The 57,671-nt window shown below is 33.3% G+C and carries 56 protein-coding genes and 1 tRNA gene; 34 read left to right on the top strand and 23 right to left on the bottom strand.

The genetic code is table 11. The features are described from left to right. Positions 1-41: 41 nt before the first annotated feature. From G6042_RS12535 to G6042_RS12520, 4 genes are all read right to left on the bottom strand, one after another. Positions 42-117 (bottom strand) — tRNA-His (locus G6042_RS12535). A 63-nt stretch (positions 118-180) separates the two neighbouring features. After that, complete coding sequence (gene bshB1, locus G6042_RS12530) at positions 181-897, bottom strand: bacillithiol biosynthesis deacetylase BshB1 (protein WP_169524792.1); 717 nt, start codon at positions 895-897, stop codon at positions 181-183. Between the two features lie 51 nt (positions 898-948). Beyond that, positions 949-2,010, bottom strand: a complete 1,062-nt coding sequence (locus tag G6042_RS12525) for an isochorismate synthase (protein ID WP_169524791.1) — start codon at positions 2,008-2,010, stop codon at positions 949-951. A gap of 2 nt (positions 2,011-2,012) precedes the next feature. Then, the gene (locus tag G6042_RS12520; RefSeq protein WP_169524790.1) at positions 2,013-2,435 is read right to left on the bottom strand and encodes a PaaI family thioesterase; all 423 of its coding nucleotides are present in this window, start codon (positions 2,433-2,435) and stop codon (positions 2,013-2,015) included. A gap of 187 nt (positions 2,436-2,622) precedes the next feature. Between G6042_RS12520 and G6042_RS12515 the strand changes: the two genes are divergently transcribed. From G6042_RS12515 to G6042_RS12460, 12 genes are all read left to right on the top strand, one after another. Next, entirely contained in the window at positions 2,623-4,122 is a 1,500-nt protein-coding gene (locus tag G6042_RS12515) for a hypothetical protein (RefSeq protein WP_169524789.1), read from the top strand. A gap of 98 nt (positions 4,123-4,220) precedes the next feature. Next, complete coding sequence (purL, locus tag G6042_RS12510; RefSeq protein ID WP_169524788.1) at positions 4,221-7,874, top strand: phosphoribosylformylglycinamidine synthase; 3,654 nt, start codon at positions 4,221-4,223, stop codon at positions 7,872-7,874. 49 nt (positions 7,875-7,923) lie between these two features. Further along, the gene (locus tag G6042_RS12505) at positions 7,924-8,559 is read left to right on the top strand and encodes a class I SAM-dependent methyltransferase (protein WP_169524787.1); all 636 of its coding nucleotides are present in this window, start codon (positions 7,924-7,926) and stop codon (positions 8,557-8,559) included. 78 nt (positions 8,560-8,637) lie between these two features. Further along, positions 8,638-9,519 (top strand): SDR family oxidoreductase, encoded by an 882-nt coding sequence (locus G6042_RS12500; RefSeq protein WP_169524786.1) that lies wholly within the window; start codon positions 8,638-8,640, stop codon positions 9,517-9,519. 178 nt (positions 9,520-9,697) lie between these two features. Continuing rightward, positions 9,698-10,462 (top strand): ParA family protein, encoded by a 765-nt coding sequence (locus G6042_RS12495; protein ID WP_169524785.1) that lies wholly within the window; start codon positions 9,698-9,700, stop codon positions 10,460-10,462. Between the two features lie 54 nt (positions 10,463-10,516). Then, positions 10,517-11,416: a ParB/RepB/Spo0J family partition protein gene (locus tag G6042_RS12490; protein ID WP_169524784.1), complete on the top strand. Its 900-nt coding sequence runs from the start codon at positions 10,517-10,519 to the stop codon at positions 11,414-11,416. Beyond that, the gene (locus G6042_RS12485) at positions 11,416-11,979 is read left to right on the top strand and encodes a DUF5683 domain-containing protein (RefSeq protein ID WP_169524783.1); all 564 of its coding nucleotides are present in this window, start codon (positions 11,416-11,418) and stop codon (positions 11,977-11,979) included. Before G6042_RS12490 ends, G6042_RS12485 begins: the two co-directional genes overlap by 1 nt. A 1-nt stretch (position 11,980) precedes the next feature. Beyond that, positions 11,981-12,688 (top strand): 4-hydroxy-tetrahydrodipicolinate reductase, encoded by a 708-nt coding sequence (gene dapB / locus G6042_RS12480; protein WP_169524782.1) that lies wholly within the window; start codon positions 11,981-11,983, stop codon positions 12,686-12,688. Positions 12,689-12,775: 87 nt separating this feature from the next. Beyond that, positions 12,776-14,518, top strand: a complete 1,743-nt coding sequence (lepB, locus tag G6042_RS12475; protein ID WP_169524781.1) for a signal peptidase I — start codon at positions 12,776-12,778, stop codon at positions 14,516-14,518. Further along, positions 14,511-15,131 (top strand): WbqC family protein, encoded by a 621-nt coding sequence (locus tag G6042_RS12470; RefSeq protein WP_169524780.1) that lies wholly within the window; start codon positions 14,511-14,513, stop codon positions 15,129-15,131. Before lepB ends, G6042_RS12470 begins: the two co-directional genes overlap by 8 nt. A 24-nt stretch (positions 15,132-15,155) precedes the next feature. Then, positions 15,156-15,461: a DUF6922 domain-containing protein gene (locus G6042_RS12465; RefSeq protein WP_169524779.1), complete on the top strand. Its 306-nt coding sequence runs from the start codon at positions 15,156-15,158 to the stop codon at positions 15,459-15,461. A gap of 8 nt (positions 15,462-15,469) precedes the next feature. Continuing rightward, positions 15,470-16,027, top strand: coding sequence for a nucleotidyl transferase AbiEii/AbiGii toxin family protein (locus G6042_RS12460; RefSeq protein ID WP_211161685.1), 558 nt, complete (start codon positions 15,470-15,472; stop codon positions 16,025-16,027). Between the two features lies 1 nt (position 16,028). Here G6042_RS12460 and G6042_RS12455 read toward each other — a convergent pair whose 3' ends face one another. The 6 genes from G6042_RS12455 to G6042_RS12430 all read right to left on the bottom strand — a co-directional run bounded on the left by G6042_RS12455 (position 16,029) and on the right by G6042_RS12430 (position 22,352). After that, positions 16,029-17,078 carry an endonuclease/exonuclease/phosphatase family protein gene (locus G6042_RS12455; RefSeq protein ID WP_169524777.1) on the bottom strand — a complete coding sequence of 350 codons (1,050 nt, stop codon included), beginning with the start codon at positions 17,076-17,078 and terminating at the stop codon, positions 16,029-16,031. A 75-nt stretch (positions 17,079-17,153) separates the two neighbouring features. Then, entirely contained in the window at positions 17,154-18,020 is an 867-nt protein-coding gene (locus G6042_RS12450; RefSeq protein WP_169525097.1) for a rhomboid family intramembrane serine protease, read from the bottom strand. A gap of 107 nt (positions 18,021-18,127) precedes the next feature. Then, complete coding sequence (locus G6042_RS12445) at positions 18,128-18,940, bottom strand: rhomboid family intramembrane serine protease (RefSeq protein ID WP_211161684.1); 813 nt, start codon at positions 18,938-18,940, stop codon at positions 18,128-18,130. Further along, positions 18,937-20,793, bottom strand: coding sequence for a DNA mismatch repair endonuclease MutL (gene mutL, locus G6042_RS12440; protein ID WP_169524776.1), 1,857 nt, complete (start codon positions 20,791-20,793; stop codon positions 18,937-18,939). The genes G6042_RS12445 and mutL overlap by 4 nt, the downstream gene beginning before the upstream one ends. Positions 20,794-20,935: 142 nt before the next feature. Beyond that, the gene (gene ribH / locus G6042_RS12435; protein ID WP_169524775.1) at positions 20,936-21,451 is read right to left on the bottom strand and encodes a 6,7-dimethyl-8-ribityllumazine synthase; all 516 of its coding nucleotides are present in this window, start codon (positions 21,449-21,451) and stop codon (positions 20,936-20,938) included. Between the two features lie 115 nt (positions 21,452-21,566). Continuing rightward, positions 21,567-22,352: a tetratricopeptide repeat protein gene (locus G6042_RS12430; RefSeq protein ID WP_169524774.1), complete on the bottom strand. Its 786-nt coding sequence runs from the start codon at positions 22,350-22,352 to the stop codon at positions 21,567-21,569. Between the two features lie 154 nt (positions 22,353-22,506). Between G6042_RS12430 and recF the strand changes: the two genes are divergently transcribed. From recF to G6042_RS12380, 10 genes are all read left to right on the top strand, one after another. After that, positions 22,507-23,586: a DNA replication/repair protein RecF gene (recF, locus tag G6042_RS12425; RefSeq protein WP_169524773.1), complete on the top strand. Its 1,080-nt coding sequence runs from the start codon at positions 22,507-22,509 to the stop codon at positions 23,584-23,586. A gap of 60 nt (positions 23,587-23,646) precedes the next feature. Then, complete coding sequence (locus G6042_RS12420) at positions 23,647-24,348, top strand: thioredoxin domain-containing protein (RefSeq protein ID WP_169524772.1); 702 nt, start codon at positions 23,647-23,649, stop codon at positions 24,346-24,348. Positions 24,349-24,435: 87 nt separating this feature from the next. Continuing rightward, positions 24,436-25,110: a DUF2461 domain-containing protein gene (locus G6042_RS12415; protein ID WP_169524771.1), complete on the top strand. Its 675-nt coding sequence runs from the start codon at positions 24,436-24,438 to the stop codon at positions 25,108-25,110. A gap of 26 nt (positions 25,111-25,136) precedes the next feature. Beyond that, the gene (murB, locus tag G6042_RS12410) at positions 25,137-26,186 is read left to right on the top strand and encodes a UDP-N-acetylmuramate dehydrogenase (protein ID WP_317168105.1); all 1,050 of its coding nucleotides are present in this window, start codon (positions 25,137-25,139) and stop codon (positions 26,184-26,186) included. A 10-nt stretch (positions 26,187-26,196) separates the two neighbouring features. Next, positions 26,197-26,865, top strand: a complete 669-nt coding sequence (locus G6042_RS12405; protein ID WP_169524769.1) for a hypothetical protein — start codon at positions 26,197-26,199, stop codon at positions 26,863-26,865. A 13-nt stretch (positions 26,866-26,878) separates the two neighbouring features. Beyond that, the gene (locus tag G6042_RS12400) at positions 26,879-27,502 is read left to right on the top strand and encodes an FMN-binding negative transcriptional regulator (RefSeq protein ID WP_169524768.1); all 624 of its coding nucleotides are present in this window, start codon (positions 26,879-26,881) and stop codon (positions 27,500-27,502) included. Positions 27,503-27,579: 77 nt separating this feature from the next. Then, complete coding sequence (locus G6042_RS12395; protein ID WP_169524767.1) at positions 27,580-28,686, top strand: glycosyltransferase; 1,107 nt, start codon at positions 27,580-27,582, stop codon at positions 28,684-28,686. Beyond that, positions 28,677-29,225 carry an RNA polymerase sigma factor gene (locus G6042_RS12390; protein WP_169524766.1) on the top strand — a complete coding sequence of 183 codons (549 nt, stop codon included), beginning with the start codon at positions 28,677-28,679 and terminating at the stop codon, positions 29,223-29,225. Before G6042_RS12395 ends, G6042_RS12390 begins: the two co-directional genes overlap by 10 nt. Positions 29,226-29,335: 110 nt before the next feature. Further along, the gene (locus G6042_RS12385; protein WP_169524765.1) at positions 29,336-30,154 is read left to right on the top strand and encodes an energy transducer TonB; all 819 of its coding nucleotides are present in this window, start codon (positions 29,336-29,338) and stop codon (positions 30,152-30,154) included. A 169-nt stretch (positions 30,155-30,323) separates the two neighbouring features. Next, positions 30,324-31,478: a serine hydrolase domain-containing protein gene (locus G6042_RS12380; protein WP_169524764.1), complete on the top strand. Its 1,155-nt coding sequence runs from the start codon at positions 30,324-30,326 to the stop codon at positions 31,476-31,478. A 55-nt stretch (positions 31,479-31,533) separates the two neighbouring features. Here G6042_RS12380 and G6042_RS12375 read toward each other — a convergent pair whose 3' ends face one another. The 3 genes from G6042_RS12375 to G6042_RS12365 are packed head-to-tail and all read right to left on the bottom strand — an operon-like array spanning position 31,534 to position 33,039. Further along, complete coding sequence (locus G6042_RS12375) at positions 31,534-31,878, bottom strand: hypothetical protein (protein WP_169524763.1); 345 nt, start codon at positions 31,876-31,878, stop codon at positions 31,534-31,536. Further along, positions 31,875-32,150: a hypothetical protein gene (locus tag G6042_RS12370; RefSeq protein ID WP_169524762.1), complete on the bottom strand. Its 276-nt coding sequence runs from the start codon at positions 32,148-32,150 to the stop codon at positions 31,875-31,877. Before G6042_RS12370 ends, G6042_RS12375 begins: the two co-directional genes overlap by 4 nt. Before the next feature lie 58 nt (positions 32,151-32,208). Continuing rightward, on the bottom strand, positions 32,209-33,039 hold the full coding sequence (locus G6042_RS12365) for a CvfB family protein (RefSeq protein ID WP_169524761.1): 831 nt from the start codon (positions 33,037-33,039) through the stop codon (positions 32,209-32,211). 249 nt (positions 33,040-33,288) lie between these two features. On the opposite strand from G6042_RS12365, the gene G6042_RS12360 reads away from it, so the two are divergent. Together G6042_RS12360 and G6042_RS12355 are read left to right on the top strand one after the other, a co-directional pair. Beyond that, positions 33,289-33,783, top strand: a complete 495-nt coding sequence (locus G6042_RS12360; RefSeq protein ID WP_169524760.1) for an RNA polymerase sigma factor — start codon at positions 33,289-33,291, stop codon at positions 33,781-33,783. A 5-nt stretch (positions 33,784-33,788) separates the two neighbouring features. After that, positions 33,789-34,427, top strand: coding sequence for a hypothetical protein (locus tag G6042_RS12355; protein WP_169524759.1), 639 nt, complete (start codon positions 33,789-33,791; stop codon positions 34,425-34,427). Between the two features lie 15 nt (positions 34,428-34,442). On the opposite strand, the gene G6042_RS12350 is transcribed toward G6042_RS12355, so the two are convergent. Both G6042_RS12350 and G6042_RS12345 read right to left on the bottom strand, forming a co-directional pair. Beyond that, positions 34,443-35,270, bottom strand: coding sequence for a lysophospholipid acyltransferase family protein (locus G6042_RS12350; RefSeq protein ID WP_169524758.1), 828 nt, complete (start codon positions 35,268-35,270; stop codon positions 34,443-34,445). 46 nt (positions 35,271-35,316) lie between these two features. Next, on the bottom strand, positions 35,317-35,955 hold the full coding sequence (locus G6042_RS12345; RefSeq protein WP_169524757.1) for an NUDIX hydrolase: 639 nt from the start codon (positions 35,953-35,955) through the stop codon (positions 35,317-35,319). Positions 35,956-36,021: 66 nt separating this feature from the next. Between G6042_RS12345 and G6042_RS12340 the strand changes: the two genes are divergently transcribed. Next, on the top strand, positions 36,022-36,465 hold the full coding sequence (locus G6042_RS12340; protein WP_169524756.1) for a DUF4268 domain-containing protein: 444 nt from the start codon (positions 36,022-36,024) through the stop codon (positions 36,463-36,465). 74 nt (positions 36,466-36,539) lie between these two features. Here the strand turns inward: G6042_RS12340 and G6042_RS12335 are convergent, their stop codons facing one another. From G6042_RS12335 to G6042_RS12325, 3 genes are read right to left on the bottom strand one after another with little or no spacing between them, the layout of a single operon-like run. Further along, positions 36,540-36,836 carry a DUF721 domain-containing protein gene (locus tag G6042_RS12335; protein ID WP_169524755.1) on the bottom strand — a complete coding sequence of 99 codons (297 nt, stop codon included), beginning with the start codon at positions 36,834-36,836 and terminating at the stop codon, positions 36,540-36,542. Further along, positions 36,836-37,252, bottom strand: coding sequence for a hypothetical protein (locus tag G6042_RS12330; RefSeq protein WP_169524754.1), 417 nt, complete (start codon positions 37,250-37,252; stop codon positions 36,836-36,838). The genes G6042_RS12335 and G6042_RS12330 overlap by 1 nt, the downstream gene beginning before the upstream one ends. Next, a complete protein-coding gene (locus G6042_RS12325) occupies positions 37,252-38,334 on the bottom strand; it encodes a site-specific DNA-methyltransferase (protein ID WP_169524753.1) in 1,083 nt (360 codons plus the stop codon). The genes G6042_RS12330 and G6042_RS12325 overlap by 1 nt, the downstream gene beginning before the upstream one ends. Before the next feature lie 121 nt (positions 38,335-38,455). Between G6042_RS12325 and G6042_RS12320 the strand changes: the two genes are divergently transcribed. Next, positions 38,456-39,526 carry a serine hydrolase domain-containing protein gene (locus tag G6042_RS12320; protein ID WP_169524752.1) on the top strand — a complete coding sequence of 357 codons (1,071 nt, stop codon included), beginning with the start codon at positions 38,456-38,458 and terminating at the stop codon, positions 39,524-39,526. A 202-nt stretch (positions 39,527-39,728) separates the two neighbouring features. Here the strand turns inward: G6042_RS12320 and ftsY are convergent, their stop codons facing one another. From ftsY to G6042_RS12295, 5 genes are all read right to left on the bottom strand, one after another. After that, positions 39,729-40,682, bottom strand: coding sequence for a signal recognition particle-docking protein FtsY (ftsY, locus tag G6042_RS12315; protein ID WP_169524751.1), 954 nt, complete (start codon positions 40,680-40,682; stop codon positions 39,729-39,731). Between the two features lie 233 nt (positions 40,683-40,915). Continuing rightward, on the bottom strand, positions 40,916-41,068 hold the full coding sequence (locus tag G6042_RS12310) for a DUF4295 domain-containing protein (RefSeq protein ID WP_169524750.1): 153 nt from the start codon (positions 41,066-41,068) through the stop codon (positions 40,916-40,918). Positions 41,069-41,114: 46 nt separating this feature from the next. Beyond that, on the bottom strand, positions 41,115-41,297 hold the full coding sequence (gene rpmG / locus G6042_RS12305; protein WP_112112007.1) for a 50S ribosomal protein L33: 183 nt from the start codon (positions 41,295-41,297) through the stop codon (positions 41,115-41,117). A gap of 30 nt (positions 41,298-41,327) precedes the next feature. Further along, positions 41,328-41,564: a 50S ribosomal protein L28 gene (rpmB, locus tag G6042_RS12300; protein ID WP_169524749.1), complete on the bottom strand. Its 237-nt coding sequence runs from the start codon at positions 41,562-41,564 to the stop codon at positions 41,328-41,330. A 72-nt stretch (positions 41,565-41,636) separates the two neighbouring features. Further along, positions 41,637-42,890, bottom strand: coding sequence for a CinA family nicotinamide mononucleotide deamidase-related protein (locus tag G6042_RS12295; protein ID WP_169524748.1), 1,254 nt, complete (start codon positions 42,888-42,890; stop codon positions 41,637-41,639). A 143-nt stretch (positions 42,891-43,033) separates the two neighbouring features. Between G6042_RS12295 and G6042_RS12290 the strand changes: the two genes are divergently transcribed. The 8 genes from G6042_RS12290 to G6042_RS12255 all read left to right on the top strand — a co-directional run bounded on the left by G6042_RS12290 (position 43,034) and on the right by G6042_RS12255 (position 57,483). Beyond that, complete coding sequence (locus G6042_RS12290) at positions 43,034-43,639, top strand: flavin reductase family protein (RefSeq protein ID WP_169524747.1); 606 nt, start codon at positions 43,034-43,036, stop codon at positions 43,637-43,639. A gap of 127 nt (positions 43,640-43,766) precedes the next feature. After that, positions 43,767-46,058, top strand: a complete 2,292-nt coding sequence (locus G6042_RS12285; protein ID WP_169524746.1) for an oxidoreductase — start codon at positions 43,767-43,769, stop codon at positions 46,056-46,058. 2 nt (positions 46,059-46,060) lie between these two features. After that, positions 46,061-47,662, top strand: a complete 1,602-nt coding sequence (locus tag G6042_RS12280) for an AMP-binding protein (RefSeq protein ID WP_169524745.1) — start codon at positions 46,061-46,063, stop codon at positions 47,660-47,662. A 174-nt stretch (positions 47,663-47,836) separates the two neighbouring features. After that, positions 47,837-49,420: an FMN-binding glutamate synthase family protein gene (locus G6042_RS12275; protein WP_169524744.1), complete on the top strand. Its 1,584-nt coding sequence runs from the start codon at positions 47,837-47,839 to the stop codon at positions 49,418-49,420. A gap of 60 nt (positions 49,421-49,480) precedes the next feature. Beyond that, positions 49,481-50,101: a response regulator gene (locus G6042_RS12270; protein ID WP_169524743.1), complete on the top strand. Its 621-nt coding sequence runs from the start codon at positions 49,481-49,483 to the stop codon at positions 50,099-50,101. Then, complete coding sequence (locus G6042_RS12265) at positions 50,088-51,983, top strand: tetratricopeptide repeat-containing sensor histidine kinase (protein ID WP_169524742.1); 1,896 nt, start codon at positions 50,088-50,090, stop codon at positions 51,981-51,983. Before G6042_RS12270 ends, G6042_RS12265 begins: the two co-directional genes overlap by 14 nt. A gap of 98 nt (positions 51,984-52,081) precedes the next feature. Continuing rightward, positions 52,082-56,869, top strand: a complete 4,788-nt coding sequence (locus G6042_RS14460) for a MopE-related protein (protein ID WP_169524741.1) — start codon at positions 52,082-52,084, stop codon at positions 56,867-56,869. Between the two features lie 194 nt (positions 56,870-57,063). Next, on the top strand, positions 57,064-57,483 hold the full coding sequence (locus tag G6042_RS12255) for an acyl-CoA thioesterase (RefSeq protein ID WP_169524740.1): 420 nt from the start codon (positions 57,064-57,066) through the stop codon (positions 57,481-57,483). The last annotated feature ends 188 nt before the right edge of the window (positions 57,484-57,671 follow it).

The following is a 57,671-nucleotide window of genomic DNA, read 5'->3' as shown; positions in this document are numbered from 1 at the left end:
AAACAAAAAAAGTCCTGAGAAATCTCAGGACTTTTGCTTTTGGGTGAAAGACGGGTCTCGAACCCGCGACCTTCGGAACCACAATCCGACGCTCTAACCAACTGAGCTACAATCACCATTTGTTAAGCGAGTGCAAATATAATGCAAAAGTTAGTTCTTGCAAAAATTATTTCATCTTTTTTACTTCAAATCTGCTAAGCTATTGACCGCCAAATATCTTTCTACTGTAAAACCTTCGGCATATTCTACTCCAACTATTCGTCCTAAGTCTTGCGAACGATAATGAATGCTTTCCAAAAAGTTTTTTGTAGCAATTGGCGTTACTGGTTCGTTTGAGTTTTCAGCATAAAATTGTGACGAATACGCCATAATTGCCGCTGTTTTTTTATCAATAAATTCAGAAATATCAACTACAAAATCAGGTTCGATGTTTTTCCATTGAATGTAATGGTAAACTACTTTTGGTCGCCACGCTTCTTGAGAAACACCGTCGTGAACCGTTTCTATTTTTCGCAAACCTGATAAAAAACAAGCATCCGAAACCAATTTGCTTCCTTTTCCGTGATCAATATGTCGGTCATCAATAGCATTACAAATCACAATCTCGGGTTGATATTTTCGAATTCGCTTGATGATTTCCAACTGATGTTGCTCGTCATTTACAAAAAAACCATCACGCATACTCAAATTTTCGCGAACCGAAATTCCTAAGATTTCCGCTGCTTTTTTAGCTTCTGCATCACGAATAGGCACTGAACCGCGAGTTCCTAATTCGCCACGGGTTAAATCAATAATTCCAACTTTTTTCCCTAGCGAAACTTCTTTGGCAATCGTTCCGCTGCAACCTAATTCCACATCATCGGGATGTGCGCCAAAAGCAAGTATATCTAATTTCATATTTTCTAAACTTTATTTTCCACTTCTAACTTCTAACTCCAAACTTCCTACTCAAATTACTTTTTTCATCGTCATCGATTTGTTGACGGTTTCAATATATTCATTTTCAGGAATGCTATCTTCTGTAATTCCGCAACCAATGTACAAATTCGCAATTTTATCTTCGATTTTCATACATCGTAAATTAACAAACAAATCGGTTTTTTGTAATTTAAAAGTAAGCAAGTCAATATTCATTTCGCCCAAAAATCCGGCATAAAATTCTCTTTCATAGTTTTCATGTTCCAAAATAAATGCCTTTGCTACTTCTTTTGGCAATCCACAAACCGCAGAAGTTGGGTGCAACGATTTAATTATCTTCTGAAAAGCATTTTTATTTTTGGCTGTTGCCGAAATATCGGTTTTGATATGCCAAATATTTCCCGCTTTTACCGAATATGGACTTGAAATGGTGATTTCTTTAACTAAATCTTCCAAACTTCCCACAATAAAATCAGTGACTAATTGCTGTTCGTATTTTTCTTTTTCTTGCCAAATAACTTCTTGATTTTCAATATTTAGCTGAGTTCCAGCCAATGCAACGGTTTTCAGCAAATTACCATTGGTTTGCAGCAATTGTTCTGGTGTTGCGCCAAGCCAAGTTCCAATTTTTGGATGAAAAAAGCAATATTTAAAAGCCGTTGGATAATTGGTTACCAATCGTTTAAATGTAACTTCTGCATCAAAATCAGCAACCGAAATTTCTTCTTTTCGAGACAAAACTACTTTTTGAAACTGATTGTTTTTTATCGCCTGAATGCCTTTGGTTACCAAATTTTCAAAATCGTTTTTTGCTTCCAAATTTTCAGAAACTGAAGTAACATTGAACACAAAAAAATCTTTACTCTTTACATTTTCCACAAAAACATCGGAATATTCCAAAGGAATAAACGGAAAATCATTGGCATCAAACGGAGCAAAAACAAATCCTTTTTCTTCGAAATTTTCTAAGAAATATAAATGATCATTTCGCTGAAACAAACCCACAATTTTATCGGAATTGGGCTTGCAAAAAATCACAAAAGGTAAATTTTGTTCTTGCTGAGTTTTGACTTTTATAAATAAATCGGTCATCGTTATCGTCTTGGTAAAATCATATTGGTCAACTTACAAAGCGAAATCAATTTATCATTTTCATCGGTAATTTTTATTTCCCAAAGATGAATACTTCTACCTTGATGAATGATTTTTGCCGTACAAAAAACCGTTCCTTCACGTTTACTTTTTAAATGATTAGCCGAAATTTCAATACCGCGAACTTCTTGCTTTTCAGGATTGATAAACATAATCGATGCTGCACTTCCAACACTTTCTGCCAACGCCACTGTTGCACCACCGTGAAGTAATCCCATGGGTTGATGAACTCGACTATTAACTGGCATTTTTGCAGTTAAAAAACCTTCTCCAGCATCAATATATTCTATTTCCAAAGTTTCCATCAAAGTGTTTTTACACCAATCGTTGCAAAACTTCAATACTTTTTCTCTATCAAATGACATAGCTTATTTTTTTTGTAAAAATACTACTTATTTATAAGTCAGAAAAACAAAAACTCATTCCTATTTCGAAAAACAAAGCACAAGGTTTCAGTTAAGCAATACTAAAAAACTATTTTTTTCGTTATCTTTTTTTTAAGTTTTTCAATTTTCAAATTAATACTTACATTTACCAAAATTCATAAAACCAATGCGTACTTTTATTTTTTTACTTTTTATAGGATTTGCCATTTCAATGAGTTCATGTCGCGAAGATTTTGAATTTGAACGAAGCACAGGCGGTTTAACCTTTTCAAAAGACACGGTTTATTGTGATACGGTTTTTACCAATATCAGTTCAAGCACGTATTCGTTGAAAGTGTATAATAAAAGTAATAAAGACATCAAAATTCCAACCATTCGATTAGCAAGACCTGATTCCAAATACCGAATTACCGTTGACGGAATGACTGGAGAAAACCAAAACAATCGAACCTTTAAAGATGTAGAACTTTTGGCAAAAGACAGCATGTATATTTTCATTGAAGTGACTGCCGATGTTGCTTCAAGCAATCCAACCGATTTTTTATATACCGATCAAATTCTTTTTGACGAAGGTACCAATCAGCAAAAAGTAGAATTGGTAACTCTAATTCAAGATGCGTATTTTTTGTATCCAAAACGATTTAGCGATGGAACAACAGAAACACTTGAAATCGAAGGACTTTCAGACAGTATTTATGGCTTTTTCTTAGATGAAAATGATCCTGTAAACGGCAATGAATACCTTTGGAAAAACGACAAACCTTATGTTATTTATGGATATGCAGCTGTTCCCAATGCTAAAACTCTCGAAATTGAACCTGGCGCACGAATACATTTTCACGCCGATTCAGGTTTAATTGTAGGTAATGGTGCCACTTTAAAAGCCAAAGGAACTTTGGAAGATAAAATTATTTTTGAAGGCGACCGATTAGAACCTGGATTTTCAAATGTTGCTGGTCAATGGGAAACTATTTGGCTTACCGCTGGAAGTACCAATAATGAAATTGAACATGTAATCATTAAAAACTCAGTTGTCGGACTAAATATTGATAGCAACGACGGAAATTCTATGACAATAAAAAATACCGAAATTTACAATTCGTCGTTGATTGGTTTATATGCCAAAACGGCCTGGATTCATTCGGAAAATCTGGTTATAAACAACGCAGGAATTGCCGCATTGGCTTGTACACTTGGCGGAATATACGAGTTTAGACATTGTACGTTCAACAATAATTGGGCAAGTTCACGGCAGTTTGCGGTTATGATAAACAATTTCTACAAAGACGAAAACAATATTGAACACGCTTTTCCTTTGGGAGCAGCTACTTTTACAAACTGCATCATTTATGGAAGTAACACCTATGCGTTGTCTCTCGCAAAAAGTCAAAATCCCGATGCTATTTGGGAAAATTTATCTTTTTTAAAATGTGTGATGAAATTTGGCACAAGCACCGATGATTTGTACAGCTTTATTTTCAACAATCCCGAAATCAAACGAAATGAAAACCCTTATTTCCTTGATGTTTACAACAATAAATTAAGTATTGGAGAATTGTCATCTGCAAGAGGTTTTGGAGACGCCGCCATCTTACCATTTGATATTTTAGGAAATGCAAGGCCTTTATTAAATCCTGATGTTGGTGCTTATCAGTTTCAGGAATAATGCGATAATTTTTGAAGATTAATTTGTTACTAAACCTTTTTTTAGTTTCGCATTTTTAAACTAAATTTGCACCTACAACAACAACTAATTTATACACAATGATTCATTTCTTCGGAAACGAAAGTTCTACTGTATTTGCTGTACAATCAGCAAGAGAGCTTTCGGCAGAAACTATCTCAAAATTAAACTGGCTTTTTGGCAACGCACATAAAATAGAAAAATCCGTACTGACGGATTTTTTTGTTGGACCAAGAGCAACAATGATAACGCCTTGGAGTACCAATGCTGTTGAAATTACCCAAAATATGGGAATTGAAGGCATCATCAGAATTGAGGAGTTTGAAAAAGTTTCGAACGATTTTGGTAATTTTGATCCAATGCTTTCGCAAAAATATTCCGAATTAAATCAAGATATTTTTACCATCAATATTCAACCCGAAGCTATTCTTGAAATTGATGATATTGCTAGTTACAACAAACAAGAAGGTTTGGCGTTAAGCGATGAAGAAGTTGAATATTTAAACAATGTTTCTCAAAAAATTGGTAGAGAACTAACCGATTCAGAAGTTTTCGGTTTTTCACAAGTCAATTCAGAACATTGTCGCCACAAAATTTTCAACGGAACGTTTGTCATTGATGGTGTTGAAAAAGAAACTTCTCTTTTCAAATTAATCAAAAAAACCTCAGCCGAAAATCCAAACGATATTGTTTCGGCTTATAAAGATAATGTTGCCTTTATCAAAGGTCCAACAGTAGAACAATTTGCACCAAAAAGCGCTGACAAACCTGATTTTTATTCTAAAAAACAATTTGATTCTGTTATTTCATTAAAAGCAGAAACACATAATTTTCCAACTACGGTTGAACCATTTAACGGTGCAGCAACAGGTTCGGGTGGAGAAATTCGCGACAGATTAGCTGGTGGACAAGGTTCGTTACCATTGGCTGGAACTGCAGTTTACATGACAGCATATTCTCGATTGAACAACAATCGTTCGTATGAAAAAAATGGAATGCTAGAAAGAAAATGGCTATACCAAACTCCAATGGATATTTTAATCAAAGCGTCAAATGGTGCTTCTGATTTTGGAAATAAATTTGGACAACCATTGATTACAGGTTCTATTTTAACTTTTGAACATGAAGAAGAAAACAGAAAGTTAGGTTACGATAAGGTAATCATGCAAGCTGGTGGAATTGGTTACGGAAAATTAGCGCAAGCAAAAAAACATGAACCAAAAGTTGGCGATAAAATCGTAATTCTTGGTGGTGAAAATTACAGAATTGGAATGGGCGGAGCGGCAGTTTCTTCGGCTGATACTGGAGCTTTTGGTTCTGGAATTGAGCTAAATGCCATTCAACGTTCTAATCCCGAAATGCAAAAACGTGCAGCAAATGCCATTCGTGGTTTGGTAGAAAGTGATGAAAATCCAATAGTTTCTATTCACGATCACGGTGCTGGCGGACATTTGAATTGCTTATCCGAATTGGTTGAAGCAACCGGAGGTTTAATTGATTTAGACAAATTGCCTGTTGGCGATCCAACGCTTTCTGCTAAAGAAATCATAGGTAACGAATCGCAAGAAAGAATGGGATTGGTTATTGGTCAAAAAGACATCGATACGTTACAGCGAATTGCCGAAAGAGAACGTTCGCCAATGTATCAAGTTGGTGACGTAACCGGAAATAATCGCTTCACTTTTGAAAGCAAAACGACTGGTGAAAAACCTATGGATTTTGCCTTGGAAGATATGTTTGGTAGTTCGCCAAAAACCATCATGGCAGACAAAACTATCGTGAGAAATTATGCTGATTTAGAGTATTCTCAATCAACTATTCCAACTTATTTAGAAGAAGTTTTAAAACTAGAAGCTGTTGCTTGTAAAGATTGGTTAACCAACAAAGTAGATCGTTGCGTTGGCGGAAAAGTTGCCAAACAGCAATGTGTTGGACCATTGCAATTACCGTTAAATAACGTTGGTGTAATGGCTTTGGATTATAACGGAAAAGAAGGAATTGCAACATCAATTGGACATTCGCCTATTTCAGCATTGATTGATCCAAAAGCTGGAAGCCGAAATGCCATTGGCGAAGCTTTATCAAATATAGTTTTTGCTCCTTTAAAAGATAATTTAAAATCGGTTTCATTATCAGCCAACTGGATGTGGGCTTGTAAAAACGAAGGTGAAGATGCGCGTTTATACGAAGCGGTTGAAGCTTGTTCAGACTTTGCTATCGAATTGGGAATCAATATTCCAACCGGAAAAGATTCGCTTTCAATGAAACAAAAATATCCTAATGACGAAGTAATTGCTCCGGGAACGGTTATTATTTCGGCTGCTGGAAATTGTTCAAATATTACCAAAGTGGTTGAACCCGTTTTACAGCGTAACAAAGGTTCGATTTACTATATTAATTTATCGCAAGACGATTTCAAATTAGGTGGAAGCTCTTTTGCACAAACCTTAAACAAGATTGGTTCGGAAACGCCAACGATTAAAAATTCGGCTTTTTTCAAACTCGCTTTCAATACTATTCAAGATTTAATTAAAAATAGACAAATCGTTGCAGGACATGACATTGGAAGCGGTGGATTAATCACAACTTTATTGGAAATGTGTTTTGCCGATGTGAATTTAGGTGCTAAAATTTCCTTTGATGCTTTTGCCGAAAAAGATTTGGTGAAAATTTTATTCTCAGAAAACATTGGAGTTGTGCTTCAAGCCAAAGACGATGCAGCTTTTGAAAAAGCATTTGAAGGAATGGAAATTTTCAAAATTGGAACGGTTGAAAGTTCAGATGTTTTAGAAATTAATAGTTTAAAGTTTCAAGTTTCAAGTTATAGAAAAATGTGGTTTGAAACCTCTTTCCTACTCGACCAAAAACAAACCAAAAACAACAAAGCCAAAGAGCGTTTTGATAATTTAGGGCAACAAGCTTTACAGTATAAATTTCCAAGTCATTTCACAGGAATTAAACCTACTATTGATGCTTCAAAACCTCGTCCGAAAGCAGCAATTATCCGTGAAAAAGGAAGTAATTCTGAGCGAGAAATGGCAAATGCTATGTACTTAGCCGGATTTGATGTAAAAGACGTTCACATGACTGATTTGATTTCGGGAAGAGAAACTTTAGAAGATATTCAGTTTATTGGTGCTGTTGGTGGATTTTCTAATTCGGATGTTTTAGGAAGCGCAAAAGGTTGGGCTGGAGCTTTCAAATATAACGAAAAAGCCAATATTGCTTTGAAGAATTTCTTTAAGCGTGAAGACACTTTATCAGTTGGAATTTGTAATGGATGCCAATTGTTTATGGAATTGGAATTAATCAATCCGGAACACGAAATTCACGGAAAAATGCAACATAACGATTCTCAAAAACACGAAAGCGGTTTCACCTCTGTAACCATTCAAGAAAATCATTCGGTGATGTTGAATACCTTAGCTGGAACAACTCTTGGCGTTTGGATTTCACACGGTGAAGGAAAATTCAAATTACCATACGAAGAAAGCAAATATAATATCGTAGCAAAATATGCTTATGAAGGTTATCCTGCCAATCCAAACGGTTCAGATTACAACACAGCAATGTTATGTGACAAAACCGGAAGACATTTGGTTATGATGCCGCATATTGAACGTTCAACTTTCCCTTGGAATTGGGCATATTATCCATCTGATAAAAAAGACGAAGTTTCACCTTGGATTGAAGCGTTTGTCAATGCTAGAAAATGGATTGAAAATCAAAAATAAATTAAAAAACACCAACTGAAAGGTTGGTGTTTTTTTTTATCTTTACATAATGAACCGTAATGAAAGCACACTAAAAACTTGGGATAAATTAGCGTTAAATTATCAATCCAAATTCATGACGATGGATTTGTATGACTCAACCTATGATTTATTTTGCGAGAGTATAAAAAAAGATGATGCTTCAATTTTGGAATTAGGTTGCGGTCCAGGAAATATCACAAAATATTTGCAAGATAAAAATCCAAATTACTCCATTTTAGCAACTGATACAGCGCCAAGCATGATTGAATTGGGCAAAATCAATGTACCAAAAGCTAAATTTCAACTATTGGATGTACGTGATATTACTGATTTAAACCTACGATTTGATGCTATTTTATGCGGATTTGTGCTACCGTATTTAAACCAAGAAGAAACCAAGAAATTTATTTCTGATAGTTTTCAAATACTGAATGATAACGGAATTTTATATTTCAGCTGTATTGAAAGAGAGAAAAGTTATGCTGAAACACAAACCAGCAGCGACGGAAAATTTACAATGGAAGTAAACTATCATGATGCCAATTATCTTTTACAAACATTAGAAGAAAATAATTTTGAAGTACTAAATGTTTCTCGAATACATTATGAAAAACCAATGGACAAATTTGATATTCATCTGGTTATAATTGCTAAAAAAATATAAATATTGATAGTAAAAAGGATATTTTAATATGCATGCATAATATTTTTTACTATATTTGAATAAACAAACAAAAAAACTATGGATTTTTCAGCAAAAATGCTTCGCGACGATGCGTTAAAAGGTAAAACAATTGTGGTAACTGGCGGCGGAAGCGGTTTGGGTAAAGCCATGACAAAATATTTTCTAGAACTTGGAGCCAATGTTGCCATCACTTCAAGAGATTTAGAAAAGCTAAAAACCACTGCTTCTGAATTAGAAAAAGAAACTAGCGGAAAATGTCTTCCAATCCAGTGTGATGTTCGCCATTATGACCAAGTTGAAGCCATGCTTGCTGAAGTCTTAAAATCATTTGGAAAAGTAGATGTTTTACTGAACAACGCCGCAGGAAATTTCATTTCACCAACCGAAAGATTATCAGCAAATGCCTTTGATACTATTATTGATATTGTATTAAAAGGTTCAAAAAATTGCACATTGGCTTTTGGAAAACATTGGATTGAAACTAAACAAACCAATTGTAACGTCTTGAATATTGTTACTACTTATGCTTGGACAGGTTCTGGATATGTCGTTCCGAGTGCCACTGCAAAAGCCGGAGTTTTAGCTATGACACGAAGTTTGGCTGTAGAATGGGCAAAATATGGTATCCGAATGAATGCTATTGCGCCTGGACCATTTCCAACAAAAGGTGCTTGGGATAGATTATTACCAGGAGATTTGGCCGAAAAATTTGATATGGCAAAAAAAGTTCCATTACGAAGAGTTGGCGATCATCAGGAATTAGCCAATTTGGCAGCTTATTTAGTTTCCGATTTTTCTGCCTATGTAAATGGCGAAGTTATTACGATTGATGGTGGTGAATGGCTTCAAGGTGCAGGACAATTCAATATTTTGGAAAAAATTCCACAAGAAATGTGGGATATGTTAGAAATGATGATTAAAAATAAGGGAAATAAATAAAACAGTAAGCAGTCTCAGTTTTCAGTAAGCAGATTTGCATTTGAAAAATAAAACGACTGATTACTGAGACTGCGACTGTAAAATAAACCTTTAAAAACTTTACCAGATTGTTAACAAAATACAGTTGACAAACCCATAAATAATTGTATTTTTACCGCTCAAAATCTACTAAGAACAAATGGGTAAAATCATTGCAATTGCTAATCAAAAAGGTGGTGTTGGAAAGACAACAACTACAGTAAATCTCGCTGCATCACTAGGTGTTTTAGAAAAAAAAGTGTTACTAATCGATGCTGATCCGCAGGCAAATGCCAGTTCAGGATTGGGAATTGATGTAGAAAGTGTGGAAATTGGAACTTACCAACTTTTGGAACATAGCAATACACCACAAGAAGCAACTATCACAAGTTCAGCACCAAACGTTTCGGTTATTCCAGCACATATTGACTTAGTTGCTATCGAAATCGAATTGGTTGACAAAGACAATCGAGAATACATGTTAAAACAAGCTTTGGAAAAAGTAAAAGACGAGTATGATTACATCTTGATTGATTGTGCGCCATCGTTAGGATTACTGACTTTGAATGCGTTAACAGCTGCTGATAGTGTGATTATTCCTATCCAATGTGAATATTTTGCCTTAGAAGGTTTAGGAAAATTATTGAATACAATCAAAAGTGTTCAAAAAATCCACAATGCTGAACTAGACATCGAAGGATTATTATTAACGATGTATGATTCTCGTTTGCGACTATCAAATCAGGTGGTTGAAGAAGTACAAAAACACTTTAACGACATGGTTTTCAAGACGATAATTCAGCGAAATGTAAAATTAAGCGAAGCTCCATCTTTTGGCGAAAGCATCATTAATTTTGACGCAACAAGCAAAGGCGCAAGCAATTACCTTAGTTTAGCACAAGAAATCATTAAAAAAAATAATTAAATCTACAGCTAAAAAAACTATTTTAGCTTTTAGAATTTTCAGATACAAATTTATATGGCAAAAGCTGTCAAAAAACAAGCATTAGGAAGAGGTTTATCGGCATTATTAAAAGATCCAGAAAACGATATTAAATCGGTTAATGATAAAAATGCAGATAAAGTTGTTGGAAATATCATCGAACTTGACATTGATTCTATTGAAATAAATCCGTTTCAACCCAGAACCAATTTCAACGAAGAAGCCATTCAAGAATTAGCAAGTTCGATTAAAGTACTTGGTCTAATTCAACCGATTACGGTTAGAAAATTGGATTTCAACAAATACCAATTGATTTCAGGTGAAAGACGTTTGCGTGCTTCCAAAGTGGTTGGTTTGACTACAATTCCTGCTTATATTAGAATTGCAAACGACAACGAATCGCTTGTAATGGCATTGGTAGAAAACATTCAACGTCATGATTTAGATCCAATCGAAATTGCTTTGTCTTACCAACGTTTGATTGATGAAATTCAATTGACACAAGAGCAAATGAGCGAACGTGTTGGAAAAAAACGCTCAACCATTGCTAACTATTTGAGATTATTAAAATTAGATCCTATTATCCAAACTGGAATTCGCGATGGATTTATTTCGATGGGACATGGACGAGCGATTATCAATATTGAAGATCAAGACGTTCAAACCGATATTTATCAAAAAATTGTAAGCGAAAATCTTTCGGTTCGTGAAACAGAAGCTTTGGTAAAAATTTATCAAGATGGTTTAAAACCTGCTCCAGCAAAACCAAAAAAAGCAACCAATTTTACGATTGCTGACGAACAGAAAAAAGCTTTTACTGAGTTTTTTGGCAGTAAAATTGAAGTAAAAGTAGCTGGAAATGGTAAAGGAAAAATCACAATTCCATTTCATTCCGAAGAAGATTTTAACCGAATTATTAAGCTAATCAACAAGTAGTGAAAAGCATTGGTTACATATTTTTATTAGGGTTTCTTTTTGGAACAAGTATTTGCTATTCTCAACAAACTGGCGATTTATTGATTGCAAAAGACACTACACAATTAAAACTTACTCCAATTGATCCATTACGACCAACAAAAGCTGCCTTTTATTCGGCTATTTTGCCAGGTTTAGGTCAAGCTTACAATAAAAAATATTGGAAAATCCCAATAGTTTATGGTGCGCTTGGAGCCAGCATGTATTTCTATTTAGACAATAATAAAAAATACCACAGCGTTCGTGATGCCTACAAACGACGATTAGCTGGATTTACTGATGACCAATACGACTATTTAGATGATGCTCGATTAATTCAAGCACAACGATTTTATCAACGAAATAGAGATTTATCATTGCTTGTAACCATTGGTTTTTATGTTCTAAATATTGTAGATGCTAATGTTGACGCACATTTAATGCAGTTTAACGTAAACGACAATTTGTCTTTTGCACCCGATGTTTATCAAACTGATTTTAACGCCAAACCTAATATTGGTTTGACTTTTAATTATAAATTCTAAAATGAAAATAGCACTTCTAGGATACGGAAAAATGGGTAAAGTAATCGAAAGAATTGCTTTAGAACGTGGTCACGAAATTGTATTGAAAAAAAGTAGTTCAACTACATTTGAAGGACTTGAAAACGCCGATGTTGCTATTGATTTTAGTCTTCCTTCAGTTGCGGTAGAAAATATTTCAACTTGCATCAATAACGGAATTCCTGTAATATCTGGAACAACTGGTTGGCTGGAAAACTATCACGAAATGGTGCAACTTTGTGAAGCAAAAAATGCCGCTTTTCTTTATGGTTCCAATTTTAGTTTGGGCGTAAATTTATTCTTCGAATTGAATAATTATTTAGCAAAATTGATGTCAAAATTCAAAGAATACAACGTTTCGATGGAAGAAATTCATCACACACAAAAACTTGACAAACCTAGCGGAACAGCTATTTCATTGGCAAATGCTATTATAAATCATACAGACAAAAACAATTGGGCAATTGAAAATCCAAAAGCCGATGACGTTTTTATTGATGTACAACGAGTTGAAAATGTTCCAGGAACTCACAGCGTTTTATATACTTCCGAAGTTGATTTTATCGAAATAAAACACGTTGCTCATAATCGTGAAGGCTTTGCGCTTGGTTCAGTCATTGCTGCCGAATGGATTATTGGTAAAAAGGGTGTTTTTTCAATGAAAGATGTATTGGACTTAAATTCCAAATAAAAAATTCGAAATTCCAATAAATGTAACAATTCCTTAAAATCGAATACTCATTTAGGAAAACTATTAAAAATAAAAATCTAATATACTATGTCAACATATCAATGGTTAGTATTTTTCCTAATTATCCAACTAATTCACGGATTAGGAACTTGGAAATTATATCAAAAAGCTGGAAGAAAATCGTGGGAAGCATTTGTTCCGGTTTATAATTCAATCGTTTTGATGAAAATTATCAATCGACCAAGTTGGTGGACATTTTTACTATTCATTCCTGTAATCAATTTGATAATGTTTCCTGTGGTTTGGGTAGAAACGTTGAGAAGTTTTGGCAAAAACACAACACTTGATACCTTTTTAGGTATTTTTACCCTTGGATTTTATATTTACTTTGTAAACTATACTCAAAATTTAACACACATTACTGATAGAAGTTTAGTAGCAAGAACAAAAACTGGTGACACGGTCAGTTCCCTATTATTTGCCATTATTGTAGCGACTTTGGTTCATACTTATGTGATGCAACCTTTTACCATTCCATCATCGTCATTAGAAAAATCATTATTGATTGGCGATTTCCTTTTTGTGAGTAAATTTCATTATGGACCAAGAACACCAATGACTACAGTTGCTGCACCAATGGTTCACGACACTATTCCATTTGTAAAAGTGAAGTCGTATTTATATGATGACAACAATCCAGAGTCGTGGAAAAACAAACTACAACTTCCCTATTTTAGATTTCCAGGTTTTCAAGAAATAAAAAACAACGATATTGTAGTTTTCAACTGGCCAAGAGATACATTATTTCACATGTATTTACCAGCGGATAGACGTTACAGCAAACCAATTGATAAAAAAACAAACTATGTAAAACGTTGCGTTGGAATTCCAGGCGATAGTTTACAAATTAAAAACGGTGATGTTTACATCAATGGAAAACAATTGATTTTGCCAGAAAGAGCTAAACCTCAGTATTGTTATGATTTAAAATTTAAATCAACTATTGATGCAGAGTTAATGCAACAATATGACATAAATGAATATAATAGAGTTTTCAGTATTGACCGTAGTCTTTGGGAAAATAATCTTGTAAAAGACTATTTAATAAAAGAAAAAGCTAAAGTTGTTGAATTATCAAAAGACTCAACATCAGCTACAATTATTGGTGCTATCGATCAAGAAATTTATGAGAAACTAAAACTACGTCTATCTGAAAATTTTATACAAGCAAACTTAACAGCTGAAAAAGCTGAAATGCTAAAGAAAGACTCACGTATTGAACAAGTTTCTAAATACATAAAAACAAATACAGAAGATGGTATTTATCCTGATTTAACAGACGGAATTCCATCAAAAATCAACAATTGGAACAGTGATAATTTTGGTCCAATTTATATTCCAAAAGCAGGGCAAACTGTTGATTTAAACCTAAAATCGCTTCCGTATTACAAGATTATCATTACTGAATATGAAGGAAACAAATTAAAAGTTGTTGGTAATGATATTTATGTAAATGATAAAATTGCAACAAAATATACTTTTGCTCAAAATTATTATTGGATGATGGGAGACAATCGAAATAACTCATTGGACGCGCGTTATTTTGGATATACTCCAGAAAATCACATCGTTGGAAAACCAGTTTTCATTTGGATGAGTTGGGATAGTAACGGAAAAGGGTTGAACAAAATTCGTTGGGATAGAATGTTTACTACCGTTAATGGCGAAGGTCAACCTGAGTCCTATTTCAAGTATTTCTTAGTTTTACTAGGATTGTACTTTGTAGGTGAATATTTCTGGAAAAAAAGAAAAGCAAAAACTAATGAATAACATTCTTATTCATCCGAGTTATTTTCCATCGATTAGTCATTTTGTAGCCATTTCACAATGTGCTTTGGTTACTTTTGAAATGGATGATAATTTCCAAAAACAAACCAATCGTAACCGAATGTACATTTACAGTCCAAATGGCATTCAGTTATTGAATATTCCCGTTAAACATTCGAAGACAGCACATCAAAAAACCAAAGAAATCAAAATAGAAAATGATTTCGACTGGCAAAAACAGCATTTTAAATCGCTCGAAGCTGCTTATAGAAGTTCACCTTTCTTTGAATATTTTGAAGATGATATTGCTTCTATTTTTCAAAAAAAACACACCTTTTTGATGGATTTAAACCTAGAAACGATGGCTATTGTTTCTAAATGTTTAGGGCTGGAATTTGATTACAATGAAACTACCGAATATTTCCACGAAGTAAAAGATATAACCGATTTTCGTCCTTTAATCAACGGTAAAAAAGATACTGCTGTTTTTGAACCTTATACACAAGTTTTTGAAGTAAAGCATGGTTTTATCAACAATTTAAGCATTTTGGATTTACTTTTTAACGAAGGAAGATATGCTCTGGATTATTTGAAAAAGCAAGACATAATTCTTTAACATTAATTCAATATCTTTGTTTTAATGAAATCTCAATATACCATAGAAGATTTATCGTCACACCTATTTTGGGATGTAGATAAGAATGCAATTGATTTTGTAAATTCGAAGGAACAAATAATTTCTAAAGTTCTTGAACTTGGAATGCTAAAGGATTGGAATATTGTTAAACATGTTTATGGTTTAGAAACTATCAAAAACACTGCACTTCAACTTAGAAGTATTGATGATGTTACTCTTGCCTTTTTATCCAATCTTTTTGAAATTGATAAAACAAATTTCAGATGTTACAAACTCAAACAATCCAACCCAAACTCCTGGAATTATTAACTAAAATAATGTCTTCTGAAGTTTTCAGAGGTTTTAATTTAGTTGGAGGAACATCATTAGCTTTGCAAATTGGACATCGATTTTCAATTGACATTGATATGTTTGGAAATAGTGAAGTTGATGAATACGAGTTTATTGAAGAACTTTCAAAATTTGGTAAACCAACAATTTTGAAGAAAAGTAAAAATATCATTATAGTATCAATTGACGGAATAAAAGTTGATTTTGTAAACTATAAATATCCATTATTAGAAGATATTAAAACTATAGAAAACATAAGATTAGTATCTGATAAAGATATTGCTGCGATGAAGCTAAACGCAATTGCTGGTCGTGGAAGCCGAAAGGATTTTATTGATTTGTACTTTCTTTTAAAAAAATATAGTTTAACCGAAATGCTCGATTTTTACAAACAAAAATACATTGACGGTTCAGAATTTATGGTTATAAAAAGTTTAAATTACTTTGAAGATGCTGACAGTGAAGAAATGCCAATTATGTTTGAAAAAATAAGTTGGAATGAAATAAAAACCGAAATTAGCCGACTTGCTAAAAATCTAATTTAATTTATTCCACAAACGAAAGTCGCGCCATTATTGGAAAATGATCTGAATTTTCAAACTCTGGAAAGTGCTTAAAACTCTTTACTTTCATTCGTTTATCGGCAAAAATATAGTCAATTCGAGCAGGATAATATTTGAAGCTATACGTTTGCCCAAAACCTTTTCCTGCTTCTTCAAAACTATCGTTTAGATTTCCTTTTATACTTCGATAAACGTATGAAAATGCACTGTTATTCATGTCGCCAGCAATAATAATTGGGTAATGACAATCTTTACTGTGATTAACTAATACTTCCGCTTGCTGTTCTTGCTTTTTGAAAGCATCGCGAATTCGACCAAAAACTTGCTGTGATTTTTTTTGATTAATCGTTTCTACATTTTCGGAAATTTCATTAACATCTGGAGAAATTTTAATTGACTGTAAATGAATATTATAAACCCGAATTGTATCTTTTCCTTTTTTAATATCTGCAAAAGTAATATTGTTTCCAACATCTTTAATTTGGAGATTTCCTTGATTGAAAATTGGAAATTTAGAGAAAATAGCTTGACCCGTTTTAATTTTATTTCCTTCCATAAAAACCGCTTTGTATTTGTAAACTCTCAAATCAACATGCGCATTTTCTGAATATTCTTGGATACAAAGTACATCAGGATTATTTTCGTTGATAAACGTTAGAATTTTACTCCCAATAGCGTCATCATCAATCCATTCAAATAAATTAAACAAACGAACATTATAACTCATCAAGGTGAAATCTTTTTCCTCTTTTGCAACTTCGTTAGAAGAAAATTTATAAAATTTATTGATGAATGTAATTCCTAAAAGTAAAATTATTCCCGAAAGAATGAGTTGTCTTTTCAATTGAAACAACCAATAAATAAAAAACAACGCGTTGAGTATCAGAAACAAAGGCAAAATCAGCGTTAAAACCGATAATAACGGAAAAGCTTTTGGTGCTAAAAAAGGTAAAACATACGCCAAAATGGTCAATACTATCAAGATAATATTGAACCCATAAACGACTTTGTTGAACCAAGATAATTTTTTCAAAAAATTTCTATTTTAAATTTTAGCAAATGCTTTCTTATTTTCTGGATTAAAAGTAAAAAAAAGTATGGAATATTTTTACTTTCCGGCTCGGAAAAGAAATTCTTTTTCTTCGGCTGTTAAACTATCATAACCCGACTGACTAATTTTGTCCAAAATTTCATCAATCTGTTGTTGGGTTTTGTCTTTGACTACTATTTTACTTGGTCTATTTTCGGCTGGTTTCTTTGGATTTACATGAACTTTTTTAAACGGAGTTGATGGCTGCTTTTTCTTGAAAAAATTGGTAAAAAAATCAATCACTGTTGATACTATTTCGCTCAAATCGGTTCCGTTTTGTAATAATTTGATATAGATAAATCCAAACAAAGCACCACTTAAATGCGCAATATGTCCGCCAGTATTTTCCATTTGAATTTGTAATAAATCCAATAAAAGAATAACCGCTGTGATGTGCCAAAGTTTCAAATAACCAATCAACGGCAATCTAATATCCATCAATGGTTGATAAGTAGTTGTCGCAACTAATATTGCCATAATTGCTCCAGAAGCACCAACCAATAACGTTGATTTTCCTAACAAATAAAAGCTTAAAACAAATGCTATTCCGGCAAAAATTGCTCCAAGAAAATACAAACCTAAATATTGTTTTTGGGTAAAAAAAGTGAGAAACAATCGGCTAGAAAAATGCAAAACCATCATATTGAAGAACAAATGCAAAAATCCTTGATGAAAAAATGCATACGTCAATAATGTCCAAGGTTTATACAAAAAAACTAATGGTTCTGAAGAAACCACCAACCAATCTGGATAATCAAAAAATCCAAATTTGAATTGATAGAACAACGGAATTGACAATAGAAAAAAACCAACATTCCAATAAATCATTTTATTGGCAATGCCGCCGATTTTGTACTGTAACTTTATGTCGTCAATTATATTCATATTCATTTTTTTCATTAACCACTAAGTTCACAAAGTTTTACACTATGAACACTAAGCAATTTAACTTAGTGAACTTTGCGATTTCATCGTGTTCTTTGTGGTTAAAATTAATCCCAACGATTATTATTAAACGAGTTTTTCTTCCAATACCACATCATGATAAACCCAAATAATGCGCCACCAATGTGAGCAAAATGGGCAACTCCAGTTCCGCCACTTCCAAAAAGTGAACTTCCTTTGAAACCTAAGAATAAATCAATAGCCAAAATTCCAGGAACAAAATACTTTGCTTTTATCGGCACAGGAATGAATAACAAAGCCAATTCAGCATTTGGAAACATAAACGCAAAAGCCGTTAACAATCCATAAATTGCTCCTGAAGCACCAACTGAAGGTGTTTGAAATTCTTGCACAGCAGTAATCAATACATTAAATTGCTCTTGTGTACATTTTGCATTTTCTAAAATCGTTTTTACATTTCCTGCCATCATTTGTCCTTCAGAACTAAAAATAGCTCTATAATCTGCATTCAAAAGTATTTTTAAATCACTGTCCGAAAGATTTAATCCAGAAAGACTATCTAAAATTGAATGTATTTGAAAATAACTTACTCCAAGATGCAATAAAGCTGCGCCAAGTCCACAAGAAATGTAAAAAAAGATAAACTTTTTTGCTCCCCAAAAATGCTCCAAAGCTGAACCAAAAGAAACCAAAGCAAACATATTAAACGCAATATGCATCAAATTTGGCATTGGCGCATGCATAAACATACTCGTCAATGGTTGCCAAAATCTGAAATTATCATTTTCAGGATAATACAATGAAAACAACGGATAAGCTGTTGCAACAAAATATGATCCAATATAAAATATAATATTAATTATCAGTAACTGCTTAACAGTTTCGGTCATTCGCATCATATACTAAATTTTTTATCTAAATCTTCCACACTCATCGTGATGAAAGTAGGTTTTTGAAATGGAGAAACATTCGGTTCTTTGCATGCAAATAAATTGTGAACCAAATTTTCTTGTTCTTTTTCGGTTAAATAAGTTCCGGTTCTAACGGCCAAACTTTTACACATTGATTTAGCAATGGTATCGTTTTGCGAAAAACTATCGGTTACAATTCCGTTTTGCAAATCGGTTAACAAATCGTCTAAAACTATGGAAGCTTTGCTTTCCGTAATCGTTATTGGTAAACCCGAAATCACGATGGAACTTTCGGCAAAAGCATCAAAAATAAAGCCTAAATTTTCTAGAGAAAGCTGTAATTCTCGAACCAATTCAATTTCGTTCGGTGAAAAAAACAACTCCAACGGAAACAATAATCGTTGGCTCGACGCTTGCTGAACGGTCATATTGGTCAAAAACTCTTCATACAAAACACGTTCGTGCGCTCGTTTTTGATTAATAATAACCATTCCCGATTTTATAGGAGAAACGATGTATTTTTTATGAATTTGATACGTTCGTTTTATTTCTTGTTCAATATCATTTTCTTCAAAAAGTGACGATGTAACAGCTTCTTCATTTTCAAAAGTCATTTCGGCAATTTCTTGTGTATTTTGCTTTAAACCAACATATAAACTTTCCCAACTCGGTTGCGCTATTTCTGATTTTTTATAACTCGAAGAAGATGAAAACGATTTTGAAGATTTTGTTTCGGCAAAAGGATTAAAATTGCTATCCACTTGAATGGTTGGATATTCTGCATTTTTCCCTTGATAATCATAAGGTGTATCCAAATTTGGATCGCGTTCAAAATCCAAAACTGGCGCCACATTAAATTGTCCTAAACTATGTTTAATTGACGAACGCAAAATAGCATACAACGAATGTTCATCGTCAAATTTTATCTCAGTCTTTGTTGGATGAATATTAATATCAATCGTATGTGGTGGAACATCAAGATACAAAAAGTAACTCGGTTGTGCGCCATCTTTTAGCAAACCTTCATACGCAGCCATAACAGCGTGATGCAAATAACCACTTTTAATGAAACGATTATTGACAAAAAAGAATTGCTCACCACGATTTTTCTTGGCAAATTCCGGCTTTCCAACAAATCCTTGAAGCGAGACAATTTCTGTTTCTTCGCTAACTGGAACTAATTTTTCATTCGTTTTTCCCGAAAATATATTGACTATTCGTTGTCTATAATTTGAAATTGGCAAATTGAACATTTCACTTCCGTTGTGATACATTGTGAAATGAATAGTAGGATGTGCCATCGCAACACGTTGAAATTCATCCACAATATGACGTTGTTCTACCGTTTCCGATTTTAGAAAATTGCGTCGTGCCGGAATATTAAAAAAAAGATTTTTTACCGCAAACGAAGTTCCTTTGGGTAAAACGGCTGGTTCTTGCGAAACAAATTTGCTTCCTTCAACCACAATATGAATTCCTAATTCTTCTTGATCTTGCTTGGTTTTCATTTCTACATGAGCAATTGCCGCAATGGAAGCCAATGCTTCGCCACGAAAACCTTTAGTATGCAATGAAAATAAATCTTCCGCTTGACGAATTTTAGAAGTCGCATGTCGCTCAAAACACAAACGCGAATCGGTTACGCTCATTCCAACGCCATTATCAATCACTTGAATTAATGATTTTCCGGCATCTTTTAGTATCAATTTGATGTCGGTAGCTTTAGCGTCAACAGCATTTTCAAGTAATTCTTTTACTACCGAAGCTGGTCGTTGTACCACTTCTCCAGCGGCAATTTGATTGGCTACATGATCAGGAAGTAATTGAATTATGCTCGACATTTATAACTTGTGGTTTAGGTAAAAAATAAGAAAGCAAATTTAAGCAAAAAGTATCGTGATTTTTAGTTAATCCAATGCTAAAAAATAAAAAAACCTATTCCAGTGAAGAATAGGTTTTTGAAAATTTATTTTACGCTAAATTCTAAAATCCAATTTTATTTTTAGCAAAAGCTTTTCGTCTTAATTCAGCCATTTTTATTGCGGCAATGGCAGCTTCAATACCTTTATTTCCGTGCTTTCCTCCGCTTCTATCAATGGATTGTTGCTCATTATTATCTGTCAAAACACAAAATATCACCGGAACATCCGATTGAATGTTTAAATCTTTTATTCCTTGCGTTACGCCTTCGCATACAAATTCAAAGTGCATCGTTTCGCCTTTTATAACCGAACCAATCGTGATTACAGCATCTAATTTTTCTACTTTTTCAAGCATTAATTTGGCACCATAAATCAGTTCAAAACTTCCTGGAACATTCCAACGAATAATATTTTCTGGCAAAACACCACAATCCAGCAAAGCACTTTCTGCTCCATTGAAAAGTCCGTTGGTTATTTTATCATTCCACTCGGAAACTACAATTCCAAAGCGAAAATCCTTTGCATTAGGTAATTGATTTTTGTCGTATTCGGATAAATTTTTATTTTCGGTAGCCATGTTTCGGGTTTCGGGTTTCAGGTTACAAATTTAACTGTTCCATTTTATTTCAAATAAAAAAGCGAATTAAAAATTGATGACAATTCTTAATTCGCTTTTTAAATTCGTAATTAAATTACTGTGCTAATCCAATAAAAGCATCTACAGCTTGTCCTTCTGGAGTATTGTCGTAAACGTCTTTAATTTCTGTGAAATATTTTAATGCATCTGCTTTGTTTCCTAATGCTAAAGCTGTTTTTCCAGCTTTCATTAAAAATCTTGGCGTTGTAAATTCATTTTTAGCAGCTTGAGAAGCTTTTACATAAAAATCTAACGCTTCTTTTGGTTGATTTTTTTCAGAATAAGCATCACCAATTGCACCAATTGCTAATGTATTTAATGTTTCATTTTCAGATTTGAATTTCTCCAAACTTGAAATTGCTTCATTGTATTTTCCTAAATTCAAATAAGAAATACCAGCATAATAGTTTGCTAATTTTCCAGCATCAGTTCCAGAATATTCTTCAGCGATTTTAATTACACCGAATTTCCCTTCTGAACCGTTTAAAACTAAATTGAATAATGAATCTGCTTTTACATCACCATCAATAGCTTTTTGGAAATTTTGTTGCGCCACAAAAAGTTCGTCAGCAGCATCAACTTGATTTGGTTCTGCTACAAATTTTTGGTATAATAAATATCCAACAGTTAAAAGTGCAATTCCACCTAAAACTCCTAATATATATTTTTGGTTTTTTGCAACGAAATCTTCCGTTTTTGAAGCCGTTTCGTCCAATGCGTCAAATGCTTTTGCAGTTGCACTGTCTTTTTCATCAACGTTTACGTCTTCAATAAAAGTATTGTCTAATTTTTCTTCTTTTTCTTTCGGTGCTTTGTAACCTCTTTTGTTAAAAGTTGCCATCTATTTTTAATTTAGTGTGCGCAAAAATAAAATTTTTATTCATATTTAAAAGCGATTTTTGTCGATATTTTTCAATAATTTGCACTGCTTTAATACAAGCACTTCAAAAAAAACGCTTTTTTTTGTCTCTTTATAGCAATAGCAAGCCATTACAATGTTTTTAAAAAAGATTTCATTATTCAATTATAAAAATTTTTCGGAAGCCACTTTTGAATTTGATACCAAAATCAACTGTTTTGTAGGCAAAAATGGCATTGGAAAAACCAATATTCTTGATGCAATTTATCATTTGGCAAACGGAAAAAGCTATTTTAATCCGCTTGCTGTTCAAAATATAAAGCATAACGAAGAGTTTTTTGTAGTTGATGGCGAATTTGAAAAAAACGACCGCAACGAGCAAATTGTTTGTAGTTTAAAAAAAGGACAAAAAAAAATCCTGAAACGCAACGGCAAACTCTATGAAAAATTCTCTGATCATATTGGTTTTATTCCGCTAGTGATTATTTCGCCAGCCGATAGAGATTTGATTACTGAAGGAAGCGAAACTCGTAGAAAGTTTATTGATAGTGTGATTTCGCAATTGGATAGTCAGTATTTACAACAACTAATTCAGTATCAAAAAACAGTGGCGCAACGCAATGCTTTACTGAAATATTTTGCTTTAAATCATGTTTTTGAAAAAGATACTTTGGTCATTTATAACGAACAATTAAATGAGTTAGGACAATCAATTTTTGAGAAACGAAAAGATTTTTTAGAGAAATTCATTCCGATTTTCAACAACTACTATAAAGAAATTAGCAATGGTTCCGAAACGGTTCAATTGGTTTACCAAAGTGATTTGTCTGAAAAAAATACGCTAGCACTTTTGGATGAAAATCTGAATAAAGATCGAGCGTTGCAGTACACATCGGTTGGTGTTCACAAAGACGATTTATCATTTGAAATTGATAATCACCCGATTAAAAAATTTGGTTCACAAGGTCAGCAAAAATCATTTCTTATTGCGCTAAAACTGGCACAATTTGATTTTGTCAAAAAACAAAGCGGCGAAAAACCTATTCTTCTTTTTGATGATATTTTTGACAAATTGGACGAGTTTCGGGTTGCCAAAATCGTTTCGATGGTTAATAACGACGAATTTGGACAACTTTTTATTTCGGATACGCACGCGGAACGAACAGAAAATATTGTAAAATCGACACATCAATCTTATAAAATAGTAAGTTTGTAACATTTGTTATAGAACTCATTTTTGTATAATTCTATTTTTGCTTCAAAACATTACATTAATATGAAACTAAAAATCACATTTTTACTATTTGTAACTACATTTTTAACCAGTTGTCAAGGTCAAAATTCGAAAGCTGTTGTTCAAAATTTGGATGTAAAAAACTATGCTGAAAAATTAGAAAAAACCCAAAATCCGCAGTTAATCGACGTTAGAACGCCACAAGAATTTGCTTCAGAAAAAATAAACGATGCTAAAAACATCAATTGGAATGGAACCGATTTTGTTGCTCAAGTTGAAAAATTAGACAAATCAAAACCTATTTTTGTCTATTGCAAAGTTGGTGGAAGAAGTGCTCAAGCTGCCGATAAATTGGCCGAATTAGGTTTCAAAGAAATCTACAATCTCGATGGTGGAATTATGAAATGGAATGCTTCGGGAATGGCAAAACCTTCGTCAGACAAGTTAGTTGGAATGTCGCCTGATGACTATCAAAAACTAATTAATTCAAATAAAAAAGTTGTGATTAATTTTGGTGCCGAATGGTGCGCACCGTGTAAAAAAATGAAACCATATATCATTCGTTTACAAAGTGAATTGAAAGACAAAGTAAAAATTGTCCGATTGGATGCTGATGAAAACAAATCCTTGGTTAATCACATGAAAATCGATGGATTGCCAGTTATTATTATTTATGAAAACGGAAAAGAAACGTGGAGAAATACTGGTTTTCTTTCGGAAGAAGATTTGAGAAAACAACTGTAAAAATAGTTAGGAGTTTGAAGATGGAAGTTTGAAGTAATTCTCTAAACTCATAACCTTTTAAACTACTAAACTTATAAACTTAAAAAAATGATTACAAAAGAAGCGCTTCAGTTTTTAGCCGATTTAATTGCAAATAACAATACCGAATGGATGCATGCCAACAAAAAAAGGTATGAAAACTATAAAAAGGATTATCATGCTTTTATCGCTTCGTTATTGGACGAAATGAAGAAATTGGATCCAACATTGGAACCATTGGAAGTAAAAAACTGTACGTTTCGCATCAATCGTGACATTCGTTTCAGCAAAGATAAATCGCCATACAAAACCAATATGGGTGCATGGTTTACCCAAAATAAATTCCAAAAAAACAGTCCAGGTTATTACGTTCATTTTGAGAAAGGAAATTCGTTTATTGCTGGCGGCGTTTGGTGTCCGGAACCCAATCAGTTGAAACAAATCCGAAAAGAAATCGAGTTTTTTCATGACGATTTGGAAACAGTAGTTTCGGATAAAAATTTCAAATCAACTTTTGGCGATTTGGACAGAGACGAAAATAACACTTTGAAAAAAGCACCAAAAGATTTCGATCCAAATCATCCGGCAATTGAGTTTTTAAAACTGAAAAGCTTCACTGTTTCTCAAAAAATTGATGACAAACTTTTTACCGACAAAGATTTTAGCAAAACCATCGCTCAAAAATTAATTCTGATGAAACCAATGAATGATTTTTTGAGACGAGCACTCGAAACAGAAGAATAAAATATTTTCAAAAGTCAATCTCAAAAATCAATCTCAAAAATCAATTTCAAAATTCAATATCAATGCAAATCCAACATAATTTCTCTTTAAAAAACTACAACACTTTTGGAATTGAAGCCAAAGCCAAGCAATTTGTTGCCGTTCATAATTTGGACGAATTACAAGCTGTTTTGAAAAATCATTCCTCTGAAAAAAAATTTATTCTTGGCGGCGGAAGCAATATGTTGTTGACACAAGATATTGATGCTTTGGTTATTCATATTGATTTGAAAGGAAAAAAAATCATCAAAGAAGACGACGATTTCGTTTGGGTTGAAAGTCAAGCTGGAGAAGTTTGGCACGAATTTGTGCTTTGGACCATTGACCAAAACTTCGGCGGATTAGAAAATATGTCGCTTATTCCAGGAAATGTTGGCACAACTCCAGTACAAAATATTGGCGCTTATGGAGCCGAAATCAAAGACACTTTTGTGAGTTGTGATGCAATGAACATTGAAACGCAAGAAGTAAAAACGTTTACTAAAGACGAATGTAAATTTGGTTACCGAGAAAGTATTTTCAAACAAGAAGCCAAAGATAAATTCATTATCACTTCGGTTATTTTTAAGCTAAAAAAACACAGCCACATCATCAATATAGATTATGGCGATATCAAAGCGGAATTAGCCAAAAACAATATTACTAATCCAACAATAAAAGATGTTTCCAATGCTGTAATTGCCATCAGAAACACTAAATTACCAAACCCGAAAGAACTTGGAAACAGCGGTAGTTTCTTTAAAAACCCAGTGATTTCAAAAGAATTATTTGTAAAAGTACAAGCCAAATTTCCTGAGGTAAAACATTTTGAAGTTTCACCAACAGAAGTAAAAGTTCCGGCTGGTTGGTTAATCGAAAATGCCGGTTTAAAAGGTTACCGAAACGGCGATGCTGGAGTTCATAAAAACCAAGCATTGGTTTTAGTTAATTACGGAAATGCAACTGGTCAAGATATTTTAAACTTATCAAAATATGTCCAAAAAACCGTTTTTGATAAATATGGAATTACTATTGAAGCAGAAGTTAATGTGATATAAGTATTGAAAAATGGAAAATCTCAATTTTCAAAAACATCCATCAAAATTTTTAATTGATTTATATAAAGAGAAAAGTTATCAAGGTGCTAATCCGATTGATGCCAAAGTCATATTCATTGGTCGTGATCCAAATTGGGCAATTAACATTGATGAAACACCTATTTTTAATCTTGTTAGAGAATATTTGATTGATGGAGTAAAATTTTGGGAGAAGTACGATATTCATCATCCATTTTTACATAAAGATTATAAAGGAGAAGGAAAAAAATATCACAATTCAATTTCTCGATTAAATTTCTCGAAAAATATTGCTAGTAAAATATCTTTTATTGAAATTATAGGTTTTCCAACAACTGGAATGTCTTCTGTTAATGTAAATAAGTTTAACGAATATCTTTTATCTCCTGAAAACAGAAATCATTTAATCGAATTAGATCAGTTATTGAATAATTCTGAAAAATTATTTTTCTTTTATTGGGGTTTAATTGATTGTTTCAAATTTTTAAACAAAAAGACTGGACTATTCAAAAGCTTTATAAACATTGACAAAAAATCAATGATAAGAACAGATTTAAACAAAATTGATAATGTATATTTTCATAAACATTTTTCAATGGGAATTAGTTCAGAAACTTTACAAAAAATATCAATCGAAGTAGAACAAAATCTAAATGATTAATTTTTAATTAACTATGTACATCCCAAACCTTTATAAAAACGAAAATCAGTCAGAAATTGAACAATTTATAAGCGAGAATGGCTTTGCTATTTTGGTTAATCAAACTAATGGAAAACTTTGGGCAACGCATATTCCGTTGGTTTTGGGAACAAATTCCAATCCCGAAACTTCGGGAAAAATTTTAATCGGTCATATTTCTAAATTAAATCCGCAAGCGGAAAGTTTTAATCAAAACGATGAAGTTTTGGCTATTTTTAGTGGTTCACATTCCTATATTTCGTCTTCGTGGTATGATCATGAAAATGTGCCAACATGGAATTATCTTGCCGTGCATGTTTATGGAAAAGTGCGTTTGCATACTTATGAAGAAAGCATCGAAAGTTTGAAAAAACTGGTTAATAAATACGAAGTAAAATCGGAGAAACCTATTCGGATTGAAGATTTATCCGAAAAAACCATGCGTGAAGCTCGTGGAATTGTTTCCTTTGAAATAGAAATATCAAGTATCGAAGCCCAAAAGAAATTATCTCAAAATCGAGATGACAAAAACTACCAAAACATTATCTCTGAGCTTGAAAAAACCAATGAAAATCAAGCGATTGAAATTGCAAAAGCGATGAAAAAAAACCGTCCTTAATTTGTTAAAATTAACTTGACTATTGGTTTTAGAATACCTACATTTGCAAACCTTTTTAAAAGACAAAAAAAGCATTTATGTTGGTATCAATTTTCAGTTTGTTTATTGCCGTTGTTTGTATTCAATTTCTGTATTATATCGTGATTTTTGGCAAGTTTTCATTTGCTAAACCTCAAAATGCTACTCCAAAAAGAATTCCAATTTCTGTAATTGTTTGTGCCAAAAACGAGGAAGAAAACGTGAAGAACTTCATTCCTATTCTTGCCGAACAGGATTATCCACAGTTTGAATTGGTTTTAATTGACGATGCTTCAAGCGACAATACTTTGGAAATTTTTGAAGAATATGAAAAACAATATTCCAACATTAAATTGGTTAAAGTTGAAAACAACGAAGCTTTTTGGGGAAACAAAAAATTTGCGTTAACGCTTGGTATCAAAGCCGCAAAACACGAATATTTACTTTTCACCGATGCTGATTGTTACCCAACTTCGAAAGATTGGATTACCAAAATGAGTTCGCAGTTTACCCAACAAAAAACCATCGTTTTGGGTTATGGTGCTTATGACAGAATTGCAGGTTCATTTTTAAATAAATTAATTCGTTTTGAAACCTTATTGTCAGCTACGCAAATGTTTTCTTGGGCAAAAATTGGCAAACCTTACACTGGCGTTGGTCGAAATATGGCATACAAACGTGAAGAATTTTTCAAAACAAACGGTTTTATTGACCACATGAAAATCCGTTCTGGTGATGACGATTTGTTCATCAATCAAGCGGCAAACTCAAGTAATACAACGGTTTGTTACCTGCCAGAAAGTTTTACGTATTCCAAACCAAAAACATCTTTCAAAGAATGGTTTACCCAAAAAAGAAGACACGTTTCTACCGCTGGACATTATAAAGCATTCGACAAAATTCAACTTGGCGTTTTCTATTCATCACAATTATTATTTTTATTACTGCCAATTGTACTACTCATTTTTCAGTACCAATGGATTGTGGTATGCAGTTTGATAGGATTTAGATATCTGTTTAGCTGGATAACATTAGGATTTGCTGCCGGAAAATTAAAAGAAAAAGACGTAATGTATTGGTTTCCAATAATCGAAATCAGTTTAATTTTTATCCAACTAAATGTATTTATATCAAACACATTTAAAAAACCCGTGCATTGGAAATAAAAAAATTGATTGAAAAAGCGAAAAAAGGCGACCAAATTGCTTTCACTTCACTGCTTGACCATTATTGGAACGAAGTATATGGTTTTATGCTAAAACGCACCGAAAATGAAACCGATGCCGAAGATATTACTATAGAAACTTTTTCAAAAGCTTTTGACAAAATAGCCAGTTACAATCCTGAATTTCAATTCAATACTTGGCTGATTGCTATTGCAAAAAATGTTCACATTGATTTACTTCGTAAAAAAAAATCAACCCTATTTATCGAAATTACTGACGAAGAAGATCAACAAGCTTATAATGTTGCTGACAGTTCGCCTTCGGCAGAAGATGAATTGATTACGGAGCAAAATCTTTCACGTCTTTTGCAATTTATCAAGGAATTAAAACCTCATTATCAAGAAGTTATTCAGCTTCGTTACTTTCAAGAAATGAGTTATCAGGAAATTGCGGAACATCTTAACGAACCGTTGAGCAACGTTAAAATCAAATTGCTTCGTGCCAAAAAACTATTGGCAGAAATTATCGAGAAAAAATAATTTTACTTTTTTTATCATTTCACACAATATTCTAAGAAGTTTTAACGTTATCTGTTAAAATTTCACTGCCTATGTAATTATTGATACTTAACCATTAAAAAACTATTTTTATGTCAAACGTTAGTATCTATGAAAAAAACTGGATTGATCTAGTTTTTGAAGGTAAAAACCAAGAATATGGTGCTTACCAATTGCGAAGAGAAAATCCAAAAACCACTTTGTTATCCCTTTTTTATGGAACATTACTTGTTGGTGGATTTATCGCATCGTTTGTGATTTTTAATTTAAAATCAGATATTCCTTTTGTAAATCCAACGGGAATCATTGATGAACCTATTAGAGTTACAACTATTACAATTCCAGAAACCGAAAGTGAACCAATAAAGTCATTACCAACAGAAAAAACACCTGAAACACAAGTAGAACCAACCAATTTATCCAATATGGTTGTTTCAGAAACTGCGGTTTCCGTTGATGTTCCAACCAATGAAAACATGACGACGCATCAACCAACAACCGACACTGGTTCAGGAACTGGAACTCCAGATGGAACAGGTCAAAGTACAACTGCAACAATTGGAGCAACTTCTGGTGGTGAAACGATAAAAGATTCTTATACTTCAGTGGAATTGGACAAACTTCCAGCTTTTCCTGGCGGAATGGAAAAATTTTATCAATATGTAGGTAATAATTTTGAAAAACCAGAAGATTTACAAGCTGGAACGATAATTTCTGTTCATGTTGCGTTTGTTATTGAAAAAGACGGAAGCATGACGAATATTAAAGTGCTACGAAATCCGGGTTTTGGACTAGGGAATGAAGCTATTAGAGTTTTAAAATCGTTAAAAACCAAATGGTCAGCTGGAGTTAAAAATGGTCAAAAAGTGAGAACTGAATATGTTCTTCCTATTAAAGTAAAAATTGATTAGTTCCATAATTTCTTTTTTAACCGCTTCCAATTAAAAAAAGAAGCGGTTTTTTTATGCTAAAATTTTTGTAAAACTTCCATTAAAGATTTCAATTTACAACAAAAAGTAGTAGTATTGCAAAGATTGAAAATCAAAATTTTCACTTAGAATTCCCGCTTGATTAATGCACATGAAAACGTTATTTATTTCTATTATATCCTTTTTTTTATTCTTCTTTTCTTCGCCAAAATCATTACACAACAACATTGATTTTAGTCGTAAAAACATCGATAGCACAATAATTTCTATTCCGTTTCCCATAAAATTTGGAAAAGTTTCTGACGAATATCTTTTGGAAAAAAGTACCAAAGTAGATTCTTTCTACAACGCTTTTATTGGAACAGCAGGTTTTAGCGGCAGTTTTGTTGTGGCAAAAAATGGAAAAATCATCAGCGAAAAGTACCAAGGTTTTGCTAACCAAAGAACTAAAGAATTAATTACGGCAAATACACCTTTACATTTGGCTTCGGTTAGTAAAGTGTTGACGGCAACTGCTATTTTAAGGTTGGTTGAAAGTGATAATGTTATGCTCGACCAAAAAGTTACCGATTGGTTGCCGAGTTTTCCTTATAAAAGTACAACTATTCGAACGTTGCTCAATCACAGAAGTGGTTTGCAGCATTATTCGCGCTTTCCAGCTTTGCTAAAAACAGGTTGGAACAAGAAGAAAATTTTAACCAATCAAGATGTTTTGGATTTGATGGCAAAACATAAATTCAGGTTACTCACGCCACACGATACACGTTTTGATTATTGCAATACCAACTATATTATTTTGGCTTTAATTATCGAAAAAGCTACAGGTTTAAAATACGAAAAAGCAATGAATGAATTAATTTTCAAACCTTTGGGAATGAAAAACACCTTTGTTTTTGATTATTTTAGAGATAAAGATACCGTTTCGTTGTCGTACAGAAAAGGCGGAATGAACCCTTGGGATCAATTTGATAATTTAAACGGCGATAAAAATATTTATTCAACGCCAAGAGATTTGGTCAAATTTGATTTGGCAACCTATTCACCTGATTTTATAAATCCCGAAATTCTGAAAGAAGCTTACAGCAGTTACAGTCCATATTTGCTGAAATATAAAAAAGATTATGGTTTAGGAATGCGAATGAAACAATTGCCAAGTGGTGAAAATCTTTGGTATCACAACGGTTGGTGGCATGGAAACACTTCGTCATTTATACCAATAAAAAAAGATACGGTAACGATTATTTGCCTTTCAAATGTTTATACAACCCGAACGTATGAAACAATGAAATTGGCTGAGATTTATTAGTTAACCATTTAAGGCATTTAAGAACATTGAAGAAAGTTTTCTAAACAGTTCCATTTTACTTTTTAAAACTTGCGATAAGCACAAATTTAGAATTAGTTTTAAGTACATTTTCGTTTTCTGTCAATTCAATGTTAGACATTAATAAATTACAATTAAAAGTAAGTTTTTCATCGATTAAATTTTCAAAATTGTCTTCTCGATGCCTTGGTGATAAAATCAAAATATTACCTTCTTTATTTTCAAATTGTAATTTGTGATTTGTTTTGTAAATTACACAGCTTTCACTTACAATATCGATAATTTCTCCTTTTATCAAATTCTTCCCGTCGAGAGATACAAAATCCCATGGTTCAGAAACTAAAATATCGTAATCTTTTCTATTAACTTTTGCCTTTATCATTTCTTAATAAATATTCGTAAAAGTAAAAACGTAATCACAAACATTAAAAATTGTATAATAAATATTGGAAGTAAGGATTCGGCATCTCCATATCTGAAACCAAAACTAATTACCGTAACTGGAAAAGTAAATAGCAGTCCAAATAATGACCATTCTCCATAAAAATAATCTTGGGGATAAACTGAACAAACTGCCAAAGTACCTATTGAAACATAAATTAATGAAATTAGTAATGTTAACTTTCTATTTACAATTAAATTCTTCCAACTCATAATTAGTTCATAGTTTAGTTATTCATATCGTAAGTGTTTCTCTAATTTACACTTTTAATCAATTCTCCAACAAATAAATCCCATCAGGACGAATATCGATTTTCTTTTCTTTGTAAAGTGAACCAATCGCTTTTTTGAATGTTTTCTTACTCATTTTCAAAACCGTCTTGATATCTTCTGGATGACTATCATCGTTCAATCTTAGAAATCCACGACTTGCTCGAAGTTCGTTTAGAATAATCGCCGCATTGGGTTCGATACTTTCATATCCTAATTTTTGTAGCGAAACATCTATTTTATGATCAGGTCTAATGTTTTTGATGTAACCAACGTGTTTATCGCCAGTTCTGATTTCTGTGTAAACTTCGTTAGCATACAACAATCCTTTGTGTAGTTTGTTTATAATTACGTTAATTCCCAATTCGGTAATATGAGAAATAATCAAATCGACTTCTTCGCCGTTTTCAACCGTTAATTCTTCGTTACTCAAGAATTTATTGGTTCGGCTGGAAGCTACAATTCGGTTGGTTTTTTCGTCCAAATAGGTGTAAACCAAATAACGCTTTCCTTTTTCCATTGGTCGCGCTTGCTCTTTAAACGGAACAAACAAATCTTTTTCTAAACCCCAATCGAGAAATGCTCCAAAATTATTGATGTAATTTACGCGTAGAAAAGCAAAATCATTCAAAGTAACATAAGGTTCCAAAGTTGTTGCAACCGGACGTTCTTCGTGGTCAAGATAGACAAAAACAGTAAGCTCATCGCCTATTTCAAATGTTTTTGGCACATATTTTATTGGCAATAAAACATCGTCTTTTCCATTGGTTAAAAAAAGTCCAACTTTGGTTGCTCTAGCGATAGTTAACGTGTTAAATTGTCCAATATTCATAGTCTTGATTTGATTTTTTTGTGCTGCAAAGTTAGTGATATTTTAACTTCAAAAATCAACTTCAACTTCAATTTCAAATTGTCACACTAAAGTTAGCTTGTACTGACAGGAAGCTAAATTCAAGTTCAAAAACCAAGGTTTGTTCGAAATTTGCTGTTTGCTGTTTGAAGTTGAAGTTGATTTTTGGAATTTATTTTTTTTATATTTTTGAAACTGTAACAAAATCACCCTTTGTACAACTAACAAAATATGAGCGAAACGCTAGAACAATCATTTGTTAAACAACTCAAAGAAAATCAGAATATAGTTCACAAGATTTGTCGATTATATACTGCTGACTCTGATGCACATAATGATTTGTTTCAAGAAATAACCATACAGTTATGGAAAGCGTTTCCAAAATTTAGAGGTGAATCTAAATTTTCAACTTGGGCTTATCGAGTAGCGTTGAACACGGCAATTACTTTGTATCGAAAAAGTACACGTTCGGTAAACACTGTTACCTATGAAGCACAACAACATTTCTTTGTTCAAGACGAATACAACCACGAAGAAGAAGAACGTTTAAAACTAATGTATCAAGCTGTTCAACAATTGAATGACATTGAAAAAGCGCTGGTTTATATGTATCTAGAAGACAAAGATTACACCGAAATTGCCGAAACTTTAGGTATATCCGAAGTAAATGCAAGAGTAAAAATGAACAGAATTAAAGGAAAATTAATTAAAATACTAAATCCTTAAGGATTATGGAAGAGCTGGATTTATTAAAAAAAGCTTGGCAAAAAGACACTCAGTCTTTCCAACAAGTTACTGAAAACGAAATTTACAAAATGCTGCATAAAAATTCATCATCAAGTGTGAAATGGATTTTGATTATCAGTATTCTTGAACTTGCGTTATGGACATTAATGAACGTCATTTTTAATGCGGATGAATATATCAAACAAATGCATGCTGAAGAAATGATGATTTATTTAAAAGTGTTAAACTATATAAATTGGGCTGTTATTTTATGGTTCATTTATCGCTTTTATACCAATTATATCAAAATTTCAACAACAAATTCTACCAAACAGTTGATGCACGACATTCTTAAAACAAGAAAAACAGTTCAAAATTATGTTTGGTATAATCTAGGAATGGTAGTTGTTAGTTCTGTTTTAGGTTTTGTGATGGCATTTTTATACAGTCCAGATCTTGGCCTAATTAAAGATCAAATTGCACAAGACGAAGGCAATGGAACGATAATCAAAATCGTTTGTATGCTTAGTTTAGTAATGATAGTATTTTTAGTAATCTTCTGGTTGTTTTACAAATTACTTTATGGTTTCTTGTTGAGAAGATTAAGCAATAATTATAAAGAACTAAAAAAGATAGATTTATAACAAAAAAATCCCGATTTACTCGGGATTTTCTGTTTCTATATTCCATTGACGGAGTTTGTTTAAACGTTCTTGCTCTTCAATTTCTTCGGCTGGAATTACTTTTAAAAACGATGGATGTTGCTCGATAGCATATTCTACTTTTTCTACAATTTGCTCAATCGTTTCGTTTTCATAATCAATTTCCAATGGTTCTTTTATGATAAACGATTGCAAAATATTTTTCTTCTTAATTCGCAATCCTTTTTTATCAAACGAACGACGGAAACCATCAATTACAATTGGAACTACAATAGGTTTGTGTTGTTTAATAATATGTGCTGTTCCTTTTCTGACCGGTTTAAACGATTTTGTTGTTCCTTGCGGAAATGTGATAACCCAACCATCGTTTAAAGCAATTCTAATATTTTCGGTATCGTTAGGATTTACTTCTCGTTTTTCGGTAACGTCTTTTCCGCCAGCGCGCCAAGTTCGTTCTACAGTAATTGCACCAACATAAGCCAAAATTCTAGGTAATAATCCCGCTTTCATCGTTTCGCTTGCTGCAACATAATAGATATTCATTTTGGGTTGCCACAAATAACCCACGTTTTTTATGTTATCAACTCTTCCCGAAAGACTGGCGTTAAACACATGAAACATCGCTACAACATCAGCAAAATAGGTTTGGTGATTGGAAATAAAAAGTACATTTTTATCGGGTAACGCTTTTAAAATTTCTGAACCTTCAATATGCAATTCGTTAAATCCACGATAACGTCTATGGGTTAAAACTCCAAAAACTCGGATTAACCATTTTTTTATAAAAAGTATATGACCAAAAGGATTTCGTTTAAATAAACCCATGATAATTTTAAATTTTAGGTCAACAAAACTACAAAAAACTAAATGTTTAAAGTACACTTTTGAGCGTTTCTTTCAACTCGCTCAGCATCATAGCCGTTGCACCCCAAACAAAGTGATTATCAACCACAAATCCTGGAACTTCTATCGAACCAGCATAAGAAGTTTCCATTGTTTTGGTTTTGATAATTTTTTCATCCAAAAAATCTATCAACGGCAATTCGACAATTCCTGCCACTTCGTCTTCTTGTCGCTGAAATTCTAATTCGTGATGACTAATTCCCATAAAAGGATACACCATAAAATTACTCGGCGGAATATACACTTCAGTAAACGAGCGAATGATTTCAACTTTATCAGGATGAATTCCAATTTCTTCGTGCGTTTCTCTCAAGGCAGTTGCTTCCAGATTTTTATCAACAATTTCGGGCTTTCCACCAGGAAAAGCAATTTGCGACGAATGAACGCCATAATAGGAAGTTCTGTGAATTAAAACCAAATGTGTCGCGCCATTTTTTGGATAAAAAAGCATTAAAACGGCTGCTTTTTTTGGGTTAACTTTTTTAATATCAAGATTTCGTAATAATTCCAACCGATTAGATGGCGACATTTTTTCATGAGCAATGCTGGCAAAAGTAACTTCTTTTGCTATTTTTGGCGTATATTTCAGAAATTCGTCGAATATCATTTTTTTGAAATTAAAAAGATAAAGTTACCTCAAAAAAATAACGCACTAAAATTTTAAGTCAATAAAATGTATAGTAAAGAAGAAGCTCTTAGAATAAAAAAGGATTTTTGGATTGCTTTTGCCGAAGCTTATCCGAGAAAATGGTTGTTGTATGATACTAAGATTAAAGACGTTACTTTTAAATTTTTTGTAGATAACAAAAAGGCGCAAGTTCTTTTAGACATCGAACCCAAAGATGAAGAAAAACGTAAAATTTACTACGAAAAAATTGAATCGCTAAAAACAATTTTGCACGAAGATTATTTACCCGAAGCTATTTTTGAGCGTAATTTTTACCTCGAAAGTGGCAAAGTTATCAGTAGAATTTGGGTTGAAAAAACAGGCGTTAGTTTGAATAATAAAAACAATTGGGAAGCGATTTTTGACTTTTTCAACGAAACAATGTCGCAGTTTGAGTACTTTTTCTATGAAAACGAAGATTATATCAAAGACTTAACTATCAACACTTAGAAAAATCACTTGTTTTCGATACAATTTTCTGTCGAAAATCACTCAAACTGAAGTGTTTTATTTTCTAAGTTTAATTATCGGAGAATTATTGCAGTAACCACTTCTTTTCGGAGTTCTTCGTTAATCATTTTGATGATTTTTTCTTTTCCATAGCTTAATTCTTCACGCAAAACTGCCGAAGTTAACGATACATAAAGCGTTGAACCTTTCAAAATTACTTCTTTGGTATAACTATTCACGCCATTTCCCATCAACGATTTCCAAGCTTGTTGAACATCGATTTTATCCATGCCGCTTTGGAGTTTATTCACTTCAATAAACTCTTTTAAAACATCGCTAATAGAACTTTCGTTGCTTAATCGTTTTGCCATTATTTTAAACTAAAAGGAATGTGACGTTTGTATTCATAAATCAATTCTTCTTTGTTTTTTAGTATCAAAGTAGAATCCTTAATCGTGATAATTTCTTCTTGCCATTTGCCATAATTTGTCTTGAATTCAATAAAAAAATGGGCATCTTTTTCAATGATTTTTATTTCTTCTTTGATATCATTGGTTCCAAATTTACCATCAAATCGAGGCATTACTTTTTGACGAAAACCGACATCATTTTTCACTTGAAAATAATCAATAGTTTCGTTGACTTTATAATCCTTCTTTTCTCCCGAAGGCATTGAAACTTCTTTAATTTCCCAATAACCATTGAGTTTTGATAAATCTTCTTTCTTAATTTCCGATTGACACGAAACTAAAAGTAAAAAGGTAAAAATTGAAATTATTCTTTTCATTATTTTAAATATTGTTTGGCAAATTCTTCTCTTAAATTATCAATTACAACAAGCTTTCCTTTTCGTTTTACATACCAAAAAGTCCATCCGTTGCTGCTTTCTTTATTGGATAATTTAGCACTTACTTTATGTATCGAACCTACAATTTCATTGCTTTCTACAGACGAATCGGCTTGAATTTTTGCAGTAAGTTTTTCGTCTTTTGAAAACAGAAGTTCGCCAACTTTTATAAATCCTTTATCGATTAAATTGATAAACGGTATTCTCGGTTTTTTGACCTCAACTTTATATTCTAATAAATTCAAGTCAATCGGTTTGATATTTTGCAATCGTTCATTGGCAACATCAATGTAAAATTGTTCTCTTTCAAAAGCAATAAAATTTCTACCCAACTTTTTGGCAACCGCAGCTGTTGTTCCGCTTCCCGAAAATGGATCGAGTACAACATCGCCAACATTAGACGTTGACAAAATTACTCGGTACAACAATTCTTCAGGTTTTTGAGTGGAATGTGCTTTTTGACCGTTAACTTTTATTCGTTCATCGCCTTGACAAATTGGAATTAACCAATCGCTTCTCATTTGTAAATCTTCATTCATTGTTTTCATCGAATGATAATGAAACGTAAATTTTGATTTCTCTGATTTGGTTGCCCAAAGCATCGTTTCATGTGCATTATTGAAACGTGTTCCTTTAAAATTTGGCATCGGATTTGACTTTATCCAAACGACATCGTTCAACATCCAAAATCCTAAATCTTGCAGTTTTGCCCCAACTCTGAAAATATTATGATACGTTCCAATAACCCAAATACTTCCTGTTTTTTTTAAAACTCGCTTGCATTCTCTAAGCCAATTTTCGGTAAAAGTATCATAAACGCTAAGATTTTCAAACTTATCCCATTCGTCGTTTACAGCATCAACTTTAGTTTGATTAGGACGAATTAATTCACCGTTCAATTGCAAATTATATGGCGGATCGGCAAAAATTAAATCAACCGAATTGTCTGGAATTTGTTTTAACAAAGCAACACAATCGCCTTGATGAATAGAATTTATAGCTAATGAACCTAATGTTGTCATGAATGTTACTTATTGTCACAAATTTAATTTTTATATTCATAAAGTAATTATTAATTGAAATTAATATTATCAACATTAAACCTTTTTATACTTTTATAGTCAAAGAACGAAACCAATCGTCATGTTGAAAAATATTTTACCTCTACTTTTTGCAACATTATTTAGTTGTAGTTCAGATTCTAATACTGATGTTACCGATGAACAAATGTATTTTCCGCCAAATGATGGAAATGTAACTTGGGCAACAAAATCCATTTCAGAATTGGGATGGAATCAAGAAGCTGTTTCGCCACTTTTGGATTATTTGGAAGAAAAAAACAGCAAATCTTTCATTGTTTTAGTTGATGGAAAGATAGTTTTGGAACATTATTTTAATGGTCATACTGCTAATTCGCTTTGGTATTGGGCAAGTGCTGGAAAAACATTAACAGCAACTGTTACAGGAATTGCTCAAGATGAAGGTTTACTCAACATCAACAATAAAGTTTCAGATTATTTAGGAACAGGTTGGACAAGCGCACCGATTGCCAAAGAAAATTTGATTACCGTTAAACATCTTTTATCGATGAGTTCTGGTTTAAACGATGCTTTAGGCGATGATGTTTCTCCTGCCAATCTTCAATATGTTGCCGATGCTGGAACACGTTGGGCATATCATAATGTATATGTAAAACTGCAAGATGTTGTAGCGCAAACTAGCGGACAAACTTGGTCAACTTATTTCAACACCAAATTGAGAGATAAAATTGGAATGACTGGCGGAAATTGGGTTAATATTGATAATCTTAGTGTTTATCGAAGTACTTCTCGAAATATGGCGCGTTTTGGTTTGTTGATATTAAACCAAGGAAAATGGAACGGCAACACCATTGTGAATAAAAATTACATCACGCAAGCAACGACGACTTCACAAGAAATTAATAAAGCCTATGGTTATCTTTGGTGGTTGAACGGAAAATCGAGTTATCATTTACCGCAAACACAATTTGAATTTAGTGGAACATTAATTCCAAATGCACCAAGCGATATGTTTGCCGCTTTGGGTAAAAATGACCAAAAAATCTATGTTGTTCCGAGTAAAAAAATGGTCATCATCAGAATGGGCGAAGTTGCCAATCCAGACAATCCAACTTTTGCACTATCAGGATTTGATAATGAATTATGGCAAAAAATTAATGCGCTTTATCAATAAAAACAAACTAATTCTTTGAATTAAAATATTTTATAACAGCATAAACAAATAATCCAAAACTCACTATTCTTAAAAATAGAAATATATTTTTGAATGAGTCTTCCAAAAAAGTAGCGATTATTCCAAGTGCAATTGAAATTAGAATAAACTTTAATGGTGAAGTATTTTTAAAATTTGAAACCGCTTTATTCATTTTTACTATTTATTTAAAGAAAGAATCAACAAATTCGTGTTTGTTAAAAACCTGTAAATCTTCAATGCCTTCACCTACTCCAATGTATTTTACAGGAATTTGAAACTGATCTGAAATGCCTATTACAACGCCACCTTTTGCTGTTCCGTCGAGTTTTGTAACGGCTAGACAGGAAACTTCGGTTGCTGCTGTGAATTGTTTTGCTTGTTCGAATGCGTTTTGTCCGGTTGAACCGTCAAGTACTAAAAGCACATCGTTTGGTGTATCTTCTACTACTTTTTGCATTACTTTTTTGACTTTGGAAAGTTCGTTCATCAAGCCAATTTTGTTGTGTAATCTTCCTGCGGTATCAATGATTACCACATCGGCATTTTGAGCAACGGCACTTTGTAATGTATCAAATGCTACTGATGCTGGATCGCTTCCCATTTGTTGTTTTACGATTGGAACGTCAACTCTATCTGCCCAAATTTGCAATTGGTCGATTGCTGCGGCACGGAATGTATCGGCTGCGCCAAGTACAACTTTGTATCCTGCTTTTTTGAACTGATAGGCTAGTTTACCAATGGTTGTGGTTTTTCCAACGCCGTTTACACCAACTACCATAATTACGTATGGTTTTTTATTGGCTGGAATAGTGAATTCGGTTTCTTCGCCTGATTTGGTTTCAGAAAGTAATGCTGCTATTTCTTCTCGAAGGATTTGGTTTAGTTCTTCGGTTCCAAGGTATTTGTCACGAGAAACGCGTTCTTCTATTCGCTCGATGATTTTTAACGTTGTGTTTACGCCAACGTCTGAAGAAACTAATACTTCTTCTAGGTTGTCTAAAACTTCGTCATCTACTTTTGATTTTCCGGCTACGGCTTTAGTTAGCTTGGAGAAAAATGATGTCTTGGTTTGTTCTAAACCTTTATCTAGTGTTTCCTTTTTTTCTGAGGAAAATATTCTTTTAAAAAAACTCATACTTTTTTGTTCATGGTTTAAATAGAAGCCTTTTGTTTTAGTTTAGCCCTGATTGTAGTGTAAATCCCGACTTTGTGAGATTGCTTCGCAAGCTCGCAATGACGGATTGCAACGGAAAGCAGGAACTACATTTAAAAAATGCTATTGGCTTGGCTTCAAATTTGTTCGACAAATATAAAAATAAAAAAGCTACTTCCGAATGAAAGTAGCTTTGATATATTGAGTTTGTTTGATTATTTCTTTGTTAAGAATGTATCTACTTCTTCTGGAGACATGATTGCTTCCTGGAAAGTGTATGCACCAGTTTTTGGAGATTTAACCATTTTGATTGCTTTGGTTAATCTTTTTGATGCTGTTTGTAACGTTGCTACGGTTTTCTTTGCCATGACTTATATTGTTTTATTGGAAACTTTTTGTGTAAAAATTTCTAAATTATTTAATCTCTTTATGAACAGTCATTCTCTTTAAGATTGGATTAAATTTTTTAATCTCTAATCTGTCTGGAGTATTTTTTTTGTTTTTCTTAGTGATATAACGAGAAGTTCCAGGAAGTCCTGTTGCTTTATGTTCTGTACACTCTAAAATTACTTGGATTCTATTACCTTTCTTTGCCATCGTACTTTATTTTTTAAATAGGTTATCGAATTATCCGATAAATCCGTTTGCTTTTGCATCTTTCAACACAGCAGCTAAACCTTTTTTGTTAATAGTTTTAATTGTAGATGCAGCTACTCTTAGCGTAATCCATCTGTCTTCTTCAGCAAGATAGAAACGTTTTTTAACTAAGTTTACAGAAAATTTTCTCTTAGTTTTGTTCATAGCGTGAGAAACATTATTTCCTACCATCGCTCTTTTACCTGTAAGGTCACAAACTCTTGACATTATGCTTTTCTTTTATCGTTATTCAAAATCAGGGTGCAAACTTACGCAAAATAAATCATTGTAACAAAAAAATTATTGCAGATTTTTTAAAATTTCTTTTTGAAGCATTTCTAAAGCTTTATTTACGGTTCTATCTATCACTTTTTCACGTGGTTGACCGAAATTAAATTCTTCTACAATAATTTCATTTGGTGTTGCTAATGCTATAAAAACGGTTCCAACCTCGGCATTTGAATCGCCTTTGTTTGGTCCGGCGTTTCCTGTAGTTGCAATAGCGTAATCGGTTTTCATTACTTTTTGAACACCTATTGCCATAGCTGAAGCAACTTCATGACTGACAACTGTTCTCTCCTTAATAACATCAGCCGAAACGCCTAAAACAGAAATCTTAGTATCGGTTGCATAACTCACAACGCTTCCTCTAAAATAATTTGACGCGCCAGAAACCGATGTTAGCATTTGGGCAATTTTTCCTCCGGTACAACTTTCGGCGGTGGCAATTGTTTTATTTTGAGAAGCTAACAATCGTCCAACGACAACTTCTATAGTTTCATTTTCGTCAAAACCAACTATAATATCGTTGATTATTTTGGTTAAACTTTCTACGTTTTCTTGGATGGCTTTTTCTAGTATTTCTTGATTTTCGCCACGAGCTGTTAATCGCAAACGAACTCTTCCTGGACTTGGTAAATAGGCTAGTTTTATGAATTCGGGTAAATTATTTTCCCAGTTTTCAATTCGTTCAGCTACTAAACTTTCGCCTTGACCATAAGTCAAAATGGTTTTGTGAATAATATATGGTCGTTCGTATTCTTGGACGATTTTTGGAACAATTTCGTTATCAACCAAATACTTCATTTCATAAGGAACGCCAGGCAACGAAACAAAAACAGTGTTTTCTTTCTTCATCCACATTCCTGGTGCTGTTCCCATTTTATTAAAAAGAACAGTGCATTTTGACGGAACAAGTGCTTGATCTTTATTTACTTGTGAAATTGGTCGTTTGTAAATTCCTTCTATCAATTGGGTTACATGCGCTAAAACCACTTTATCTTCGATTAAAATATCGTCAAAATAATCGCAGAATGTTTTTTTGGTCACATCGTCTTTGGTTGGTCCAAGTCCGCCAGTTATAATAACCAAATCTACATTGTTTTGAAGTTTTTCAAAAGTATCAACTATATGTTTCTTATCATCCGAAATGGAAATCATCTCATGCGTTTGAACTCCAATTTTATCCAAAGCTTTAGCAATATATCCGGAGTTGGTATCTACAATTTGACCTATCAATATTTCATCGCCAATAGTAACTATCGTTGCTTTCATCTGTTTTTTGAGAATTTAGCACAAAGGTCACAAAGTTTTTTATAATATGATAAAATAAATGACGTTTTAATCGATTTGTTTACCATTTTTATTTTAGTATTTTTATGAACTATTTAAAAAACAAACTAAACCATACAAAAATAATGACACTCGACCCAAACGAATTAGAAGCAAGTGCTATCTATAAGTTACTGACTGGCACGATTATTCCACGACCAATTGGTTGGATTTCTTCCATAAGCGAAGACGGCATCAACAACCTTGCTCCTTTTTCCTATTTTAATATGCTTGGCGATGATCCGCCACATGTCATGTTTTCTACCCGAAGAGATAATAATAAAAATAAAGACACCTTAAATAATGTATTAACTACAAAACAATTTGTCGTTAATATGGTTACCGAAGAGGTTGTAGAACAAATGAATACCACGTCGCAAAGCATTCCAGCCGATGAAAGTGAATTTGATTTAGCCAATCTTACGCCTATTCCATCGGTAAAAATAAAACCGATGCGAGTGAAAGAAAGTCCGATTCATTTTGAATGCGAATTAGTTCACCACTACTTTCTTGAAGGACATCAACAAGGCGGAGCGTGTGTTTTGATAGGCAAAATTGTTATGATGCATTATGATGAAAAAATGCTTTTGGATAATTATAAAATCAATTTAGAAAACTACAAACCTGTTGCTCGATTAGCGGGTTCTAATTATAGTAAAATTGGAGAAATGTTTTCTATCAAAAGAGGATAATTTATAAGGAATACAGATTTAAGAAATTAGAGAAATTATAATAATTTTTGAAATTTCTTAAATCTGTGTTCTAAAAAACAACATTAAATATTGAGGAGAAGTTTCTTTAATTCCTCACAATGACAACATGAAAATAACAGTAATTGGTGGCGGTCCAGGCGGATTGTACTTTTCGATATTAACAAAAAAAGCGCGTCCTGATTGGGAAATAACAGTATATGAACGCAACAGACCTGATGATAGTTTCGGTTTTGGAGTAGTTTTTTCAGATGAAACGCTGGGCGAATTCCTAAAACGCGACATGCAATCGTATGAATTAATCCGAAGCAAATTCGCTTATTGGGACGACATCATAATTGCTCGCGATGGTCAGGAAGTTAGCATTGCAGGAAACGGATTTTGCGGTTGTTCCCGAAAAACATTATTGAAATTATTACATCAACGTTGTCATGAAGAAGGTGTAAATCTTCATTTTGAACAAAATATTGACGACTTAAATCAATTTAAAGATGCAGATATCATTGTCGCTTGTGATGGAATTGGAAGCCAAATCAGAACCCAATTTGCATCTGAATTCGGGACTAAAATCGAATTGAAGAAAAACCGTTTCGTTTGGCTTGGTTCTACAAAACCACTTGATGCGTTTACCTATTTTTTTAGAAATACCAAACACGGATTAATCGTTGCGCATTCCTATCAATACGAAGCCGGAATGAGTACTTGGATTTTTGAATGTTCCGATGAAACCTGGCAAAAATTTAATTTTGAAGTTACCAATGAAGCTGATACTATTGCTAAAATTTCCGAACTATTTAAAGAGGAACTCGACGGTCATCCGCTAATTTCAAATAAATCACATTGGCGACAATTTCCGCATGTTACTAACCAAAATTGGCATAATAAAAATATTGTTCTTCTCGGCGATGCAAAAGCTACAGCACATTATTCCATTGGTTCAGGAACAAAATTAGCGATGGATAGTGCCATTGGTTTATCTGATGCGGTTTTGGCTAATCCAAACGATGTTCAAGCTGCTTTTCAACAATACGATAAATTCCGCAGAAATACGGTAGAAATGATACAATATGCGGCATTAGTGTCGTTAGATTGGTTTGAAAATATGAACCGACATAATCAGCATCCGTTTTATCAATTTGCTTTTGGCTGCATGACACGAGCAAAAAAAGTCACTTACGAGAATTTAAGATTGAGAGATGAAAGTTTTACAAATAAAGTTTTAGAAGAGTTCAATAACAATTTCAATATCAATATCAAAAATCAATCAGCAGCATTTTCAAAATTCAAAATAAGAGATTTAGAATTGCAAAACCGAATTGTAATGTCGTCTATGGGACAATATTCCGCAGAAAATGGTTTAGTAAACGACTGGCATTTTCAACATTATACTTCTCGTGCAGTTAGCGGATTAGGATTGATTTTAACAGAAATGACTGCGGTTTCAAACACAGGAAGAATTACTGAAGGTTGCGCCGGAATTTATAACGAAAGTCAAATTACAGCTTGGAAACGAATTAACGATTTCATTCATAAAAATACGCAAACCAAAATCGGAATTCAATTGGGACATTCTGGTAGAAAAGGTTGTTCTAAAATTCCTTGGGAAAATAGTTTTAGTGGTGAAAAATGGGAATTACTTTCTGCTTCGGCTATTCCATTTCATGAAGATGGAATTATTCCAAAAAAAATGACTTTATCAGATATGGATTTGATAACTTCTCAATTTGTTCAGGCAACGATAAATTCAGAAAAAGCAGGATTTGATATGATTGAATTGCAAGCACATCACGGATTTTTATTAGCTTCTTTCCTATCGCCATTAACTAATATCAGAACTGATGAATTTGGCGGAAGCATCGAAAACCGATTGAAATTTCCACTAAAAGTTTTCACCGAAATGCGAAACGTTTTCCCAATAGAAAAACCAATGTCCGTTCGAATTTCAGCAACCGATTGGGCAGAAAACGGAATTTCAGAAGAAGATGTTCTCGCAATTGCATCTGCTTTCAAAAATGCTGGAGCTGACATTATCAATGTTTCTACCGGAAATACCGTTGCTCATCAAAAACCACAAACCGGAAGAATGTGGCAAGTTCCATTTTCAGATTTGGTCAGAAACTCAATTGATATTCCAACGATTACAGCTGGAAACATAACCGATATTGATCAAATAAACACCATAATTTTAAATGGTAAAGCTGATTTAGTGGCTTTAGGAAAACCATTATTATTGGATGCCAATTTCGTTAGAAATGCTCAGGCTTATGAAAATTTTCAACCTGATGATATTCCAAATCAATACAAAATGGGAATTTCGCATTTGTATCCGCTACAAGCCAATGAGAGAAAGCAAATGGAAGGAATGAAGAAAGCGTTGAAACCGAAGAGTAACAAGAAATAATTATGAAGCATTACGAAGATAATTTTGCCCACAATAATTTACCAAATCAGGATTTAATGCCAGACTATTCCTTTTTGGATTTACCTCAGTTTCAAAGACCAGAAATGCTCAATTGTGTTCATCGATTGTTGGATTATCATATAGAAAATGGAAACGGTAACAACATTTGCATTCGTACCTTCTCAGAAACTTGGACGTATCAAGATGTATACGAGAAATCCAATCAAATCGCTCATGTTTTGGTTGATGATTTAGGACTGAAATCAGGTAATAGAGTTTTAATTCGTTCTGCCAATAATCCAATGATGGTCGCTTGTTGGTTTGCAATCTTGAAAGCCGGCGGAATTGTAGTCGCAACCATGCCGTTACTTCGTGCCAAAGAATTAACAACCATAATCGATTGTGCCGAGATTTCGCATACCATTTGCGACAGCGAACTTTCAGAAGAAATGAATTTAGTAAAATCAAATTTTCTTAAAAAAAAGATTTATTTCAGAAATAGTCCCGAAGCTTCGGGATTAGAAAAATTGATGGTTTCCAAACCCAAAACATTCTCCAATTATCACTCAAAATCAGACAGTATTGCCTTAATCGGATTTACATCAGGAACAACAGGTTTGCCAAAAATGACATCGCATTATCACAAAGATATTCTGAACATCTGCGAAGCATTTCCACAATATTCATTACAACCAACACAAAATGATGTGTTTACAGGAAGTCCGCCATTAGGATTTACCTTCGGTTTAGGCGGATTGGTTTTATTTCCAATGTATTTTGGTGCTTCTACTTTTTTAATAGAAAAACCAAGCCCAGATATTTTGCTTCAAGCCATTCAAGACTACAAAATCACCATATGTTTTACAGCTCCAACGGCTTGGCGAATCATTACTACCAAAGTTGCAGCTTTTGATATTTCCAGCTTGCGCAAATGTGTCTCTGCTGGTGAAACCTTGCCCATGAAGGTTTGGCAAGATTGGTATGATGCTACAGGTTTAAAAATCATTGATGGCATTGGTGCTACCGAAATGCTGCATATTTTTATTTCGTCGAATGAAAAAAATATGAAACCTGGTGCAACTGGTGTAGCTATTACGGGTTATGAAGCCAAAATTATTGATACTAACGGAAACGAATTACCAAGAAACGAACCCGGAAGATTAGCTGTTAGAGGCATTACTGGTTGTAAATATTTGAACCGAGAAGACAAACAAAAAGAATACGTAGAAAACGGCTGGAATATTACAGGCGATATTTTTCGGCAAGATGAAGACGGCTATTTTTGGTTCGTAGCTCGAGGCGACGATATGATTATTTCGGCAGGATACAATATAGCTGCTATTGAAGTAGAAAGTGTTTTGCTTACTCACGAAGATATTTTAGAATGCGCTGTTGTAGGTTTACCCGATGAAGAACGTGGTATGTTGGTTTGCGCGCATATTGTTTTAAAAGACCAAACCAAAGCTACCGAGAGTATGAAAAATCACATTCAACATTGGTTTAAACAAACGGCTGCGCCTTATAAATACCCAAGAGTTATTTATTTTACAGAAAGCTTACCCAAAACCGAAACAGGAAAAATACAACGGTTTAAGTTGAAGTGATTTTAAAGTGAAAAGTCAAAAGTGAAAAGTCAAAAGTAATTAGTAAAATAAAACGTAATCTTGTCATTTCGATCTCGTCTTTTGGACGAGAGAGATAAATCATAAAAATGTAAATAATGAAGAAAAAAGGATGTTTAATAACATTCGAACATTCATGGTAAAAAATAAACCAAAATGAGAAAAGCATTCATCATCACATCCATCACCATTTTAGCAATCATCGGCATTTTAGTATACGTCGATTGGAAATTTAGCTTACTCCTATTCATCTTCGTTCCATTGATAGTAATGGGGTTATACGATATGTATCAATCCAAACATACCATTCGTAGAAATTTTCCTTTATTGGGAAGAATGCGTTATTTGCTAGAAGAACTCGGACCAGAAATGCGTCAATATTTTATTGAAACCGATACCGAAGGCAAACCATTCGATAGATTACAACGCAGTATGGTGTATCAACGTAGTAAAAAAGAAACTTCTACCAAACCTTTTGGTACGCAACTCGATGTGTATAATGTAGGTTACGAATGGATTAATCATAGTTTGAATGCTATTCCTTTTTCGCATAGTGAAGAACAACCACGAGTAAAAATTGGTTCATCACAATGTACAAAACCCTATATGTCGAGTATGTTCAATATCAGCGCCATGAGTTATGGTTCATTGAGTAAAAATGCTATTTTGGCGCTGAATGCTGGAGCAAAACAAGGTGGTTTTTACCACAATACAGGTGAAGGTGGTTTGTCGCCTTATCATCTTGAACCTGGTGGCGATGTGGTGTGGAACATTGGAACAGGATATTTTAGCACACGAACACCAGACGGGAAATTTTCGGTAGAAGAGTTTACCAAACGTGCTACTTTGGATAATGTAAAAATGATAGAAATCAAATTTTCACAAGGTGCAAAACCTGGCCACGGCGGAATTTTACCCAAAGAAAAAGTAACCGATGAAATTGCAGCCATTCGATTAGTTGATAAAGGACACGATATCATTTCACCGCCAAAACATTCGGCATTTTCAAATCCGTTGGAGTTGATGGATTTTGTAAAATTATTGCGCAACCATTCGGGCGGAAAACCTATTGGTATCAAAATTTGCATCGGCAACAAATCTGAATTTATGGCTATTTGCAAAGCAATGGTCGAAACCCGAACCTATCTCGATTTTATTACCGTTGATGGTGGCGAAGGCGGAACTGGCGCAGCACCACCAGAATATTCAGACCACGTAGGTATGCCATTGCGTGATGCAGTTGCATTTGTGTACGATTGTCTAAACGGATTTGGAATTAAAAGTCAAATAAAAATTATTGCCAGCGGAAAAGTAATTTCTGGGTTTGATATCATTAGATGTCTTTCTCTTGGTGCCGATTTATGTAATTCTGCTCGCGGAATGATGTTTGCGTTGGGATGTATTCAAGCGCTGGAATGTCACGCCAATACTTGCCCAACTGGTGTGGCTACACAAAATCCCGATTTAACCAAAGGTTTAGTACCACAAGAAAAAAGCGTAAGAGTTGCCAATTTCCAACACGAAACAATAAAAAACGCAATGGAACTTATGGCATCGGCAGGTTTAAAACATCCAGACGATGTAACTCGTGATGTCGTAAGTACGCGTGTGGAGCGCAATGTAGTAGAAACTTTTGCGCAAACTTTTCCAGAATTGGAAACAGGCTGTTTATTAAATGAAAATACAGTTCCAAAAGAATTTTTGTACTTTTGGAAGAAAGCAAATAGTGAGAAATTTTAAGTTTGCAATCTATAAGTAAACTTATAGGTATTGATTTGAAATAACTGCTATTTTTGCATTATGATTACTATTTGTATTATAGAAGATTTGCCAGAAATTAGAGGTAGTTTAGAGCAATTAATTAATAATCAAGATAATTTAAAACTACTTTTTGCAGTTGATAATGCAGAAGAAGGCATTCCTTTATTACAAGAAAACAACCCCGATATTGCTATTATTGACATTAATTTGCCTGGCATAAATGGTATTGATTGTATTAGAAAAGTCAAAGACAATTGCCCAAATACACAATTCATGATTTTTACAATTTATGAAAATGATGAAAAGGTATTCGACGCATTAGCGGCAGGAGCCAGCGGATATATGCTCAAAAAGACACCCTCCGATAAAATGATTGAAGCTATTATTGATTTGAATAATGGAGGAAGCCCTATGAGTGGACAAATAGCTAGAAAAGTAATCAATTTCTTTAACGAGAAAAAGAAACCTACTCACGAAGCTTTAACTAAAAAGGAAAACGAAATTTTACTCTTATTGTCTAAAGGTTTTTTATACAAAGAAGTTGCTCATAAATTAGGAATAACCATAGGTACAGTTACACAACACATTCATAATATTTATGAAAAATTGCATGTAAATAATAAAACCGAAGCAATAAATTTGGTATATGGTAAAAAATAAATGGTTTTTTCTTTTAATATTTGGAATATGTTATGCTCAAAATAACAAAATTATAAATTCGGAATCATCTTTAAAAAACGATTCCTTAAAAATAAAGTCATTATTAAAAATTGGGCAAAAATTTGAAGAAAAATCAAACGATTCTGCATTATACTATTATTTAAAAGCAAATAATTTAGCCAAAAACACTCGTTGGATTGAAGGGGAATTAAGCAGTATTAGTAATATTACAGCAATTTACAATATTGAAGGACAATACAATAAATCATTACAACTAAATTTATATAGTGTTGCACTTGCAAAAAAAACAAACGATTATTTATGGATTGGACGTTGTTTGGCAAATGTAGGCACAACTTACATTTATTTAAATAATTATCAAAAAGCGATTGAGTATAACCTAAAAGCTTTAAAATTATTCGAAAAAAGTAATAATAAAGATTTTTTAGCAAGAATGTATGCTAATCTAGCCATCATTTATCCAAGAATAGAACAATATCAAAAAGCGTTACTTTATATAGACAAAGCTATTTTATTAAATGAAAAAGGATTTGCAACAGATAACTACATAGCATCTCTAAACACAAAAGCAAATATATTATGCTATTTAAAAAAATATAATGAAGCAATGCCATTGTATTTAAAAGGATTAGAAACAGCTAAAAAACAAGGAGATAAATACCAACTTGCAGTTTTTTCTAACAATATTTTAGATACTTATAAATTACTAGGCAAATATTCAAAAATGATTAGTGTTGCACAAAATCATTTTAATTATTGCAAAGATTATGGCACTAATGAAATGTATTCATCAGGATACAAAGGACTTGCAGAAGCTTATTTTTATAACAAAAAAAATCAAGAAGCACAAGTTTTTGCAGACAAATCTTTACACTATGCTTTAAAAGACACCATTTTAGAAGAAATGAAATTCATTTATGAACTAAAAAGTAAAATTTCATTCTCTTTAGGAGATTTAAAAAACGGAAATTATTTTTTTGATAAAGCAAAATCAATCGATAGTCAATTAGTAAATGACGACATCATTAAAAATACTCAAGAACTTGAAGCTAAATATGAAACCGAAAAAAAAGAACTAAAAATAAAAAATCTAACCCACGAAAGTGAAATCCAGAAATATAAAAGCAAACAAAAACTATGGATAATATTTAGTTTAATCATTGGTATAATTGGAATTACAATATTTACCTATTTGCAGTATAAAAACTATCAAAACAAAAAGAAATTTATACTGCAAGAAAAACAACTAGCCATTGCAGAAGAACGAATAAGAATTGCCAACGATATGCACGATGATGTTGGAGCTGGATTAAGTAGAATTAGATATATATCAACTATTTTAAAAAATAATGAAGGTATAAAAAATTCAGAAATCGAAAAAATTATAAGTCTTAGCGATGAAGCTGTCGAAAAAATGAATGAAATAATTTGGGCATTAAATCAAGGCAATCAAAAATTAGACGAATTAATTTATTATATAAGAAGTCAATGCAGCGAAATGGTTCATAATGCCAGCATCGAATTTATATGTGAACCTCCAACAAATATACCAAATGTAATTTTTGGTTGGAAAGAAAATAGAAATACGTATTTATTAGCAAAAGAAGCTGTAAATAATGCCATAAAACACTCAAAAGCAACAATAATTTCAATACATTTTGAAATAAGCAATGATTTAAAAATAACCATATCAGATAATGGAATTGGATATAATCCAGAAAAAATTAGAAAAGGAAGTAATGGCTTAAAGAATTTTAACAAAAGAATCGAAACATTAGAAGGATCCTTAAATATTACAAACTCAACTGACAATGGAGTAACCGTCTCTTTCACTATCCCACTTCATAATAAATTTAGATAAAATTAAACTAGGTTTGCCCTAATAAAACTTATATTTTTTACTCTTTTTTTAGTATCTAATTTTGTAATTGAAATGAACCTCTAAAATTTCAATTACTCATGAAACTAAAACTATCACTACTCATTTGGCTAACAAGTTTATCTTGTTTATGGTCGCAAGAGCAATTTATTTTTAATTATACAGGTTCCGAACAAATTTGGACAGTACCTGCGGGAGCTTCAAACATAAGCATTACTACTTATGGTGCTAGAGGATCAAGCGGAACCACAATTTACCCTACAAAAAATTCTGGGGGGCAAGCAGGTTTAGGAAACAGAGTTACAGGCAACTGGAATTTTTTAAATCCAGGTGATGTTATTTATATTTATGTAGGCGGCGAAGCAAATAAAGATATAGGCGGTTATAATGGAGGTGGCAACGGACATTCTTTTCAATGGCCTGGAATAATTATACCTCCGTTATGGTATTATTCTGGAGGTGGCGGTGGCGCTACAGATATTCGTTTCCCAACAAATGCAATAACCGACAGAAAACAAGTATCTGGCGGTGGCGGTGGCGGTGGCGGTGCTGGAAGTTTAATTTATGAGAACTATCAACCTAATGCTTTAAATTTTATTAATGGTAGTGGCGGAAACGGTGGCGGAAATTTTTCATTAAATGGAAATTCATTAGATGGACAAAACGGAGAAACTACTACAGATACTAGTACTAATTTAACTTCCCCTGGCGCAACAGGAGGAACCACAACAAGTGTTGGTTTATATGCCAATGGTTGTTCAGGATATATAGGTAGCAATGGAACTCCTCATATCAATGAACTTGGTGGTGATGGTGGTTTTGGCAGTATTACACCATACAACAATCAACCTCACGGCGGTGGCGGTGGCGGTGGCTATTTTGGCGGTAATGGTGGCGGTGGCGGCTCTATAGGTAATTCTAATTGTTTAGGAAATGCTATGGGGGCAGGTGGAGGTGGCTCTGCTGGAACCAACTGGTTTAATGGGGCTACACCTGGAGATTATCAAAATGGAATCAACAACAGCAACGGGTATGTAGTAATTACATATTATTTAGACAATCAAAACTACACTTATTATGCAGATGCTGATTCAGACGGATACGGTAATTTTGCAATAACACAAATATCAAATACAGGTACACCTGCTGGATATGTAGCCAATAGTATTGATTGCAATGATAATAATGCAAATATTCATCCAAATGCAACAGAAATATGTGGTAATGGAATTGATGACAATTGTGATGGTGTTATCGATGAAAACTGTGCTACTCCTCCCCCAACAGCGGTTAGTCCTCAAACATTATGCGCTGGCTCAACTATAAACGATTTAGTAGTAAATGGATTAAACTTAAAATGGTATATAAATGAAACTGGCGGAAGTAATATTATGACAACTACTGATGGAATCGATTTTGTAAACGGTTTTTACCTTCCTGGTGGAACGCCTCCTCAAACTGCATTTCCTTCGTATTTAGTTTCAGGAATAATATATGTATCTCAAACAATTGGAGGAATTGAAAGTACAAGAATACCAATTCAAGTAAATATTCCTCCTCCAAATATAATTCCTGCATTTACTCCAATTGCTCCAATATGCGAAGGTGGATTTATTGGTTCTTTACCTACAACTTCAAATAACGGTATTACTGGTGTATGGCACCCTACAACAACAAATAATATTATTACAACAACTTATACATTTACACCAAATCCTGGTCAATGTGCAAAACAAACAACATTAACCATAAACGTAAATCCAACGATAACATATTATGCTGATGCAGATAACGATAGTTACGGTGATCCAACAGTAACCCAAACATCATGTATTGGTGCACCTGCTGGGTATGTTGGCAATAATTTAGACACAAATGATACTGATTCAAATATTCACCCAGGAGTTGAAATCAACAATTTAGTTACATTTAGTTATACAGGAGCAGTTCAAACTTGGATAGTTCCTCCTGGTGCTACCAATGTAAGAGTAACAACTTATGGAGCCCAAGGAGCTGCAGGAAAAAGTAAAATTGGTTCACAATGTATTGGCGGATTAGCAGGTTTAGGCAATAGAGTTTCGGGAAATTGGAATTTTGTAAACCCTGGGGATATACTTTATATATATGTAGGTTCAAAAGCAATAGATCACCAAGGAGGATATAATGGAGGCGGAAGCGTTAACGGAATAAACGGAATTTGGTCAGGTGGTGGAGGTGGTGCTACAGATGTACGTTTTCCAACCAATTCAATTTTAGACAGAAAACAAGTTGCTGGCGGCGGCGGCGGCGGCGGCGCTTCAGGAGGTCATTGGATAAATTATGATTTTACAAGTGGAAACGGCGGAAATGGTGGTGGCAACAATACCTTATACGGAAATTCATTAGATGGACAAAATGGACAGGATGCTACAGACACAAACGGACAAGTAGCACCAGGAGCACTAGGAGGCACACCAACTTCTTTTGGAATTGCTGGTGATGGTTGCATGGGTTTCAAAGGCACAAATGGAGAAACAAACAACTGGTATATTGGAGGAAGTGGTGGAAATGGAGTAAATTCACTTGGAAAACCTGATGGTGGTGCTGGTGGCGGTGGCTACACAGGTGGTACTGGTGGTGGTGGTGGCTCTACTGGGAATTCAAATTGTTTAGGAAATGCAATTGGTGGAGGTGGAGGTGGATCCGCTGGAACTAATTGGTTTAATGGGGCAACTCCAACAGATTTTCAAAACGGAATTAACTATGGTAACGGTTATGTAATTATTACTTATGATTTGAATAATTCAACAATAACTTATTATGCAGATGCAGATACAGATGGATATGGAAACATAAACGCAACTATACAATCATCAACAGGAGCACCTACTGGATATGTTACAAACAGCACTGATTGTAATGATAATAATGCTTCTATAAATCCATTTGCAACAGAAATTTGTAACAACGGAATTGATGATAATTGTAATGGATTAATTGATGAAAATTGTGTTAATATACCCTCTGCTCAACCACAAACATTTTGTCAAGATGCAACAGTAAGTTCATTAGTTGCTACAGGCACTAATTTAAAATGGTATGATGTAGCAGCAGGAGGAATCCCTTTATTTCCTGGAACACTATTACAAACTGGAACATACTATGTTTCTCAAACAATTGCTGGTATAGAAAGTCAAAGAAATCCAGTGGCAATTACAATTAATCCAGCTACAATAATTCCAAGTTTTACTCAAGTGCCCCCAATTTGTATAGGGAATAATTTGAATAATTTACCAACTACATCAACAAATGGAATTACTGGAATTTGGTCTCCAGCTATTAACAATACTATAACTACAACTTATACGTTTACTCCTAATGAGATGCAATGTGCGTTACCAACTACTATGACTATTCATGTAAATCCAGTTATTAGATATTACAATGATGCAGACGGCGATGGGTTTGGCGATCAAACCATTGCAGGAATGTCATGCACAGGAATACCAAATGGATATGTAGGAAATAATTTAGATCTAGATGATTTGAATGCTAGCATCAATCCTTGCGGCACTTCAAACACATTAGTTTTTGATTATACAGGATACCAACAAATATGGGTAGTGCCTCCAGGAGCTACTAATGTATCCATCACAGCTTATGGTGCTCAAGGAGCAAACGGATTAACAAAAGTACCAACAATCAACAGCCCAGGAATTGGAGGATCAGGAAATAGAGTTTCTGGAAATTGGAATTCACTAACATCAGGAGAAGTACTTCATATTTTTGTTGGCGGTCAAGCCTATCAAAATACTGGAGGCTATAACGGCGGAGGAAACGGATATATAACTGTAGGATCTGTAAATACAAATTATTCTGGTGGTGGTGGTGGTGCGTCAGACATTCGTTTTCCATCAAATTCATTGTCAGACAGAAAACAAGTAGCTGGTGGCGGTGGCGGTGGCGGAAATGCTGGAGGACATTTTAATAATAATTTTGATTTTACTGGTGGTAATGGTGGTAATGGTGGAGGAAATTACGCCATTTACGGCAATTCATTAGACGGTCAAAACGGACAATCAACTACTGAAATTTCAACTGGATTAATTTCTCTAGGAGCTACTGCTGGTACTTCTACATCTATAGGAATAAAAGGCAACGGATGCAGTATATATTTAGGCGATAATGGACAACCTTACTCTTCAAACAATGGTGGAAATGGAGGTAGAGGAATTACAGCAGGATTCGCATTACCAAGTGGCGGTGGTGGTGGTGGTGGCTATATTGGCGGAAATGGCGGTGGTGGTGGCTCTGGAGGCAACTCAACCTGCAACGGAAGTGCTGTTGGTGCTGGAGGTGGTGGTTCGGCTGGAACCAACTGGTTTAATGGTGCTGATGCAACCAATTTTCAAAATGGTGTTAATCAAGGTAATGGTAAAGTCGTAATAAACTATGACATAATATCCCAAAATGCAACTTATTATGCTGATGCTGATGGAGATGGTTTTGGAAATGCTTCAAATTCGGTAGCATCTTGTTCTGGAACAATACCTACTGGATATGTTGTTGATAACACCGATTGCGATGACACCAATATGGCTATACATGATTGTGGATTAAATATATCTGATTTTAACAATAATAATTTCCAAATTACAGCATATCCAAACCCATTTGATGATGGTTTCCTATTAAAATTAAATTCAAATAGTAGTTCTAATTTGAGTATAAAAGTATATGATATACTTGGAAGAAAAATAGAATCTAAAGCAATTTCAGTATTAGAATTAGAAAAAACAAATATTGGACAAAATTATCCTAATGGAGTTTATAATATTATTATTCAGCAAGATGAGAATATTAAAATGCTAAAAATGATAAAAAAATAAAAAAAATCTTATTTGAATTAATAACTCTATCTAAATATCAAGGTATTTAGGTAGAGTTTTTTTATTTACAAATTATTACATTATAATATCAAAATTAAAATTAAAGTTATTTTGTACTTTTGGAAAGAAGCAAGTAATGAGAGTTTTTAAATATCAAACCCTGTCTGAGTTCTGACAGGGTTGAAATAATAATCATGGAAACATTTACAAAACAAGAAAAAATAAAATTCAAACACGTTGATTACGCTGGAATAGTATTCTATCCTCGTTTTCTGGAAATGTTAAACGATTTAGTAGAAGATTGGTTTGAAGAAGCGCTGGAAAGACCATTCTCCAAAATGCACGAAACCAATGGCATTCCAACAGTAGATTTGAAAGTACAATTTAAAAACGCAGCAAGAATTGGAGAAATTCTAACCAAAAAATTGTGGGTAAAAGAATTGAAAACATCATCTATTGTTTGCGGATTTCAATTTGTAAACCAAAACGAACAAACTGTTTTGGAAGGCGAAGTAACTTTAGTAAATGTAAAAATTGAAGAAGATAGACAAAGTATCAAAGCTGAAGCTTTTAATGAGGAAATGAAAGAAAAAATTAATAATTACATAAAATAGTTCTCGATACATTTTTGTTTCGTCATTTCGAGTGTTTGCCAAAGGCAAAAGTATCGAGAAACGAAACAAAAATACTCCTTTAGATTTGTTTTAATAAATTTAGGTAAATTTAGAAAAGAGAAAAGTGTTTAAGTAAACTAACAATTACTCCGAGTAAAACTCATAGTTCGATTAAGACTTAAACACTT

It is taken from the genome of Flavobacterium solisilvae, assembly GCF_012911605.1.
In the GTDB taxonomy this organism is placed as follows: Bacteria; Bacteroidota; Bacteroidia; order Flavobacteriales; family Flavobacteriaceae; genus Flavobacterium; species Flavobacterium solisilvae.
Note: the sequence above shows the minus strand (reverse complement) of the source record. Positions and strands in the feature narration are given on the sequence as shown.

Coding starts and splice junctions, on each gene's coding strand:
- G6042_RS12395 (WP_169524767.1), top strand. CDS start 27,580: ATGTTGGTATCAATTTTCAGTTTGTTTATTGCCGTTGTTTGTATTCAA.
- G6042_RS12490 (WP_169524784.1), top strand. CDS start 10,517: ATGGCAAAAGCTGTCAAAAAACAAGCATTAGGAAGAGGTTTATCGGCA.
- G6042_RS12355 (WP_169524759.1), top strand. CDS start 33,789: ATGGAAGAGCTGGATTTATTAAAAAAAGCTTGGCAAAAAGACACTCAG.
- mutL (WP_169524776.1), bottom strand. CDS start 20,793: ATGTCGAGCATAATTCAATTACTTCCTGATCATGTAGCCAATCAAATT.
- G6042_RS12325 (WP_169524753.1), bottom strand. CDS start 38,334: ATGACAACATTAGGTTCATTAGCTATAAATTCTATTCATCAAGGCGAT.
- G6042_RS12330 (WP_169524754.1), bottom strand. CDS start 37,252: ATGAAAAGAATAATTTCAATTTTTACCTTTTTACTTTTAGTTTCGTGT.
- G6042_RS14460 (WP_169524741.1), top strand. CDS start 52,082: ATGAAACTAAAACTATCACTACTCATTTGGCTAACAAGTTTATCTTGT.
- G6042_RS12285 (WP_169524746.1), top strand. CDS start 43,767: ATGAAAATAACAGTAATTGGTGGCGGTCCAGGCGGATTGTACTTTTCG.
- ribH (WP_169524775.1), bottom strand. CDS start 21,451: ATGGCTACCGAAAATAAAAATTTATCCGAATACGACAAAAATCAATTA.
- G6042_RS12415 (WP_169524771.1), top strand. CDS start 24,436: ATGATTACAAAAGAAGCGCTTCAGTTTTTAGCCGATTTAATTGCAAAT.
- G6042_RS12520 (WP_169524790.1), bottom strand. CDS start 2,435: ATGTCATTTGATAGAGAAAAAGTATTGAAGTTTTGCAACGATTGGTGT.
- lepB (WP_169524781.1), top strand. CDS start 12,776: ATGTCAACATATCAATGGTTAGTATTTTTCCTAATTATCCAACTAATT.
- recF (WP_169524773.1), top strand. CDS start 22,507: ATGTTTTTAAAAAAGATTTCATTATTCAATTATAAAAATTTTTCGGAA.
- G6042_RS12400 (WP_169524768.1), top strand. CDS start 26,879: ATGTACATCCCAAACCTTTATAAAAACGAAAATCAGTCAGAAATTGAA.
- G6042_RS12275 (WP_169524744.1), top strand. CDS start 47,837: ATGAGAAAAGCATTCATCATCACATCCATCACCATTTTAGCAATCATC.
- G6042_RS12360 (WP_169524760.1), top strand. CDS start 33,289: ATGAGCGAAACGCTAGAACAATCATTTGTTAAACAACTCAAAGAAAAT.
- G6042_RS12380 (WP_169524764.1), top strand. CDS start 30,324: ATGAAAACGTTATTTATTTCTATTATATCCTTTTTTTTATTCTTCTTT.
- G6042_RS12270 (WP_169524743.1), top strand. CDS start 49,481: ATGATTACTATTTGTATTATAGAAGATTTGCCAGAAATTAGAGGTAGT.
- G6042_RS12495 (WP_169524785.1), top strand. CDS start 9,698: ATGGGTAAAATCATTGCAATTGCTAATCAAAAAGGTGGTGTTGGAAAG.
- G6042_RS12430 (WP_169524774.1), bottom strand. CDS start 22,352: ATGGCAACTTTTAACAAAAGAGGTTACAAAGCACCGAAAGAAAAAGAA.
- rpmB (WP_169524749.1), bottom strand. CDS start 41,564: ATGTCAAGAGTTTGTGACCTTACAGGTAAAAGAGCGATGGTAGGAAAT.
- G6042_RS12470 (WP_169524780.1), top strand. CDS start 14,511: ATGAATAACATTCTTATTCATCCGAGTTATTTTCCATCGATTAGTCAT.
- G6042_RS12310 (WP_169524750.1), bottom strand. CDS start 41,068: ATGGCAAAGAAAACCGTAGCAACGTTACAAACAGCATCAAAAAGATTA.
- rpmG (WP_112112007.1), bottom strand. CDS start 41,297: ATGGCAAAGAAAGGTAATAGAATCCAAGTAATTTTAGAGTGTACAGAA.
- G6042_RS12255 (WP_169524740.1), top strand. CDS start 57,064: ATGGAAACATTTACAAAACAAGAAAAAATAAAATTCAAACACGTTGAT.
- G6042_RS12515 (WP_169524789.1), top strand. CDS start 2,623: ATGCGTACTTTTATTTTTTTACTTTTTATAGGATTTGCCATTTCAATG.
- G6042_RS12320 (WP_169524752.1), top strand. CDS start 38,456: ATGTTGAAAAATATTTTACCTCTACTTTTTGCAACATTATTTAGTTGT.
- G6042_RS12505 (WP_169524787.1), top strand. CDS start 7,924: ATGAACCGTAATGAAAGCACACTAAAAACTTGGGATAAATTAGCGTTA.
- ftsY (WP_169524751.1), bottom strand. CDS start 40,682: ATGAGTTTTTTTAAAAGAATATTTTCCTCAGAAAAAAAGGAAACACTA.
- G6042_RS12460 (WP_211161685.1), top strand. CDS start 15,470: ATGTCTTCTGAAGTTTTCAGAGGTTTTAATTTAGTTGGAGGAACATCA.
- G6042_RS12295 (WP_169524748.1), bottom strand. CDS start 42,890: ATGAAAGCAACGATAGTTACTATTGGCGATGAAATATTGATAGGTCAA.
- G6042_RS12340 (WP_169524756.1), top strand. CDS start 36,022: ATGTATAGTAAAGAAGAAGCTCTTAGAATAAAAAAGGATTTTTGGATT.
- G6042_RS12445 (WP_211161684.1), bottom strand. CDS start 18,940: ATGATGCGAATGACCGAAACTGTTAAGCAGTTACTGATAATTAATATT.
- G6042_RS12370 (WP_169524762.1), bottom strand. CDS start 32,150: ATGAGTTGGAAGAATTTAATTGTAAATAGAAAGTTAACATTACTAATT.
- bshB1 (WP_169524792.1), bottom strand. CDS start 897: ATGAAATTAGATATACTTGCTTTTGGCGCACATCCCGATGATGTGGAA.
- G6042_RS12335 (WP_169524755.1), bottom strand. CDS start 36,836: ATGGCAAAACGATTAAGCAACGAAAGTTCTATTAGCGATGTTTTAAAA.
- G6042_RS12265 (WP_169524742.1), top strand. CDS start 50,088: ATGGTAAAAAATAAATGGTTTTTTCTTTTAATATTTGGAATATGTTAT.
- G6042_RS12420 (WP_169524772.1), top strand. CDS start 23,647: ATGAAACTAAAAATCACATTTTTACTATTTGTAACTACATTTTTAACC.
- G6042_RS12365 (WP_169524761.1), bottom strand. CDS start 33,039: ATGAATATTGGACAATTTAACACGTTAACTATCGCTAGAGCAACCAAA.
- G6042_RS12525 (WP_169524791.1), bottom strand. CDS start 2,010: ATGACCGATTTATTTATAAAAGTCAAAACTCAGCAAGAACAAAATTTA.
- G6042_RS12450 (WP_169525097.1), bottom strand. CDS start 18,020: ATGAATATAATTGACGACATAAAGTTACAGTACAAAATCGGCGGCATT.
- G6042_RS12375 (WP_169524763.1), bottom strand. CDS start 31,878: ATGATAAAGGCAAAAGTTAATAGAAAAGATTACGATATTTTAGTTTCT.
- G6042_RS12500 (WP_169524786.1), top strand. CDS start 8,638: ATGGATTTTTCAGCAAAAATGCTTCGCGACGATGCGTTAAAAGGTAAA.
- G6042_RS12465 (WP_169524779.1), top strand. CDS start 15,156: ATGAAATCTCAATATACCATAGAAGATTTATCGTCACACCTATTTTGG.
- G6042_RS12345 (WP_169524757.1), bottom strand. CDS start 35,955: ATGATATTCGACGAATTTCTGAAATATACGCCAAAAATAGCAAAAGAA.
- G6042_RS12280 (WP_169524745.1), top strand. CDS start 46,061: ATGAAGCATTACGAAGATAATTTTGCCCACAATAATTTACCAAATCAG.
- G6042_RS12350 (WP_169524758.1), bottom strand. CDS start 35,270: ATGGGTTTATTTAAACGAAATCCTTTTGGTCATATACTTTTTATAAAA.
- G6042_RS12385 (WP_169524765.1), top strand. CDS start 29,336: ATGTCAAACGTTAGTATCTATGAAAAAAACTGGATTGATCTAGTTTTT.
- G6042_RS12405 (WP_169524769.1), top strand. CDS start 26,197: ATGGAAAATCTCAATTTTCAAAAACATCCATCAAAATTTTTAATTGAT.
- dapB (WP_169524782.1), top strand. CDS start 11,981: ATGAAAATAGCACTTCTAGGATACGGAAAAATGGGTAAAGTAATCGAA.
- purL (WP_169524788.1), top strand. CDS start 4,221: ATGATTCATTTCTTCGGAAACGAAAGTTCTACTGTATTTGCTGTACAA.
- G6042_RS12290 (WP_169524747.1), top strand. CDS start 43,034: ATGACACTCGACCCAAACGAATTAGAAGCAAGTGCTATCTATAAGTTA.